General features: G+C 71.8%; 53 protein-coding genes and 1 tRNA gene (2 of these 54 only partly in view). 42 read left to right on the top strand and 12 right to left on the bottom strand.

Annotated elements, in window-relative coordinates:
• On the bottom strand, nucleotides 1-1,134 hold the start of the coding sequence (locus tag F4554_RS07660) for an immune inhibitor A domain-containing protein (protein WP_179786741.1). The gene continues 1,179 nt to the left of window position 1, outside the view; only the first 1,134 of its 2,313 coding nucleotides appear in the window; it begins with the start codon at nucleotides 1,132-1,134; the stop codon falls past the left edge of the window.
• A gap of 207 nt (nucleotides 1,135-1,341) precedes the next feature.
• Between F4554_RS07660 and F4554_RS07665 the strand changes: the two genes are divergently transcribed.
• Nucleotides 1,342-2,283 carry an aldo/keto reductase gene (locus tag F4554_RS07665; protein WP_179786742.1) on the top strand — a complete coding sequence of 314 codons (942 nt, stop codon included), beginning with the start codon at nucleotides 1,342-1,344 and terminating at the stop codon, nucleotides 2,281-2,283.
• Between the two features lie 10 nt (nucleotides 2,284-2,293).
• On the opposite strand, the gene F4554_RS07670 is transcribed toward F4554_RS07665, so the two are convergent.
• Nucleotides 2,294-3,007, bottom strand: a complete 714-nt coding sequence (locus F4554_RS07670) for a YqeB family protein (protein WP_179786743.1) — start codon at nucleotides 3,005-3,007, stop codon at nucleotides 2,294-2,296.
• Nucleotides 3,004-4,074 (bottom strand): hypothetical protein, encoded by a 1,071-nt coding sequence (locus tag F4554_RS07675; RefSeq protein ID WP_202889192.1) that lies wholly within the window; start codon nucleotides 4,072-4,074, stop codon nucleotides 3,004-3,006. Before F4554_RS07675 ends, F4554_RS07670 begins: the two co-directional genes overlap by 4 nt.
• A gap of 200 nt (nucleotides 4,075-4,274) precedes the next feature.
• On the opposite strand from F4554_RS07675, the gene F4554_RS07680 reads away from it, so the two are divergent.
• The 4 genes from F4554_RS07680 to F4554_RS07695 all read left to right on the top strand — a co-directional run bounded on the left by F4554_RS07680 (nucleotide 4,275) and on the right by F4554_RS07695 (nucleotide 7,976).
• Nucleotides 4,275-5,492 carry a sensor histidine kinase gene (locus F4554_RS07680; protein ID WP_179786744.1) on the top strand — a complete coding sequence of 406 codons (1,218 nt, stop codon included), beginning with the start codon at nucleotides 4,275-4,277 and terminating at the stop codon, nucleotides 5,490-5,492.
• Nucleotides 5,489-6,223 carry a response regulator gene (locus F4554_RS07685; RefSeq protein WP_179786745.1) on the top strand — a complete coding sequence of 245 codons (735 nt, stop codon included), beginning with the start codon at nucleotides 5,489-5,491 and terminating at the stop codon, nucleotides 6,221-6,223. The genes F4554_RS07680 and F4554_RS07685 overlap by 4 nt, the downstream gene beginning before the upstream one ends.
• A 220-nt stretch (nucleotides 6,224-6,443) precedes the next feature.
• Nucleotides 6,444-7,616, top strand: coding sequence for an adenylyltransferase/sulfurtransferase MoeZ (gene moeZ, locus F4554_RS07690; protein ID WP_179786746.1), 1,173 nt, complete (start codon nucleotides 6,444-6,446; stop codon nucleotides 7,614-7,616).
• 33 nt (nucleotides 7,617-7,649) lie between these two features.
• Entirely contained in the window at nucleotides 7,650-7,976 is a 327-nt protein-coding gene (locus tag F4554_RS07695; protein ID WP_179786747.1) for an MGMT family protein, read from the top strand.
• Here the strand turns inward: F4554_RS07695 and F4554_RS07700 are convergent.
• Nucleotides 7,973-8,533, bottom strand: coding sequence for a GbsR/MarR family transcriptional regulator (locus F4554_RS07700; RefSeq protein WP_179786748.1), 561 nt, complete (start codon nucleotides 8,531-8,533; stop codon nucleotides 7,973-7,975). The genes F4554_RS07695 and F4554_RS07700 overlap by 4 nt on opposite strands.
• A gap of 159 nt (nucleotides 8,534-8,692) precedes the next feature.
• Here F4554_RS07700 and F4554_RS07705 point away from each other — a divergent pair, with 159 nt between their 5' ends.
• From F4554_RS07705 to F4554_RS07725, 5 genes are all read left to right on the top strand, one after another.
• Complete coding sequence (locus F4554_RS07705) at nucleotides 8,693-8,830, top strand: hypothetical protein (protein ID WP_179786749.1); 138 nt, start codon at nucleotides 8,693-8,695, stop codon at nucleotides 8,828-8,830.
• A 101-nt stretch (nucleotides 8,831-8,931) separates the two neighbouring features.
• Nucleotides 8,932-9,852: an ABC transporter ATP-binding protein gene (locus F4554_RS07710; protein WP_179786750.1), complete on the top strand. Its 921-nt coding sequence runs from the start codon at nucleotides 8,932-8,934 to the stop codon at nucleotides 9,850-9,852.
• On the top strand, nucleotides 9,849-11,453 hold the full coding sequence (locus F4554_RS07715; protein WP_179786751.1) for an ABC transporter permease: 1,605 nt from the start codon (nucleotides 9,849-9,851) through the stop codon (nucleotides 11,451-11,453). Before F4554_RS07710 ends, F4554_RS07715 begins: the two co-directional genes overlap by 4 nt.
• 113 nt (nucleotides 11,454-11,566) lie before the next feature.
• Nucleotides 11,567-14,791 (top strand): UvrD-helicase domain-containing protein, encoded by a 3,225-nt coding sequence (locus F4554_RS07720; RefSeq protein WP_202889194.1) that lies wholly within the window; start codon nucleotides 11,567-11,569, stop codon nucleotides 14,789-14,791.
• Complete coding sequence (locus F4554_RS07725; RefSeq protein ID WP_202889195.1) at nucleotides 14,788-18,327, top strand: UvrD-helicase domain-containing protein; 3,540 nt, start codon at nucleotides 14,788-14,790, stop codon at nucleotides 18,325-18,327. The genes F4554_RS07720 and F4554_RS07725 overlap by 4 nt, the downstream gene beginning before the upstream one ends.
• A gap of 18 nt (nucleotides 18,328-18,345) precedes the next feature.
• On the opposite strand, the gene F4554_RS07730 is transcribed toward F4554_RS07725, so the two are convergent.
• A complete protein-coding gene (locus F4554_RS07730) occupies nucleotides 18,346-19,272 on the bottom strand; it encodes an amidohydrolase family protein (RefSeq protein ID WP_202889196.1) in 927 nt (308 codons plus the stop codon).
• A 291-nt stretch (nucleotides 19,273-19,563) separates the two neighbouring features.
• Here F4554_RS07730 and F4554_RS07735 point away from each other — a divergent pair, with 291 nt between their 5' ends.
• The 19 genes from F4554_RS07735 (at nucleotide 19,564) to F4554_RS07825 (ending at nucleotide 38,995) form a co-directional block, all read left to right on the top strand.
• The gene (locus tag F4554_RS07735; RefSeq protein ID WP_179786754.1) at nucleotides 19,564-20,751 is read left to right on the top strand and encodes a LacI family DNA-binding transcriptional regulator; all 1,188 of its coding nucleotides are present in this window, start codon (nucleotides 19,564-19,566) and stop codon (nucleotides 20,749-20,751) included.
• Nucleotides 20,752-20,758: 7 nt separating this feature from the next.
• A complete protein-coding gene (locus F4554_RS07740; protein WP_179786755.1) occupies nucleotides 20,759-21,541 on the top strand; it encodes a phytanoyl-CoA dioxygenase family protein in 783 nt (260 codons plus the stop codon).
• Between the two features lie 72 nt (nucleotides 21,542-21,613).
• Nucleotides 21,614-22,711: an ATP-binding cassette domain-containing protein gene (locus F4554_RS07745; protein WP_179786756.1), complete on the top strand. Its 1,098-nt coding sequence runs from the start codon at nucleotides 21,614-21,616 to the stop codon at nucleotides 22,709-22,711.
• Nucleotides 22,708-24,360 carry a TCP-1/cpn60 chaperonin family protein gene (locus F4554_RS07750; RefSeq protein WP_179786757.1) on the top strand — a complete coding sequence of 551 codons (1,653 nt, stop codon included), beginning with the start codon at nucleotides 22,708-22,710 and terminating at the stop codon, nucleotides 24,358-24,360. Before F4554_RS07745 ends, F4554_RS07750 begins: the two co-directional genes overlap by 4 nt.
• Nucleotides 24,353-26,218 (top strand): beta propeller repeat protein, encoded by a 1,866-nt coding sequence (locus F4554_RS07755; protein ID WP_179786758.1) that lies wholly within the window; start codon nucleotides 24,353-24,355, stop codon nucleotides 26,216-26,218. Before F4554_RS07750 ends, F4554_RS07755 begins: the two co-directional genes overlap by 8 nt.
• Entirely contained in the window at nucleotides 26,215-27,894 is a 1,680-nt protein-coding gene (locus tag F4554_RS07760; RefSeq protein WP_179786759.1) for an ABC transporter substrate-binding protein, read from the top strand. Before F4554_RS07755 ends, F4554_RS07760 begins: the two co-directional genes overlap by 4 nt.
• A 9-nt stretch (nucleotides 27,895-27,903) precedes the next feature.
• Nucleotides 27,904-28,938 carry a carbohydrate ABC transporter permease gene (locus tag F4554_RS07765; protein WP_179786760.1) on the top strand — a complete coding sequence of 345 codons (1,035 nt, stop codon included), beginning with the start codon at nucleotides 27,904-27,906 and terminating at the stop codon, nucleotides 28,936-28,938.
• A gap of 36 nt (nucleotides 28,939-28,974) precedes the next feature.
• Nucleotides 28,975-30,000: a carbohydrate ABC transporter permease gene (locus F4554_RS07770; RefSeq protein ID WP_179786761.1), complete on the top strand. Its 1,026-nt coding sequence runs from the start codon at nucleotides 28,975-28,977 to the stop codon at nucleotides 29,998-30,000.
• A gap of 9 nt (nucleotides 30,001-30,009) precedes the next feature.
• Nucleotides 30,010-31,128, top strand: coding sequence for an ABC transporter ATP-binding protein (locus F4554_RS07775; RefSeq protein WP_179786762.1), 1,119 nt, complete (start codon nucleotides 30,010-30,012; stop codon nucleotides 31,126-31,128).
• 30 nt (nucleotides 31,129-31,158) lie between these two features.
• Nucleotides 31,159-32,358, top strand: a complete 1,200-nt coding sequence (locus F4554_RS07780; RefSeq protein ID WP_179786763.1) for an ATP-binding cassette domain-containing protein — start codon at nucleotides 31,159-31,161, stop codon at nucleotides 32,356-32,358.
• Nucleotides 32,342-33,043 carry a hypothetical protein gene (locus F4554_RS07785; RefSeq protein ID WP_179786764.1) on the top strand — a complete coding sequence of 234 codons (702 nt, stop codon included), beginning with the start codon at nucleotides 32,342-32,344 and terminating at the stop codon, nucleotides 33,041-33,043. The genes F4554_RS07780 and F4554_RS07785 overlap by 17 nt, the downstream gene beginning before the upstream one ends.
• A gap of 159 nt (nucleotides 33,044-33,202) precedes the next feature.
• Nucleotides 33,203-33,349, top strand: coding sequence for a hypothetical protein (locus F4554_RS07790; protein WP_179786765.1), 147 nt, complete (start codon nucleotides 33,203-33,205; stop codon nucleotides 33,347-33,349).
• Nucleotides 33,350-33,641: 292 nt separating this feature from the next.
• Entirely contained in the window at nucleotides 33,642-34,619 is a 978-nt protein-coding gene (gene nudC, locus F4554_RS07795; protein ID WP_337795924.1) for an NAD(+) diphosphatase, read from the top strand.
• Nucleotides 34,620-34,788: 169 nt separating this feature from the next.
• Entirely contained in the window at nucleotides 34,789-35,034 is a 246-nt protein-coding gene (locus F4554_RS07800) for a mycoredoxin (RefSeq protein WP_179786766.1), read from the top strand.
• A 92-nt stretch (nucleotides 35,035-35,126) separates the two neighbouring features.
• Nucleotides 35,127-37,280: an ATP-dependent DNA helicase UvrD2 gene (locus F4554_RS07805; protein WP_179786767.1), complete on the top strand. Its 2,154-nt coding sequence runs from the start codon at nucleotides 35,127-35,129 to the stop codon at nucleotides 37,278-37,280.
• A 156-nt stretch (nucleotides 37,281-37,436) separates the two neighbouring features.
• Complete coding sequence (locus F4554_RS07810; RefSeq protein WP_179786768.1) at nucleotides 37,437-37,706, top strand: hypothetical protein; 270 nt, start codon at nucleotides 37,437-37,439, stop codon at nucleotides 37,704-37,706.
• Between the two features lie 272 nt (nucleotides 37,707-37,978).
• The gene (locus F4554_RS07815) at nucleotides 37,979-38,260 is read left to right on the top strand and encodes a WhiB family transcriptional regulator (RefSeq protein WP_179786769.1); all 282 of its coding nucleotides are present in this window, start codon (nucleotides 37,979-37,981) and stop codon (nucleotides 38,258-38,260) included.
• A 155-nt stretch (nucleotides 38,261-38,415) separates the two neighbouring features.
• A complete protein-coding gene (locus F4554_RS07820; protein WP_179786770.1) occupies nucleotides 38,416-38,580 on the top strand; it encodes a hypothetical protein in 165 nt (54 codons plus the stop codon).
• Between the two features lie 253 nt (nucleotides 38,581-38,833).
• A complete protein-coding gene (locus F4554_RS07825) occupies nucleotides 38,834-38,995 on the top strand; it encodes a hypothetical protein (protein ID WP_179786771.1) in 162 nt (53 codons plus the stop codon).
• 43 nt (nucleotides 38,996-39,038) lie between these two features.
• Here F4554_RS07825 and F4554_RS07830 read toward each other — a convergent pair whose 3' ends face one another.
• From F4554_RS07830 to F4554_RS07840, 3 genes are all read right to left on the bottom strand, one after another.
• On the bottom strand, nucleotides 39,039-40,400 hold the full coding sequence (locus F4554_RS07830; RefSeq protein WP_179786772.1) for an AarF/UbiB family protein: 1,362 nt from the start codon (nucleotides 40,398-40,400) through the stop codon (nucleotides 39,039-39,041).
• A 161-nt stretch (nucleotides 40,401-40,561) separates the two neighbouring features.
• Nucleotides 40,562-41,431, bottom strand: a complete 870-nt coding sequence (locus F4554_RS07835; protein WP_179786773.1) for an LLM class flavin-dependent oxidoreductase — start codon at nucleotides 41,429-41,431, stop codon at nucleotides 40,562-40,564.
• 70 nt (nucleotides 41,432-41,501) lie between these two features.
• Nucleotides 41,502-42,569, bottom strand: coding sequence for a ThiF family adenylyltransferase (locus F4554_RS07840; protein ID WP_179786774.1), 1,068 nt, complete (start codon nucleotides 42,567-42,569; stop codon nucleotides 41,502-41,504).
• Nucleotides 42,570-42,727: 158 nt separating this feature from the next.
• Between F4554_RS07840 and F4554_RS07845 the strand changes: the two genes are divergently transcribed.
• On the top strand, nucleotides 42,728-43,315 hold the full coding sequence (locus tag F4554_RS07845; RefSeq protein WP_202889198.1) for a hypothetical protein: 588 nt from the start codon (nucleotides 42,728-42,730) through the stop codon (nucleotides 43,313-43,315).
• Between the two features lie 27 nt (nucleotides 43,316-43,342).
• Here F4554_RS07845 and F4554_RS07850 read toward each other — a convergent pair whose 3' ends face one another.
• Nucleotides 43,343-43,501, bottom strand: coding sequence for a DUF5679 domain-containing protein (locus tag F4554_RS07850; RefSeq protein WP_020575848.1), 159 nt, complete (start codon nucleotides 43,499-43,501; stop codon nucleotides 43,343-43,345).
• Between the two features lie 585 nt (nucleotides 43,502-44,086).
• Between F4554_RS07850 and F4554_RS07855 the strand changes: the two genes are divergently transcribed.
• The 3 genes from F4554_RS07855 (at nucleotide 44,087) to F4554_RS07865 (ending at nucleotide 46,112) form a co-directional block, all read left to right on the top strand.
• Nucleotides 44,087-44,674 (top strand): YgjP-like metallopeptidase domain-containing protein, encoded by a 588-nt coding sequence (locus tag F4554_RS07855; protein ID WP_179786775.1) that lies wholly within the window; start codon nucleotides 44,087-44,089, stop codon nucleotides 44,672-44,674.
• A gap of 229 nt (nucleotides 44,675-44,903) precedes the next feature.
• Complete coding sequence (locus F4554_RS07860; protein WP_179786776.1) at nucleotides 44,904-45,329, top strand: hypothetical protein; 426 nt, start codon at nucleotides 44,904-44,906, stop codon at nucleotides 45,327-45,329.
• 183 nt (nucleotides 45,330-45,512) lie between these two features.
• Complete coding sequence (locus F4554_RS07865) at nucleotides 45,513-46,112, top strand: STAS domain-containing protein (protein ID WP_179786777.1); 600 nt, start codon at nucleotides 45,513-45,515, stop codon at nucleotides 46,110-46,112.
• An 84-nt stretch (nucleotides 46,113-46,196) separates the two neighbouring features.
• Here F4554_RS07865 and def read toward each other — a convergent pair whose 3' ends face one another.
• Nucleotides 46,197-46,775 (bottom strand): peptide deformylase, encoded by a 579-nt coding sequence (def, locus tag F4554_RS07870; RefSeq protein WP_337795925.1) that lies wholly within the window; start codon nucleotides 46,773-46,775, stop codon nucleotides 46,197-46,199.
• 243 nt (nucleotides 46,776-47,018) lie between these two features.
• Here def and F4554_RS07875 point away from each other — a divergent pair, with 243 nt between their 5' ends.
• Nucleotides 47,019-47,258: a hypothetical protein gene (locus F4554_RS07875; protein WP_202889199.1), complete on the top strand. Its 240-nt coding sequence runs from the start codon at nucleotides 47,019-47,021 to the stop codon at nucleotides 47,256-47,258.
• A gap of 54 nt (nucleotides 47,259-47,312) precedes the next feature.
• Here the strand turns inward: F4554_RS07875 and F4554_RS07880 are convergent, their stop codons facing one another.
• On the bottom strand, nucleotides 47,313-47,882 hold the full coding sequence (locus tag F4554_RS07880; protein ID WP_179786778.1) for an NUDIX domain-containing protein: 570 nt from the start codon (nucleotides 47,880-47,882) through the stop codon (nucleotides 47,313-47,315).
• Nucleotides 47,879-49,213, bottom strand: a complete 1,335-nt coding sequence (locus tag F4554_RS07885) for a zinc-dependent metalloprotease (protein WP_179786779.1) — start codon at nucleotides 49,211-49,213, stop codon at nucleotides 47,879-47,881. Before F4554_RS07885 ends, F4554_RS07880 begins: the two co-directional genes overlap by 4 nt.
• Nucleotides 49,214-49,439: 226 nt before the next feature.
• On the opposite strand from F4554_RS07885, the gene F4554_RS07890 reads away from it, so the two are divergent.
• The 8 genes from F4554_RS07890 to F4554_RS07925 form a co-directional block, all read left to right on the top strand.
• Entirely contained in the window at nucleotides 49,440-50,480 is a 1,041-nt protein-coding gene (locus F4554_RS07890; protein ID WP_337795926.1) for an NAD-dependent epimerase/dehydratase family protein, read from the top strand.
• Nucleotides 50,477-50,944: a molybdenum cofactor biosynthesis protein MoaE gene (locus tag F4554_RS07895; RefSeq protein WP_179786780.1), complete on the top strand. Its 468-nt coding sequence runs from the start codon at nucleotides 50,477-50,479 to the stop codon at nucleotides 50,942-50,944. Before F4554_RS07890 ends, F4554_RS07895 begins: the two co-directional genes overlap by 4 nt.
• A gap of 72 nt (nucleotides 50,945-51,016) precedes the next feature.
• The gene (locus F4554_RS07900) at nucleotides 51,017-52,072 is read left to right on the top strand and encodes a YlbL family protein (protein ID WP_179786781.1); all 1,056 of its coding nucleotides are present in this window, start codon (nucleotides 51,017-51,019) and stop codon (nucleotides 52,070-52,072) included.
• Nucleotides 52,073-52,272: 200 nt separating this feature from the next.
• Nucleotides 52,273-55,269: a UPF0182 family protein gene (locus F4554_RS07905; RefSeq protein ID WP_179786782.1), complete on the top strand. Its 2,997-nt coding sequence runs from the start codon at nucleotides 52,273-52,275 to the stop codon at nucleotides 55,267-55,269.
• Nucleotides 55,270-55,397: 128 nt separating this feature from the next.
• A tRNA-Met gene (locus F4554_RS07910) sits at nucleotides 55,398-55,474 on the top strand.
• Between the two features lie 180 nt (nucleotides 55,475-55,654).
• Nucleotides 55,655-55,882, top strand: a complete 228-nt coding sequence (locus tag F4554_RS07915) for a hypothetical protein (RefSeq protein ID WP_179786783.1) — start codon at nucleotides 55,655-55,657, stop codon at nucleotides 55,880-55,882.
• A gap of 135 nt (nucleotides 55,883-56,017) precedes the next feature.
• Nucleotides 56,018-57,133: a phosphotransferase enzyme family protein gene (locus F4554_RS07920; protein WP_179786784.1), complete on the top strand. Its 1,116-nt coding sequence runs from the start codon at nucleotides 56,018-56,020 to the stop codon at nucleotides 57,131-57,133.
• Between the two features lie 50 nt (nucleotides 57,134-57,183).
• Nucleotides 57,184-57,521 carry the 5' end (the start) of an ATP-binding cassette domain-containing protein gene (locus F4554_RS07925; RefSeq protein ID WP_179786785.1) on the top strand. It continues 4,459 nt past the right edge of the window, so only the first 338 of its 4,797 coding nucleotides appear in the window; its start codon is at nucleotides 57,184-57,186; the stop codon falls past the right edge of the window.

Consider the following 57,521-nt stretch of genomic DNA (forward strand, 5'->3'; position numbering starts at 1 on the left):
CCACGCGCCCATGTAGCCGGGCGTGGTGCCGATGCTGTCCTTGCCGTGGTTGAGCCACGAACCCGACGACATCAGCGTCCAGTAGCCGGTGCCGTTCTCGCCGCCGGCGGTGTCGTAGAGGTCGGGCAGCCCGAGGTCGTGGCCGAACTCGTGGCTGAAGACGCCGAGTCCGCCGTTCTCCGGCTCGGTGGTGTAGTCACCGGCCCAGATACCGGTGTCGCCGAACGGGACGCCGCCGCGCGGGTTGAGCTCCGGGCCGTCCTGCCCGTCGGGGAAGGCGTACCACCGGTGCGACCAGATCGCGTCCGCGCCCTCGGCGCCGCCACCGGCCTCCTCGCCCTCGCCGGCGTGCACGACCTGGAAGTGGTCGATGTAGCCGTCGGGCTCGTCGAAGTTGCCGTCGCCGTCGAAGTCGTAGCGGTCCCAGTTGTCGAACTGCGCGAGGTAGGCGCGGATCTGCTCCGGCGTCTTGCCCGCGGCGCGCTGCTGGTCGTACCAGGCCTTGGTCGCGTCCTTGACGAAGTTCCAGTAGCCGTCGGACTCCGGGATCTCGTTGCTGCCGTAACGCGACTCGTTGTAGGGCAGGGTCACCCAGTTGCTCACGTCACCGGCGACGGTGTACTGGCCCTGCGACTGCGCGCGGTAGAACGTCGACATCGACTCGCCGGCCTGGCCGAAGAACATGTCGAGGTAGTGCTGGCGGTTGAAGTCGGGAGTCCAGTACGTCGTGTTGTCGCGGCCGCGGGAGGGCTGCGGAATCTGGTTGTGCACCGGTCCGGCGCCGCCGCCGGTGCGGGAGTCGGTCTTGTCCCCGAAGTCGACCAGGATCGTGAAGATCTTGTCGGTCTTCTCCATGCTGAGCTGGGCGAACTTCTTCTTGCCCAGTTGCACGACGTCGGACTTGCCCCGGCGCTGCGGCTTGGCCTCGCCGCGGAGCACCTTCTCCAGCGCGGCCTTGCGGGTGGCCCGCATCTTGTCGCCGAGCGGGTTGGGAAGGTCGTCGGGTGCGTGGGTGCGCGCGGCCCGTGGGTGTGCGGGCGGTGACGCGGACGCCGGTATCCCGGCGGCGGTGGCGGCGAGGGCGGCGGCGGTCACCACCGAGGCCACGGCGGCGGTGGCTCTGCGAACTCTCACTGGACTCCTTCGGAACGCCCGGCGCCGGGTTCGCCGGCCGCGAGCGTGACGGAAACGATCGGTGTCGATGGTCGATGATCGGCAACTTCGCCAACGATGATCCACAAGCAATCACAAAATGGCACAAGATGGCCAGATCTGTCCGGCACATCGCACAAAACTTCCGGGATCGAACGACTGTCGGCGCGAGGTCGTATGGTCGGCGGCATGCGCTATCGATCTCTTGGACGTTCCGGCCTGCTGGTCTCGGTCGTCGGTCTCGGCTGCAACAACTTCGGCGGCCGGCTCGACCTCGCCGCCACCCGTGCGGTCGTCGACGCCGCCCTCGACGCGGGCGTCACGTTGTTCGACACCGCCGATGTCTACGGCGGCCGGGGCGGCTCGGAGGAGCTACTCGGCCAGGCGCTCGCCGGCCACCGCGACGAGGTCGTGCTGGCCACGAAGTTCGCCGGCGACATGGGCTACGGGCCGGTCGCGGGCGCGCCGGGAGGCCGTGCCTACATTCGCCGCGCGGTCGAGGCGTCCCTGCGGCGGCTGCGCACCGACCACATCGACCTCTACCAGATCCACCGTCCGGATCCGGACACCCCGATCGAGGAGACCCTGGCCGCGCTGGACGAGCTGGTGAAGGAGGGCAAGGTTCGCTACACCGGCCACTCCAACTTCTCCGGCTGGCAGCTCGCCGAGGCCCACCACGTCGCCCGCGAGCTCGGCGCGACGTCGTTCGTCTCCGCACAGAACCACTGGTCCCTGCTGGAGCGCGCGGTCGAGACCGACCTCGTGCCTGCCGCCGAGCACTACGGCGTGGGCGTGCTGCCCTACTTCCCGCTGGCAAACGGCCTGCTCACCGGCAAGGTCCGCCGTGGCGGGGCGATCCCCGAAGGCTCCCGGCTGGCCGGCCGGGAAGGCTACGTCACCGAGGAGAAGCTCGACCGGGTGGAGGCGCTGGCCGCCTGGGCCAAGGAGCACGACCGTTCCCTGCTGGAGGTCGCCATCGGCGGTCTGGCGGGGCGGCCGGTCTGCGGCTCGGTCATCGCCGGCGCCACCTCGGCCGAGCAGGTGCGGTCCAACGCCGCCGCGGCCGACTGGGAGCCGACCGAGGCCGAGCTGGCCGAGATCGACCAGCTGGTGCCGCCGCCCGGCCGCTGACCTCCGCGGGTCACGTGTGCGGGCCACCCGTGGGTCGCACACGCCGCCAGTACTGCCGTCTGTGCTCGTCGCGGACGACGACGCCGAGCCGGCCGAGTTCGGTACGAAGCTCATCGGCGTCGGTGTCGTCGTTCTCGGCGAGTGCACGTCTGCGTGCCCGCAGCGTGGCGTGCGCCGCGGCGGGCAGGTCGGGCGCGTCGTCCACCCACGGCCTGAACTCCTCCCGGTGGGGGTCGCCTGCCCGCCACGGATAGCCGTACGCCGAGAAGGCCGCCTCGATCCGGCCGGCGTCCGGGAGGTCCCCGCGCTGGCGGGCCAGCTCGCCGGTCGACCGGTCGAGGAGGACGAGCTGTTTGCCGTCGAGGAAGACCGCGCCCACCTGCTCCCGGCGTAGGCTCCGCCGCTCGCCGGCGTGGGCCAGCCCGACCTCCTGGTGGTCGACGGTGACGGTGACGTAGTCGCGTTCGCCGAGGACCACGAGCACCCCGCCGGCGACCGCCCCGGCACCGAGGCCGGCCAGCGTCAGCCACGGCTCCGGCACCGTGGCGACGAACCTCAGCAGGCCCGGCAGCGGAAGGTGGGGGACCGTCACCACCCAGACCACCAGCCCTCGCAGCAGCCAGCCCACCCCCGCGCCCAGCGCCGGGAAGCCGACCCAGACCAGCGCCCGTTCCGCGACGCTCCGGCCGACGACGACGGCTCCGTCGGTGGTTCGCGGGGTCATCGCGTGCCCTCCCGCCCCGCGGTGGTCCGTGCGGCGGCCGTGAGTAACGTGAGCGCGCCCAGGCCGAGGACGACGTTGCCCACGCGCTGGACGACGCCAGGGGAGCCCATCAGCGGCTCCTGCGTGAAGCCCAGCCAGACGTAGGTCAGCAGCGCTCCGCCGGCCGCGGCCAGCCGGTGGTTGTCAGCCCACCTCGAGCGTCGCGACCAGAACAGCAACAGTCCGGCGGTCACCGCGGCCAGCGCCAGGTCGGCGCCTACTCCCACCCACGCGGGCAGCGCGTCGGGCAGCAGGAAGAACAGCGAGGTGGCCGCGAACGTCACCACACCGACCAGCCGCGGTCCCGGGCTCCACCGCACTGGCCGGGCGGCGGTTCGGGTCGGCACGGTCTCAGGCGAGCGTGGAAGCAGCGGGACCAGGAGTGCGGCAGCAACCAGCACCACGATCACCGCGCTCGTCCCGGCCAGCTGCGGGACCGTGGCCATGAAGCGTTCCTCCACCTGGTGGAGCCAGAAGACCAGCGCCGAGCCGAGCACGAAGACCACGGTGGTCACGGCCAGCCCGGTGCGGCCGAGCCATGGTGCGGTCCGGGCGGTCCGGGCGGTCCGGGCGGTCCGGCTCCGCCCCGCGAGCGCCTCGACCAGCGCGATCGGGACGGCGATGCTCCACACCGCGTGCATGGCGAGGACGGTGACGGTGGTCTGGGCGCCGATGCCGAGCACGGGAACGTACGCGGCGAGCAGGTCCAGGCCGGAGTAGCTGGGATTGAACAGCAGCTGGTCCAGGATGCCCTCCTCCAGCAGGCCGTACGCCACCGCCAGCGTGAGGATGGTGGGCCAGCCCCGGCCGGCGCGCCGGGCGACCTCCCGGACGAGCAGTGCGCCGCCGCCGTACATCGGTGCGAGCAGGGGCAGCAGGCCGAGCTGGTCGATGGTGGCGTTGCCGAGCAGGAACTCACCGACCAGTGGAGCGAGCAGGAACAACCCGAGCGCGGGAGCGACAGCGCGCCTGCGGGAAAGATTCGCGGGGACACTTCCGGCGGGCGCGGAACCGGCTTCGACGGACATGCCCCGACGCTAGGAATCCCGGGCCCCGTGGCGGATCGCCCGACGGTGCCCGACCGCGCTCGACCGCCTCGACCGAGGTCGTCGCGAAGCCGGGCCGCGACCGGACGAAAGTACCGGCCGGGCCCGACGCCGGTACCGCACCGCCGGCAACGCGGCCACGAGCACGCCACGCGTCCTCGCGCGCTAGTACGTTCACGGTCATGAGGGGTTCGCGAGCGGACGGCGCACCGGCCGGTTCGCCACCGCGCAGCCGGCGCGACTGGTTCGTCGACACCTGCATGTTCGCGCTGGCCGTCGCGTTCGCACTGATGATCGTCGCCGGCCGTCTGGACGACCCGTGGCCGCCGCGCTGGGTCCTCGGCCTGGACCAGCTCGCCGGGCTGGCGGGGTGCGCGGCGCTGTGGTTGCGCCGCCGGTGGCCGGTGGGAATCGCGCTGGCGCTCGTGCCCCTCTCGGCGTTCGCGGAGTCCGTCGGCGGGGCACAGTTGGTCGCGCTGTTCGTGGTCTCGGTGCATCGCTCGTTCCGCACCGCCGTCGTGGTGGGTGCGGTGAGCCTGCTCTCCGCACCCGTCTACGCCGTGCTGCGTCCAGAGCCGGACCTGCCCGGTGGCCTCGCGGTGCTGCTCGCGGTGGTGCTGACTCTCTGCGTGGTCGGCTGGGGGCAGTTCGTCCGGCACCGCCGGCAACTCGTCGCCGCCAGGGTGGAGCGTGCGGTACGGGCGGAGACCGAGGCCCGGCTGCGGCTGGAACAGGCCCAGCACCTCGCCCGGGAGGAGATCGCGCGGGAGATGCACGACGTGCTCGGGCACCGGTTGTCGCTGCTGAGCGTGCACGCGGGCGCACTGGAGTACCGGCCGGACGCGCCCGCCGAGGAGATCGCCCGGGCCGCCGCGGTGATCCGGGAGAGCGCGCACCAGGCGCTGCAGGACCTGCGCGAGGTCATCGGCGTACTCCGCGCGCCGGTCGGCGAGCTGCCCCAGCCGACGCTGGCCGACGTGCCGGCGCTGGTGGCCGACTCCGTCCGGGCGGGCATGCGGGTGGACCTGCGCGTCGAGGCGCCGGACGAGGTGCCCGCGGGGCTCGGGCGGACGGCGTACCGGATCGTCCAGGAGGGGCTGACCAACGCCCGCAAGCACGCGCCCGGCGCCGACGTCCGCGTCACCGTGGGCGGCGGGCCGGGGCAGGGGCTGACCACCAAGGTCCGGACCGGCGGAGGAGTTCGGGCGGCCGTAGGTACGGACGCCGTCAGTACGGACGCTGTCAGTACGGCAGCCGCCCGTACGGCAGCCGCGGCCGGCGCCGGACAGGGACTGGTCGGGCTGGCCGAACGCGCCGCCCAGGCAGGCGGGCGCCTCGCCCACGGGCCGGTCGAGGGTGGCGGGTTCGTGGTGTCGGCCTGGCTACCGTGGCCGCCATGACCACACCGACCAGTGGGCCGACCGACTCGCCGGGGACCTCGGAGCTACCCGAGGCGCCCCCGGACCGCGTGACCAGGGTGCTCCTCGTGGACGACGACCCGCTCCTGCGCGCCGGGCTGGCGATGATGCTCGGCGGTGCGCCGGACCTGCTGGTGGTGGGCGAGGCGGCCGACGGTACGCAGGTGCCGGCGCTGGTGGCCCGCCTCCGGCCCGACGTGGTGCTGATGGACATCCGGATGCCCGGGCTGGACGGGCTGTCGGCCACCGAGCGCCTGCGCGCGCGGCCGGACGCGCCCGAGGTGGTCGTTCTCACCACGTTCGACGCCGACGCCCACGTGCTCCGTGCGCTGCGTGCGGGCGCCGCCGGCTTCGTCCTCAAGGACACCCCGCCGGCCGAGATCGTGGCCGCCGTGCGCCGGGTGGCGCGGGGTGAGCCGGTGCTGTCCCCGACGGTGACCCGGCGGCTGATCGACCGGGTGGCCGGGGCCGACGACGACCTGCGGCGGGTGCGTGCCCGCGAGCGGCTGGCGCTGCTCAACGGTCGGGAACGCGAGGTGGCGGTCGCGGTGTCGCGGGGGATGAGCAACGCCGAGGTCGGCGCGACCCTCCATCTCAGCGTCTCGACGGTGAAGACGCACGTGTCGAGCATCCTGACCAAGCTCGACCTGAACAACCGGGTCCAGGTCGCGCTGCTGGCCCACGACGCCGGGCTGCTGGACGAGCGGGGCTGACCGCGGTCGCGGGCTACCTGTCCCGATTCGAGCGGAACGACCAGCGTCGTCGCGCGGCGTGACCGCCCGGCGACGCCCCGGCCCCCCACCGAAGGACCCGGCCGGTCCTCAGGCCGCGCCGGTGCCCCCGTCCGAGGCATGTCGGTGGGGCGCGGGAACATGGGAGGCAAACCGGTGGTTGCCCCCGAAGAGGAACACCCGACAATCTGAGGAGTCAGACGTGTCCGTGCCGCCGCTCGTCGAGCCAGCCCCCGACCTCAGTGTGGACGAAGTACGCCGATACTCCCGGCACATCATCATCCCCGAGGTCGGCATGGACGGGCAGAAGCGCCTGAAGAACGCCAAGGTCCTCGTCATCGGTGCCGGCGGTCTGGGCAGCCCTGCCCTGCTCTATCTCGCCGCGGCCGGTGTGGGCACGCTCGGCATCGTCGACTTCGACGTCGTGGACGAGTCCAACCTCCAGCGCCAGGTGATCCACGGGCAGAGCGACGTCGGCAAGCCCAAGGCGGTGTCCGCCAAGGAGTCGATCGCCGAGATCAACCCCTATGTCAAGGTCAACCTGCACGAGGAGCGGCTCGACTCCGACAACGCGCTGGAGATCTTCGCCGACTACGACCTGATCCTGGACGGCACCGACAACTTCGCCACCCGCTACCTCGTCAACGACGCGGCGGTCATCCTGGGCAAGCCCTACGTCTGGGGCTCGATCTTCCGCTTCGAGGGCCAGGTCAGCGTGTTCTGGGCCGAGCACGGTCCGCACTACCGCGACCTCTACCCCGAGCCCCCGCCTCCCGGCATGGTTCCCTCCTGCGCCGAGGGCGGCGTGCTCGGCGTGCTGTGCGCCTCCATCGGCTCGGTGATGGTCAACGAGGCGATCAAGCTCATCACCGGCATCGGCGACCCGCTGATCGGCCGGCTGCTGATCTTCGACGCGCTGGAGATGAGCTGGCGTGAGCTCAAGGTCAACCGCGACCCCGACACCGCGCCGGTCAAGGAGCTCATCGACTACGAGGCGTTCTGCGGCGTCATCTCCGACGAGGCGGCCGAGGCCGTGGTCGACTCCACCATCGACGTCCGCACGCTGAAGCAGTGGCTTGACGCCCGGCAGCGTGGCGAGCGCGACTTCCTGCTCGTCGACGTCCGCGAGCCCAACGAGTACGACATCGTCAACATCGACGGTGCGGTGCTGATCCCGAAGGGCGAGTTCCTCAGCGGTCAGGCGTTCGAGAAGCTACCGAAGGACAAGCAGGTCGTGCTGCACTGCAAGGTCGGCGGCCGCTCCGCCGAGGCGCTGGCCGCCGCCAAGGGCGCGGGCTTCGCCGACGCCGTGCACGTCGCGGGCGGCATCTCCGCCTGGGTCAGCCAGATCGAGCCGGACAAGCCGTCCTACTGAGCGGCACCGCCGCCTGGAAGAACCAACGAGCAGATGCCGACCGAGGAGTACGTCGAGCGGGTGCTCTCCGTCGTGGAGAGCATCCCGCCCGGTGCTGTGCTCGCCTATGGCGACGTCGCGGAGTACCTCGGCGACGGTGGTCCCCGTCAGGTCGGCTGGGTGATGTCGCACTACGGCGGGAGCGTTCCCTGGTGGCGGGTCGTCAGGGCAGACGGGCGGCCCGCCGACTGTCACGCCGGGGAGGCGGTCCGGCGGCTGCGCGCGGAGGGCACGCCGTTCCGTGAGCCCTCCGGCCGGGTGGACATGCCCGCCGCCCGCTGGGACGGCGCACCTCGAACCCTGGCCCAGGGACTGTCCTAACTCCGCTTCGACTTCGCCCTGCGGTCCGCCTTCGTGGTGCGCTCCGCCTCCCACTTCTCCATCAGGTCGCCGAGCGCCTCGTCGACGAAGACGTAGAAGTCCCGCATCTGTTCCATCCGGCGCCCTGACGGGGTGGCCGAACCACCCAGTGCCCGGGCGCCGTCGCCGGCGAGTTCGGCCACGCTCGCCAGCACCCCACGCTTGCCGACCGTGGTCTCGTACCACAGGTCGTCCGGCAGCCGGTAGCGATGCGTGCGCTCACCGGGCACCGGTTCCCGGCTCAGCATTCCGATGTGCTGCAGGTAGCGCACCGCGCCGGAGATAGCGGCCGCGCTGACGCCGAGGCGTTCGGCGAGATCGCCCGCGGTGAGCGTCTCCTCGTCGGCGGCCATCATCGTCAGCAGCACCCGGGCGGCCATCCGGGGGAATCCCCAGCCCTCGAAGAGCATCGCCATGTGTTCGACGAACCGCCGAACCTTGTCCTCGTCGCGATCCTCGTTACGTTCCTCGTCGCGTTCCGCGGGCCGGCCGGCATCCCTCGTGGTCTCGGTGGTCATGCTTCGCCTCGCCTTCCAGGATGCCGGTCACGAGCTTCTTCAGCATAACGCTGTAAACAAGCTTCACGAGTGTGTGAATCTCATGTAACGTGCGAAGCGTACGCCCCGGAGGTTGCCAGCCGCGATCCGTCGGCTGCGCCGGGGCAGAGGAGAAGCGCGATGAGCTCGCTGCAGGGCGCTCCGGCGCCGTGGCGGACAAACGCTCACCCATCCGTACGGCCGACCGGCCGCGAGGTCGCCACCTCCCGGGCACTGACCGCGGCCGCGCGCAAGGCCGACTCCGACCCGCCGAGCTGAACCCTGCCGCCCGCGGTTACCGGCCCTGACCGGGCCTGACGGGCGGACAGCCGCAGATCGCTCGACCCCACGACTTCGACGTACGACGAGGACACACTTCGATGACCGAACTTGCCATTTCCGTGTCCGGGCTCCGCAAGAGCTTCGGCCGCACCGTGGCCCTGGACGACCTCGACCTGAGCGTCCGGGCCGGTGAAGTACACGGCTTCCTCGGCCCCAACGGCGCCGGGAAGTCCACCACCATCCGCGTCCTGCTCGGCCTGCTGCGCGCCGACGCGGGCAGGGTCAACCTGCTCGGCGGCGACCCCTGGAAGGACGCCACCTCGCTGCACCGCCGGTTGGCGTACGTCCCCGGCGACGTGACGTTGTGGCCCAACCTGTCCGGCGGTGAGGTGATCGACCTGCTCGGCCGGCTGCGGGGCGGGCTGGACCCTCACCGCCGGGCCGACCTGCTGGAGCGGTTCGAGCTCGACCCGCGCAAGAAGGGCCGGGCGTACTCCAAGGGCAACAAGCAGAAGGTGGGGCTGATCGCCGCGCTCGCCTCCGACGTCGAGCTGCTGCTCCTGGACGAGCCCACGTCAGGCCTGGACCCCCTCATGGAGGAGGTCTTCCAGCAGTGCATCCACGAGGAGCGCCAGCGGGGGCGGACGGTCCTGCTGTCCAGCCACATCCTCGCCGAGGTGGAGGCGCTGTGCGACCGGGTGAGCATCATCCGCCGGGGCCGCACGGTCGAGTCGGGCACGCTCGCCGAGCTTCGCCACCTCACGCGTACGTCCATCCAGGCAGACCTGGCCAGCCCGCCGAACGGCCTGGCGTCCCTGCCGGGAGTCCACGACCTGCAGATCGACGGTACGCGGGTGCGGTGCGAGGTCGACACCAGCCGCCTCGACGTGCTGATGGCCGAGCTCACCCGCTCCGGACTGCGCGGGCTGACCAGCCAGCCACCCACGCTGGAGGAGCTGTTCCTGCGGCACTACCAGGACGACGTCTCCGGGACCGAGCCGGCGGAGGTGGCCCGATGAGCGCGCTCGTCGGCACCCGCCGGATGGTGCGGCTGATCCTGCGCCGCGACCGGTTCGTCATGCCCCTGTGGATCGTGCTGCTCGGTCTGCTCCCGGCCAGCCTCGCCTCGGGGACCCGCGACCTCTATCCCACCCTCGCCCAACAGGAGCAGTACGCCCAGACGGCCGGGACCAACCCCACCTTCCTGGCGTTGTATGGCCCCCTGCATGCCTCGGGCATCGGCGGGCTGATCGCGCAGCGCGTCGGGTTCTTCCCGGTGGTGGTCGCGGTGATCAGCATCCTCACCGTCGTCCGGCACACTCGCACCGAGGAGGACGCGGGCCGGCGCGAACTGCTCGGCGCCACCGTCCTCGGCCGGCAGGCCGGCCTGGCCGCCGCGCTGCTGGTCACTGTCTGCGCGAACCTCGTCTTCGGGCTGCTGATGGCAGCGGGCCTGATGGGCGTGGGCCTGCCGGCCACCGGCTCGTACGCACTCGGTTTCGGGTGCGCGCTGGGCGGCTGCGTGTTCGCCGCCCTGGCCGGACTGGCTGCCCAGCTCACCGAGGGCGCGGGCGCCGCCCGCGCGATCGCGCTCGGTGCGCTCGGTGCGGCCTTCGTGCTGCGGGTAGCCGGCGACGTCGGTGGGCCGGACTCGGGCGCGGCATGGCTGTCCTGGCTCTCGCCGATCGGCTGGTCGCACGCGGTCCGGGCGTACGGCGACGAACGCTGGTGGATCTTCGGCCTCGGCGCCGGTGCGACCCTGATCCTCGCGGTGGCCGCCGCCGCCCTGTCCGCGCGGCGTGACCTCGGCGCGGGCATTCTGCCCGCGCGACTGGGCCCGGCGCAGGCCTCGCCGCGACTGTCCGGTGCGTTCGGCCTGGCCTGGCGGCTGCACCGCGGGCTGCTCCTCGGCTGGACCATCACACTGGCGCTGCTCGGCGTGGTGTACGGCGGAGTCGCCGACGGCGTACGCGACATGATGAACGGCAGCCCGCAGCTGAAGGAGATGTTCCAGCGCATGGGCGGACAGTCGGCCATCGTCGACGCCACTCTCGCGGCCATGCTGGGCACGATCGGGCTGATCGCGGCCGCGTACGCCGTGCAGGCGGCGCTGCGGATGCGTTCGGAGGAGACCGGCGGACGGGCCGAACCCGTCCTGGCAACCGCCGTCGGCCGGGTGACCTGGGTGGCGAGCCACCTCGGCTTCGCGCTGCTCGGCCCGACGGTGGCGCTGGCCGCCGCCGGGGTGACCGCCGGTCTCGCGCACGGCGCCAACACCGACGACGTGGGGGGCCAGCTGCCCCGCGTCCTCGCCGGCGCGATGGTGCAACTGCCCGCGGTGTGGGTGCTGGCCGGCGTCGCGATGGCGCTGGTCGGGCTGGCACCCCGGCTGGCCGGGGCCAGCTGGGCGGTGTTCGCGGCGTTCCTGCTGGTGGGGCAGGTCGGTGTGCTGCTCGGCCTGAGCCAGAAGGTGCTCGACCTCTCGCCGTTCACCCACATTCCGCGGTTGCCGGGCGGGCACGCGTCCGCCACGCCGCTGCTGTGGCTGACGTTGGTCGCCGCCGTGCTCGTGGTCGCCGGGCTGGTCGGCGTACGCCGGCGGGACGTGCCGGTCGGCTGACGCGGTGAGCGGGTTCGGCAGCCGTCGGCGTACGACGCGGGCGGCTGCCCAACCGCGCTGTCCGACCGGGCTGTTGAACCGGTCTGTCGGCGCGGTCTGATGGAATGCGGGGCGTGTCGGTTGTTCCCGTCTCTTCCGGTTCCTCCCCTTCCTCGGCCAGGCCCGACGGATCGGGTGCGCCGGCCTATCGGCTCGTCCGGCGGCCCAGGACCAGCGATCCGGCGCGGCTGACCGGCCCTGACCTCGACGAGGCGCAGCGGCGGGTCGTGGAGCATCGCGGCGGTCCGCTCCTGGTGCTCGCCGGTCCGGGCACCGGCAAGACGACCACGCTGGTGGAGGCCGCGGTCGACCGGATCGAGCGGGACGGCATCGAGCCCGAGCACGTGCTGCTGCTGACTTTCGGGCGGCGGGCCGCCGCCGAGTTGCGCGACCGGATCGCCGCCCGGCTCGACCGCACCATCCGCGAGCCGCTCGCCCGCACCTTTCACTCGTACGCCTTCGGTCTGCTGCGCAACGACGCGGTGCTGAACGACCTGCCGGTGCCGAGGTTGCTGGCCGGCCCGGAGCAGGACCTGATGATCCGCGACCTGCTGCGCGGTGACGTCGAGGAGTTCGGGGCGAAGGACTGGCCGGCCCGGCTGCGCCCGGCGCTGCGCACCCGCGGCTTCGCCCAGGAGCTGCGCGACCTGTTGCTCCGTGCGGCCGAGCGGGGGATCGAGCCGCCGGGCCTGGGCGCCCTCGGCCGTCAGCAGCGCCGCGACGACTGGCGGGCGGCGGCGAGGTTCGCCCGGCAGTACGCCGCGATCACCGCACTGCGCCCGGAGACCCCTGCCTACGACCCGGCCGAGCTGGTCCGGGCCGCGGTCGACCTGCTGCGCGCCGACCCGGACCTGCTCGCCCGCGAGCGCGCCAACCGGGCCGTGGTGTTCGTGGACGAGTACCAGGACACCGACCCCGCCCAGGAGGAGCTGCTGAGGCTGCTCGCCGGTGGCGGCCGGGAGCTGGTGGTGGTCGGCGACCCCGACCAGTCCATCTACGCCTTCCGCGGCGCGGAGAGCGAGGGGATCCGCCGGTTCACCGAACGCTTCCCCACCGTCGGCGGGACCGAGGCGCCGACGGTGGCGCTGACCCGAAGCCGCCGCGCCGGTGCCACCCTGCTGAAGGCGTCCAGGCGGATCACCGACCGGCTGGGCGGGCCCCCGGCGCACCGCCGCCTGGTCGCCGTGCCCGACGCGCCTCCGGGGGAGGTGCAGGCGCACCTGCTGCACACGCGCAACCAGGAGGCGTCGTTCGTTGCCCAGCGGTTGCGCGAGGCGCACCTCGTCGACGGCGTGGAGTGGTCGCGGATGGCGGTGCTGGTGCGCGCCGCGTCGTACATCCCGCTGCTGCGCCGCACCCTCGCCGCCGCCGGCGTGCCCGCCACGGTCCGGCTGGAGGAGACGCCGCTGGTCGACCAGCCCGCCGTCCGCCCGCTGCTGACCGTCCTCTCGATCGCCACCGAACGCACCGAGCTCGACTCGGACGACACCCTCGACCTGCTGGTCAGCCCGTACGGCGGCGCCGACGCCCTCGCCCTGCGCCGGCTGCGGCAGGAGCTGCGCCGCAGCGAGCTGGCCGCGGGCGGTGGGCGGTCCTCCTCGGTCCTGCTGGTCGAGGCGCTGGCCGACCCGCGGGTGCTGATCCCGCTCGATCCGGCCGCCACCGCGCCGGCGCGACGGATCGGGCACCTGCTCACCACCGCCGCCGAGGCCGCTGCGGCACCGAACGCCACCGCCGAGACCGTGCTGTGGGCGGTGTGGTCGGCCGCCCGGGTGTCCGACCGCTGGGCACGCCGCGCCGCGTCGGGCGGACCGGGCGCGTCCGCGGCCGACCGCGACCTGGACGCGGTGACCGCGCTCTTCGACATGGTCGCGCGGTTCGTGGACCGGATGCCGGCGGCGGGTCCGGCGGTGTTCCTCGACCACCTGCTCGGCCAGGAGATTCCGGCCGACACGCTCGCGCCCCGGGCGCCGGAGGGCGACACGGTCACCGTGCTGACCGCCCACGCGTCGAAGGGCCTGGAGTGGGACGTCGTGGCGGTGGTCGGCGTACAGGAGGGCGTGTGGCCCGACCTGCGGCTGCGTGGCTCCCTGCTGGGGTCGGAGTCGCTGGTCGACCTGGTCGCCGGACGTGACCCGTCGCCGGTGGTCACGGTGAGCCATCTGCTCGCCGAGGAGCGCCGGCTGTTCTACGTCGCGGTGACCCGGGCGCGGCGGCGGCTGATCATCACAGCCGTGTCCAGCGAGGAGACGCACCCGTCCCGGTTCGTCGACGAGCTGGTCCCCTGGACCGGCCCGGGCGAGGAACGCCCGCTCACCCGCGTGCCCCGAGGCCTGGAGCTGGCGGCGGTGGTGGCAGAGCTGCGGTCGGTGGTGTGTGCGCCCGACGCCGACCCCGACGCCCCGGACGACCCGCGCCGGCTGGCCGCCGCGCACCAGCTCGCCCGGCTGGCCGCCGCCGGAATCCGCGGCGCCGACCCGGCCGAGTGGTACGCCGTGGCACCGCTCACCGACGACGCGCCGCTGCGCGGTCCGGACGAGCAGGTCCGAGTCTCGCCCAGCAAGGTGGAGGCGTTCGCCCGCTGTGCGCTGCGCTGGCTGCTGGAAAGCTGCGGTGGCACCGCCGGTGACCTGCTCAGTCAGGGCGTAGGCACCCTGGTGCACGACCTGGCGTACGACGTCGCGATCGGCGCGGTCGTGCCCGACGAGATCCTGTCGGCGTTCGAGACCCGCTGGGCGCGGCTGGACAGCGGCACCGGCTGGCACTCCCGACGCCAGCACGAACAGGCCCGCACCCTCGTCGAGCGCCTGTCCGGCTGGCTGCGGAGCAACCCGCGGGAGCTGGCCGCGGCGGAGGAGACGTTCGCCGTCGAGGTCGGACGGGCCGTGCTGTCCGGCCGGGTGGACCGGCTCGAACGCGACGCCGACGGGCGGCTGGTGGTGGTCGACCTGAAGACCGGCAAGAGCAAGCCGGTGGCGGCCGACCTGCCCACCCATCCGCAGCTCGGCGCCTACCAGTTCGCGGTCGAGCAGGGCGGGTTCGAAGGCGGCCCGGAGGACGGTCCGCGATCGGGCGGCGCGGTTCTGGTCCAGCTCGGCAGCGGGTCGAAGGTCACCGAGCAGTCGCAGGAGCCGCTGTCCGGTGCCGAGGACCCGAAGTGGGCGCAGCGGCTGGTCGAGGAGACGGCCGAGGGCATGGCCGCGGCCGACTTCGACGCCAGCGAGAACCGCTGGTGCGGGGTGTGCCCGTCCCGGCGTTCCTGCCCGTTGCACGTCGAGGGTGGCCAGGTGACCCCGTGACCGACCAAGTGTCCGCCACCCAGCTCGCGCTTCCGCTGGTCAGGCCCAACGGCGTCCGCTACACCGCGGTCGAGCTCGCCCGGATGTTGCGGCTGCACCCGCCGACGGCCGAACAGGCCGCGGTGATCCAGGCGCCACTGGAGCCGGGCGTGATCGTCGCCGGTGCCGGGTCGGGCAAGACCGAGACGATGGCCGCCCGGGTCGTGTGGCTGGTCGCCAACGGGCTGATCCTGCCCGAGCAGGTGCTCGGCCTGACGTTCACCCGCAAGGCCGCGCGGGAGCTGTCGGCCCGCATCCGGCACCGGCTCGGCCAGCTGCGAGCCCGCGGCCACGTCAGCCTGGAGGCCGACGGCGACGCGCCGCCCGGCGAGGTCAACGTCGCCACGTACGACGCCTACGCCCAGCGCATCGTGTCCGAACACGCGCTGCGGCTCGGACGCGAGCCGGCCTCGCGCCTGGTCACCCCGGCCACCGCCTGGCAGTACGCCACCCGGGTGGTGGAGACCTACGACGGGCCGATGGACGCGGTGGAGGCGGCGTTCTCCACCGTGGTCAACGCTGTGCTCGCCCTGCACGGCGAGATGAGCGGCCATCTGGTGACCACCGAGCAGATCGCCGCGTTCACCGACGAACTCGTGGCCACGGTGACCAGCAAGCCCGCGGTCGCGCGCACCCGCAAGGCGCTGTACAGCAACGTCGCGGAGGCGCTCGCCCGTCAGCAGGCCAGGGTCGCGCTGCTGCCGTTGGTGCGGGCGTTCGAGGAGGAGAAGCGGCGGCGCGAGGCGGTGGACTTCGCCGACCAGGCCGCGCTGGCGGCCCGGCTGGCGGAGGAGTTCGACGAGGTCGGCGAGCGGGAGCGGGAGCGCTACCCGGTCGTGCTGCTGGACGAGTACCAAGACACCAGCCACGCCCAGCTCGCGATGCTGCGCGGGCTCTTCGGCGGCCGCACCGGGCACCCGGTCACCGCCGTCGGCGACCCGTGCCAGTCCATCTACGGCTGGCGCGGCGCCAGCGCGGCGACGCTCACGTCGTTCGGCAGCCACTTCCGCACCACGGACGGCACGCTCGCACCCACCCGTTCCCTCACCACCAGCTTCCGCAACGGCTCCTCGGTCCTCGAGGTGGCCAACGTCCTGGCGACGCCGTTGCGTCAAGGCGGCCTTGACGTACGCGAGCTGGCCGCGCACCCCGGCAACCCGAAAGGCCGGGTCGTGGTGTCGCTGCACCACACCGTGGACGACGAGGCGGCCGACGTCGCGGCCCGCGCCCGGGCGGTGTGGGACGCCGACGCCGACAACCGCGCCAAGGGGAAGCCGGGACGTACGGTCGCGGTGCTGGTTCGGCGCCGCAGCCAGATCGACCGGCTGGCCCACGAGTTGCGAGCCGCCGGGTTGCCGGTGGAGGTGGTCGGTGTCGGCGGCCTGCTGTCGGCGCCCACGGTCTCCGACGTCGTGGCGACCCTGCGGGTGCTCGCCGACCCCGGGCGCGGCGACGCGCTGATGCGGCTGCTCACCGGGGCCAGGTGGCGGATCGGACCACGCGACCTGGACGCGCTCGGCCGGTGGGCTCGCCGGCTGGCCGCCGGCCCCGGACTTTCCGGTGGACCGGGTGGATCGAGCCGGCCGGACGGACCGGGCGGAACCACCGGACCGGACGAAACCGGGTCGGCCGAGATGTCCGAAGGTGGTTCCGGCTCCGAGCAGGCCGAGCAGGCCGAGCAGGCCGAGCAGGCCGAGCAGGCCGAGCAGGCCGAGCACGACGACGTGGACAACGCCAGCATCATCGACGCCCTCGACGCGGTGGACACCGCGCCCGCCGACGGCTGGTTCTCCCCGGAGGGGCGCCGGCGGCTCACGCTGTTCGCCCACGAGCTGCGGTCGCTCCGCCGGCGGGCCGCGCAGCCGCTGGTCGACCTGGTGGCCGACGTCGTACGCACCCTCGGCCTCGACGTGGAGATCGCCGCCCGCACCGGCGACGTCGCGGTGAGCCGGGCGGACCTGGACGCGTTCCTCGACGTCGCCGTCGGGTTCGCCGAGAGCGGCGAGGGGGTGTCGGTGGCGGCCTTCCTCGCCTTCCTCGACGCGGCCGACACCGAGGAACGCGGCCTGGAGCCCGGGCAGGTGGAGGTCGCCGAGGAGCGGGTCCAGGTCCTCACCGTGCACGGCGCGAAGGGCCTGGAGTGGGACGTCGTGTTCGTGCCCGGCCTGGTGGAGGGCGTCTTCCCGACCGCCGGCGCGAAGGACAAGGCCTGGCTGACCGACCTGGGCGAGTTGCCGTTCCCGCTGCGCGGAGACCGGGACGCGCTGCCGGTGCTCGATGTCGAGCACGCGCTGGACCAGAAGGAGGTCAAGGAGGCGTTCGACCAGTTCGTGGAGGACTGCGGCGAGCGTGCCCGCATCGAGGAACGCCGGCTCGCCTACGTCGCGGTCACCCGCGCGCGGCAGTTACTGGTCTGCTCCGGCTACCGCTGGGACGAGACCCAGCGTCCCCGGGAGCCGGGGGAGTACCTCCTGGAGATCGCCGACACCTGTCGCGCCGGCGCCGGCAAGGTGGGGATCTGGCACGGCGAGGTCGACCTGGCGGCCGGCAACCCGCTGACCGCACAGCCGCGCCGGCACGCCTGGCCCTACGACCCGCTCACGCCACGACGACGCTCCGAGCTGGAGGTCGGTGCCGAACTCGTGCGCCGGTCAAAGGCCGAGCTCGCGGCCGAGCGGGAGCTTCCCACCGAGGTGGCGCAGGCCGCCCTGGAGTGGCAGCGAGACGTCGACCTGCTGCTCACCGAACGCGCGCGCCGGGTCGACCGCGAGGACATCGTCGTCACCCTGCCCGACCGGCTCTCGGTGAGTCAGCTGGTGCAGTTGCGCCGGGAGCCGGAGGCGCTGGCGCGGTCGATCCGCCGGCCGGTCCCGCACGCGCCCAATCCGCTGGCCCGGCGGGGCACCGCGTTCCACGCCTGGCTGGAGTCGCGGTACGGCCTGCAGCAGCTGCTCGACATCGACGAGCTGCCCGGTTCGGCCGACGCGGAGGCCGAACCCGACGACGACCTCCTCGCGCTGCAGGACGCGTTCCTGGCCTCGGAGTGGGCCGACCGTCAACCACTCGAGGTCGAGGTGCCGTTCGAGCTCCTGGTCGGTGGCGTGGTCGTGCGCGGTCGCGCCGACGCGGTGTTCCCGGTCGAGGGCGCCGGCCGATCGAACGGTGCCGACGTACCGAACGGCGATGCCGACGTACCGAACGGCGATGCCGGCTCGCCGGTGACCGCGATCGTCGGCGGCCAACCGGTCACCGCGATCGAGGTGGTGGACTGGAAGACCGGGCGACCTCCCCGAGACGCCGAGGACGAGGCCGCCCGCACGGTGCAGTTGGCGGCGTACCGGCTGGCGTGGGCCCGGCTGACCGGACTGCCGCTGGAGGGGGTGCGGGCCGCGTTCCACTACGTACGCCACAACCGGACGGTCCGGCCCGTCGACCTGCTCGACGCCGACGGCCTGGAGGCACTCATCGCCGACGTCCCCGAGGAGGCCGGAGACTAGGGCCGACCGGCTGCCTGATCAGCCGGCCGCCGACCACAGGCGGTCCGGGCCGATCCGGTAGAAGTCGCACGCGGTGTCGAAGAACACCGCGCGTTGTTCGCTCGCGGACAGGTCGGCGGTGAGGTCCTGGAAACCCCCGAAGATCTGCGCGTACGTCGCCCACAGCGCGTCCACCGGGAAGTTGCTCGCGAACATGCACCGCCGCGGGCCGAACAGGTCCAGGGTGGTGAGCACCACCTCGCGCTGCAGGTCCGGCGTCCAGGTGGTGTGCGGCACGTCCAGCCCGGAGATCTTGCAGTACACGTTGGGGTGTTCGGCAACGCGCCGCATCGCGTCCCGCCAGCCGGCCAGCCCGGCCGGTGACCGGTCGGCCGGCAGTCCGGTGTGGTTGATGACGATCCGGGTCCGGTCGTACGCCGCGGCGAGGTCGGCCGCCTCGTGCAGGTGCCACCACGGCACCTGGAGTTCGTAGTGCAGGCCGAGCGGTGCCAATCGCGCGAAGCCCGCCCGCCAGCGCGCGTCGGTCATCAGGGTGGGTTCGGCCGGCGCCCGGTCCGGTGTGGCCGCGCCGCCGGGCTTGTGCCGGATCCCGCGAGCAAGCGGTGCGCCGGCGATCGCGGCCAGGTGCTCGGCGACGCCGGGTGAGTCCAGTACCGCGTGCCCGACGACCACGCTGGGAACGCCCGTCCGCTCCGCCAGCCCGCTCACCCAGGCGACCTCGGACAGGGTGTCGTCGACCCGCCACTCGGTCTCGACGAAGACGCTCCCGGCCACGTCGAGCCCGCGGCCGGCGACCGTGGCGGCGTCGGCCCGAAAGTCGGCCGGGAGGTAGTCGCGGCGGATCCGGCCGTAGTCGCCGTACCGGAACGCGATCATCGGATCGTCGAGCAGCCACGGCTGGCCGCCCACGGCGAGGTCCCACACGTGGTGGTGTGCGTCGACCACTGGACCGGTGTAGGGAGTCATGGCGACTGCGCTCTCGAATGGCGGGCGCTATTCGGCATGGCCACATTGTCGGTGGTGCGAGCGCATTCACGGAAATCGAGTGGACCCTTTCAGTCGACCGAATACGGCTGAAATTTCAGTGTTCTCTTCACTTGTCGAAATGAACGCCTAAACGCCTGACCGGCCCTTGTCCACGATGGGACACAGGCGTTCCCCGGTGCGGACCTGTGCACGTAACCTGCCACGCAGACAGGGTTTCCTGAAATGTTCAGTGAAACGCGAGGGGCTTGAATGGGTGCACGGCGGCGGTCGACACTGCGGGAGGTCGCCGCGCGTGCCGGTGTTTCGATCGGGACCGCCTCCGGTGTCTTCACCAGTAATGCGTCCGTTTCCGAACAGGCCCGGAAAGCCGTTCTGGCGGCCGCGGAGGAAATCGGCTACCAACCGCGCCGGCGGCCGGCGGAGGCGCTCTCGGCAGGCGTTTCGGCGTTCGGTCTGCTGGCCCGTGGCGAGCACTACGTCGGCCCGGCCAACCCCTTCTACGGGCCAGTTCTCTACGGCGCGCAGTCGGCGATCGCCGCGCTCGGGGTGTCCCTGGTGATGGAGACCCTGCACGACGGTGACCTCGACGGCCGCGGGCTGCCGCTGGTGCTTCGCCGCCGGCAGGCGCAGGGACTTCTGCTGGCCGGCTATCTCGAACAGCGGTACGTCGCGAGGTTGCTGGAGACCGGGACGCCATGTGTGCTGATCGACCACCTGGTCGAGGACCTGCCGGTGGACTGTGTGCGGGCCGACGACCATCGCGGCGGCTACCTGGCCACCACCCATCTGCTCGACCTGGGCCACCGCGGTCCGCCGCCGGCCATCATCACCGGGCCCTCGACGGCGTACTCGATCACCGCGAGGCTGGCCGGATATCGCCAGGCGCTGGCGGAGTACGGCGTCCCGGTCGATCCGGCCTACATCCGCGACGGACGGCTGTGCGCGGAGAGCGGACGGGAGGAGATGGCCGCCCTGCTGGACCTGCCGACTCCGCCGACCGCCGTCTTCTGCGGCAACGACAACACCGCCCTCGGTGCGATCGACCTGCTCCGCGAACGCGGGATCGCCGTACCCACGGACGTCTCGGTGATCGGGTACGACGACATCGCGATGGCCGCGCACAGCGTTCCCGGGCTCACCACCATCGCCGTCGACAAGGAACTGCTCGGTATGCAGGCGGTGTGGAACCTCACCGAGCGGCTGCGCTTTCCGCACATGGGCTGGCGGGAGACCCGGGTCGGCGTGCACCTGGTGGTCCGCGGGTCCACCGCACCGCGCAACCCACCGGTGCCGCCGTACGAGCCGGCGCGGCGTTCCCGTTCGGTCCCGGATCCACAGTCGGCCCCGCCGTCCCGGCCCACCAGGTCGGTCCCGGATTCCCAGCCTGCTTCGGCTTCCGAAGCGGCGACGACCACGACCCCAACCACACAAGGATGATCGACAGATGCGGTTGACCACGGCCCACAAGCAGGCGTTGTACGACGACGGTCTCGTCCGCCTGCCTGGGATCGTTCCCAGCGAGCTTGTCAACGCGGCCTTGCGGGCGATCAACGGCTCGCTCGGCTCCGAGGGCATCCATCCCGACGACCTGGTGACCTTCCGGTCCCGGTCCTACACCCCGGAACTGCAGACGTCCCCGGCCATCACCGACCTGCTGCACCGGTCCCCGCTGTGGGAGGTCGCCGAGTCCGCGATCGGGGAGGGTGCGATCGCCCCGGTGAACGCCGGCCAGATCGCGTTGCGCTTCCCCACGCCCGACACGCCGCACGACCCACACGCCCACATCGACGGCATGTACAGCCCGCACAACGGTGTGCCCAAGGGGACGATCGCCAACTTCACCGCGCTGGTGGGGGTGTTCCTCAGCGACGTGCCCACGTCGTACGCCGGCAACTTCACCGTCTGGCCGGGCAGCCACCGCCAGTACGAAAGCTACTTCCGCGAGCACGGGCCGGACTCCCTGCTGAACGGCATGCCGGACGTGGAGGTGGCCGAGCCGGAGCAGGTCACCGCCCGGGCAGGTGACGCCGTGCTGGCCCACTACCAGCTCGGGCACGGCATCGCCGGCAACGCCTCTCCGCACATCCGGTACGCGATCTTCTTCCGGCTCAGCCACGTCGACCACCAGTCGGTGCGCTGGGAGTGCATGACCGACATCTGGCGGGAGTGGGCGGGGATGCGCGACGTCGCCGCCGCCGCGAACACCGCCGGCACACCCGCCAACTGAGCGGCAGCTGACCCCGCCAACTGACCCCCGCCAACGGACCCCCGCCAACTGACCCCGGAAGGAGTGGTTGCCGTGCCCACCCTGGAGGTACGCGGCCTGGTGAAGCAGCTCGGTGACCACCGGGCGGTCGACGGAATGTCGTTCACGGTGGAGGACGGGCAGTTCTTCGTACTCCTCGGCCCGTCCGGCTGCGGGAAGACCACCACTCTGCGGATCGTCTGCGGGCTCGAACAGCCCGACGCGGGTGAGGTGGTCATCGGCGACCGGGTGGTGACCTCGCTGCCCTCGCGCGACCGCAACCTCGGGATGGTCTTCCAGGAGTACGGCCTCTACCCGAGCATGGACGTGTTCGGCAACATGGCGTACGGGCTGCAGGCGCGCGGCGGGGTGGCCAAGGACGAGATCGAACGCCGCATCCGGGCGGCCGCGGACAGGCTCGACCTGGGCCCGCTGCTCCGCTCGCCCATCACCGACCTGTCCGGTGGTGAGCAGCAGCGGGTGGCGCTCGGCCGGGCGATGGTGAAGGACGCCGACGCGTACCTCTTCGACGAGCCGCTGTCCAACCTCGACCCGAAGCTGAGGTACCGGCTGCGGCGCGACATCCTCGCCCTGCATCGCGACAAGGGCCGTCCCAGCGTCTACGTCACCCACGACCAGACCGAGGCGTTCGCCATGGGCGACGTGGTGGCGGTGCTCGCGAACGGCCGGGTGCAGCAGATCGGGCCGCCGGACGAGCTCGTGGAGCGCCCGGCCAACGTGTTCGTCGCCGGTTTCGTCGGGTCCCCGCCGATGAACCTGCTGCCGGCCAGGCTGCGGCCGGTGAACGGCTCGTACGTCGCGCATGGTTCCGACGCGGCCCTCCCGTTGCCGTCGGCGTGGTCCGACAGGCTGTCGCGGTACGGCAAGGAGCAGGTGACGGTGGGGATCCGGCCGGACGCGCTGGTGCCTGCCGCCGACGGGGACGCGGCCATCACCGGCGAGGTCACCGACGTGGAGCCGCTGATCGGGGAGACGGTGGTCCGGCTGCGGACCGCGGGCCAGTCGATGGCCGCGATCTTCCGGGCCGGCGAGGAGGGCTCGCTCGCGCCGGGTGACGCCGTGCGCCTGGACGTCGCCCCCGAGGGACTGCGGCTGTTCGACCACGACAGCGAACAGGCGTTGGTGCCATGACCACCGCGACCACCGCGACCACCAGGGCCACCAGAACCGTCGGGACCACCGCGACCGCCGACCGGTCCGACGCGCTCGCGGCCGGTTTCGAGACCCTCGCCCGGCTGCTCGCACTCACCCTGGGTCCGGCCCGGGGCGTGGTGCTGAACGACGCCGGTGGGGGGACCGCCGAGGGCCTCGCCGACGCGGCGACCATCGCCCGCCGGGTCACCACCCTGCCCGAGCGCGGCGCGACCGCGGGCGCCGCGCTGCTGCGCGAAGCGGTACGCACGGTGGTGGGCCGGCACGGCGACGGCGGAGCCACCACCGCGGTGCTGACCGCGGCGATCGTCCGGCACGCGCGCAGGATGGTGGCCGCCGGCGCCAACCCGGTCCTGGTCCGCGACGGGATCACGGCCGCGGTCCGGTGCGCCGCCGACGCGCTGAAGAGCCAGGCGAGTCCGGTCGCCGGGCCGGACGACCTGGCCGGGCTGGTCGAGGCGGCCGGCGGCGACCGGGCGCTGGCCGCGTCGGTCGGGGAACTGCTGGACGTCCTGGGACCCGACGGTGCGGTCGTGGTGGAGGAGTCCGTACGTACCGGCGTGACCCACGACTACGTCGACGGCAGCCGGTGGCCCGCCCGCCCGACCGGGCCGGAGCTGCTGTCCGGCGGTGGTGCGTTCGGGGGCTCGCACACCGAGCTGACCCTGGTCGACCCGGCGGTGGTCGTGGCGGACGTCGTACTCGACGACCTGGCGCAGGTCGTCCCGATTCTGGAGGCGGTGCGCGCGCTGCCCGGCCGGCCGCCACTGTTGCTGGTGGCCCAGGACGTGACCGGCGGCGCTGCCACGACCTGTCTGCTGAACGACCGCCGCGGGCTGGTGGTGAGCGCGCCGGTCGTCCTCACCACGGCCGGGATTCGGCGCGGCGAGGACTTCGCCGACCTGGCCCTGCTCACCGGCGCCACCGTGCTGTCGCCCGAGTCCGGCCGGCCGCCGGAGCGGTTCGTCCCGGCGTACGTCGGCAGGGCGCGGCGCGCTGTCGTGCGGTCGGGGCACCTGTCGGTCGCCGGCGGTGACGGCGACCGACAAGCACTCACCGACCTGGCCGCCCGGCTGCGAACTCGAGCCTGGGAACTCGACGACGGCGCGGAGGCGACAACGCGTACCGCCGACCGGATGTGGCTGCGCCAGGCGCGCCTGCTCGGCCGGGTCGGCGCCGTCCAGGTGGGCGCGGACACCGAGGCCGAACGCGAGGACCGGCTGCGGACCGCCCGGCGGGCCGTACGGCTCGCCCGGACCGCGCTGCGGGACGGCGTGGTGGCCGGCGGTGGGGTGGCCTACCTGGACTGCGTGGACGCCGTACGCGCGGCACGGACGGAGTGCGCCGACCCCGACCGGGCCGCCGGCATGGACGCGGTGGCGGCCGCCCTGGAGGCACCGTTCCTTCGCCTGGTCGCCAACGCCGGCCGCCGCGAACCCCGGGTCGCCCTGGCCGCGGTCCGTGCGCTCGGGCCCGGGCACGGCGTCGACGTACGCACCGATCGCTGCCTGTCGATGCGAGAAGCCGGCGTGCTCGACGTCGCGGGCGTGGCCGTCGCCGCGTTGGAGGCGGCCGGCGCGACGGCCGGTGTCCTGGTGTCGGCGTCGGTGGTGACCGGCCGTGGGTGAACCGGCGAGTCCGATCCTGTCGGCCGCGACGGGCCTCCGGTCGGAGGACCTGTGGCTGGGCGGGGTCGGCGGCGTGGTGTCCACCGGTTCGACGTCGGTGGTCAATGGTCCGCTGACCTGTGTGGCCGCGCTCGGTGTCGTGGCGGGCCGGCTGCTCGCCGGTGGCGCGGAGGGAATCGCCCGCCGTACCCGTGACGCGTGGGACCTCGCGCAGGTGCAGGGGAGCGGTGCCCCGGTGGTGGCGTTCCTCGACGTACGTCCGCCGGCAGCGCTGGAGGCCACTGAGTCGGGCGAGGACCACCAAGACCACCAGGATGACGACGTCGCCCTCGCGGCCACTCTCGGGGACGGCGTACTCCGCAGCGTGGACGGTGGGCGCACCTGGCAGCCGGTGTTCGGGCTCGCCGACACCGAGGTCACCGCGCTGGTCCGCACGCCCGGCGGCCGGCTGCTCGCGGGTACGCCGGAGGGCGTGTTCGCCAGCGAGAACGCCGGCCGGGCCTGGCGGCGGACCGGGCGCGGCGGCAGGGAAGCCGGCCGGGAGGCTTCGAGTCTCGACGCGCCGGTGGCGGCGTTCGCGCTGGGCGTGGACGGCACGGTCGTGGCCGGGCTGGAGTCCGGACAGCTGTGGGGCTCCGCCGACGACGGCCGGACCTGGTCGCCGCTGGGCGCGCTCCCGGCACCGGTCACCGCGTTGGTCGCGACCGCGGCCGGAACCCTGGTCGCGGGTACGTCCGGCGCAGGGGTGTGGCGATCCGCCGACGGCACCGGATGGTGCGAGACAGCGCGTCCCTCCGGAGTCGCCGAGCCCGGAACGGTGCACTGCCTGCTGGCCGACGGCGCGACGACGTACGCCGGAACGGACACCGGCCTGCAGGTCAGCCGCGACGACGGGCGCAGCTGGTCCGTGGTCGGCGTCCCCTCGACGGCCGACCTCGATCGGCTGCTCTGGTGGGACGGCCGGCCCCTGCTTGCCGGGCCGCGGTCGGGGATGGTCCGGCCGGCCGCTGCGCCAACCGGCTGGGAGACGTTGGCGAACGTGCCGTTTCCCCTGGTGGGGTTGGGAGTCGCGCCCGACGGTGCGCTGCTGGCGTCCGGGCCGGACGGGCTCTCCCGGCGGACGCCGGCCGATGCCGACTGGACTCCGGTGGCGGAGGGGAGCACCGGGGAGGTCGGCCGGTTGGCGTTCGCCGCGGACGGGCGCGGCTGGGCGGCACCGGCGCGGCACGGCGACACGCTGCTGCACAGTTCCGACTCCGGGCACACCTGGCAGGAGCGACCGGCGCCGTTCGGCACGTTTCCGCTCACCGCGCTGGGCTGGATCGGTGGCGACGAACTCGTGGTGGCGACGTTCGACCACCGCCGCAACCTCGTGACCGTCTTCGACTCCGCCGACGGCGGGCGGACGTGGCTGCAGCAGCTCACCGCCGAGACGGCGTGGCCGGAGGTGCACGTCGCCCGGGCCGGCACCGAGGGCCCGGCCGTGCTCAGCATCGGGCGGCTTGTGCTCGGCCGTGGTGGCGACGGTGGCTGGGACCGCCTGGCGACCTTCGGCACCGGAGTACGGGCGATGGCCGGGACGCCGACCGGCCTGGCCGTCCTCACCGGCGACGGACTCTGGTCCTACGACCAGCCCGCACCCACCCACACCAGCACCGGCATCAGCGCCCACATCGACCTCAGCACCGAGAACACCGAGAGCACCGACCGAACAAGCACCGACACCGACTGGCGCCGCGTCGAGGGCGGCCCGGATCCGGCGTCGGCGTACGACCTTGCCAGCCGCGGCGACGAGCTCCTCGTCCTGCTAGCCGGCGGCGGCGTGTGGACCTCGATCCCGACGAGGAGGGGACGATGAACACCGATCCCGCAAGTCCGAGAACACCCCGACCGAAGGGGTACGCCGCCGCGCCCACTCGAAGGCAACTGCTGTCCCTGATGGCGTCGGGGACCTTCCTCGCCGCCGGTGGCGGGCTGCTGAGCTCGTGCGCGCGCCGGGGTGCCAGCACCGACGGGCATGTCGTACTCAAGACGTCGGGCGGCTGGCCGTACGGCCCGATGCCGACGAAGAAGGACCAGCAGGCCAACGCGGGAACGAAGTCCTACGCGGACGTGCTCGGCGCCTGGATGGACAAGAACCCCGGCGTCGCGATCCAGGACGTCAAGCTGGACGTGTGGAACCAGCAGACGCTGTCCACCGCGATCACCGGCGGCACCGCCCCGTCGATGTTCCCCGGCGACGTGCTCGGCGGGTGGAACCGCCAGGCGGTGCGCTCGGCGATGGCGCAGGGGCTGTCGGCCGACGTGACCGAGCACCTGAAGACGCACGACATCGCCGGCAAGCTGGCGAGCTACGTCAAGCCCATCTGGGAGAAGTGGCAGGTCGACGGGAAGTTCTACGCCGCGCCGTGGATCTACAACGTCGGGACCGGCCTGCACTACCGCGTCGACCTGGTGCGCGAACTGGGGCTGAAGGAACCGACGCCGGACTGGACCTGGGACGACGTACGCACCCTCGCCAAGGGACTCACCAAGGGCAAGCGCAAGGGAATCGTCCTGCAGGGCTGGGGCCTGAACATGCGGATGAGCGCGGACGGGATGGACTTCCACGCTCAGTTGCCCGCACCGGCGACGAACTGGAACTGGCGCTGGGACTACATGTCGGGCGCCGACCGCTGGGTGCCGCTCATCCAGGGCATGCGGGACATGGTCTTCAAGGACAAGAGCGTGCTCGCCGACGTGAGCATGGGCGACGGGGACACGCTCGCGGCGTTCGTCCGCGGTGACGCCGCGATGCACAACAACACGGTGATCTTCTTCGCCAACACGCCGGGTAGCGACACCGCCCCGGCCGACCTGGCCGCCCGGCTGAAGAAGCCGATGGAGGACGTCGTGGGGTGGATGACCCAGCCGGTCGGCCTGAACGGGCGTACCGGCACCACCCAGGGTCAGGTGGACCTCGTCGGGTTCTCACCCGACATGGACGACCTCGCGCTGGACAAGGCGATCAGCCTGCACGCGTGGATGAAGGGGCCAGGGTGGGTCGAGCAGAAGAAGGCGACGTACGCGGCCACCAAGGATCCCAAGCGGGTCTTCGACAGTGCCGACTTCATGCCGTTGTTCGCCGGGCTGGTGGAGCAGATGCCGGTCACTCCCGACGACGCGTGGGGTAAGCCGTTCATGGACCAGGTGCGCCGGGCCTCCAAGATCCCGCTGGTGCCGAACGAGGCGTTCTACTTCCCGGCCGAGCTGAGCTCCGGGCCGACCGGCACCGCCCGCGACGACATGACCTCGCGGTGGGCGAACGAACGCGGCACCCTCGACCTGCGCGGGGACCTGGCGAAGATGCAGGACACGATGAACGCCCAGGCGAGGAGCTTCTCCTCCAGCACCTCCGACCCGGACTTCGTCAAGGCTGCCCGCGAGTACTTCGGTGCGCACGACACCTACTGGCGGGAGAACGCACCGGACTACCACCGCGACGTCTTCGCGCCGTGGTACCAGAACTCCGTCCTGCCGGCCCTGAAGGGATGAGCGGCACCGATGACTGGTGAACGAGTGATTCCCGGGGCCGCGGGCTCCGGCCAGAACCCCCAGAATCCCGAGAACCCCCAGAACCCCGCCGGCGGCCAGGGCACGGCACCGACCGCGGTGGCCGACGCGCCCGGCGCCGGGACGCCCCAGGGCGCGCGGGGCACGAGCACCTCGGCGGCGCCCAGGCTGAGCCGCCGGCGCCGGCTGGAAGGAGCGCTGTTCGTCGCACCGGCGTTCCTCTTCCAGCTGTCGTGGGGCTGGTATCCGCTGCTGATGGCGTTCGTCATCAGCTTCACCAACGCCCGCTTCCGCGGCCCGGTGGAGTTCACCGGGCTGACGAGCTACCTGCGGATGTGGCGCGACCCGCTGGTCGGTGAGGCGTTCAAGGTCACCGCGATCTACACGGTGCTGAGCATCGGGTTGACGTTCATGATCCCCGTGGTCGTGGCGATCCTGTTGATGGAGATGCCGCGGCGGCACATCCGCTGGATGATGCTGCTGTGGTTCCTGCCGCTGTCGGGAATCGCCAGCACGTTGTTGTTCCGCTACATGTTCAACGCGCAGTACGGCCTGTTCCAGTGGGTGGCCACGGAGGTGCTGCACCTGTCGCCGCAGCCGTTCCTCAACAGCGGCAACCAGGTGCTGTTCTGGCTGGTCTTCCCCGGCATCCTCTTCTTCGGGCCCGGCCTGATCTACATGGCCACCCTGCAAGGGATCCCGGCCTCCTACTACGAGGCGGCCGAGATCGAGGGCGCGGGATTCTGGCGCAAGATCTGGACCATCTCGTTGCCCCGGCTGCGCCCGGTCATCTCGATGCTGTTGATCTTCGCGGTGATCGGATCATCGCAGGCGTTCGAGTTCCCGCTCATCATGACCGGTGGGGGGCCGGGCGGTGCCAGCCGCACCGTCGTCATGTACCTCTACGAGCTCATGCGCAGCCTGCGGTACGCGGACGCGACCGCCCTCGGCGTCTTCCTGTTCGTGGTGACGATGGTGCTGGTCGTCATCCAGCGCAGGTTCTTCCGCGAGGACCCCGACCAGTAGGCCACAGACCAGTAGACCGGTAGGAGGACCGAAGACATGCTCTTCCCGCGCGTGGGGCGCAAGCAGCCGATGCTGCGGATCGCCTGGTGGCTGGTCGTGGCGTTCCTGTGCCTCGGCATCACCCTGCACCTGTTCCCCTTCTATTTCATGGCGATCACGTCGTTCAAGTCCGGGCAGGAGGTGTTGCAGTTCCCGCCGACCTGGTGGCCGCACGACGGAACCCTGGCCGGCTGGCGGCTGGTGGTGAGCCTGGTCCAGGGCGGCAACACCGCCGCCACCACCCTGATGGACGGGCCGTTCTGGAAGTTCTTCCTGAACTCCGTCAACATCACGTTCTGGGTGCTGGTGCTCGGCATCCCGATCACCTCGCTCGCGGCGTACGCCAACAGCAAACTGCAGACGGGACCGCTGGCCCGCTGGTCGTTCCTGTTCTTCATCGGCACGCTGATGATGCCGGCGGCGCTCACGCTGATCCCCAACTACCTGCTGACCCGCAACTTCCCGTTCGCTCTCCCGGACGCGCCGTCCTTCTTCGGAAGCGACACCCTCGTCTGGCCCAACGTACGGATCTGGGACACCCACTGGGCGGTGATCCTGCCGATCGTCTTCCAGGCGTTCAACTTCCTTCTTTTCAAGGGGTTCTTCGACACGATCCCGAACTCCGTGATCCAGGCGGCCCGGGTGGACGGCGGGTCGGAGTTCAACATCTTCCGCAGGATCGTGCTGCCGATGAGCGTTCCGGTGTACGCCGTGGCGATCTGGGGTGCGTTCAGCGGCGCCTGGGACCAGTTCCTGTGGCCGCTGGTGGTCTTGCAGAGTCCGGACAAGATGCCGGCCTCGGTGGAGATCTACAACCTGTTGCAGAAGTTCACGCAGGCAGGTGCGACGGACGCCAATCAGGCCAGCGCCGCGGCCCAGCAGATGCAGCAGATCCTGTCCGCCGGCATGTCGTGGAACGGCCTGATGGTGCTCGGCATCCTGCAGTCGCTGCCGGTGTTCATCGCGTTCGTCGTCTGCCGTGAGTACCTCCTGCGCGGCATCCGCCTGCGCGGTCTGAAGTGAGGATTGCCGATGGCGTCGATCGAGATCGAGCAGGTACGCAAGCGTTACCAGGCCGAGCGGGTGGTCGACCTGGACGGCGGGGAGCGGCCGGCCCTGGACGGGGTGAGCCTGTCCCTCGCCGAGGGCGAGACGGTCAGCGTGGTGGGCTCGTCCGGGTGCGGCAAGTCGACCTTGCTCAAGGTGGTCGCGGGGCTGGAGTACCCGGAGTCCGGCCGGGTCCTCTACAACGGCCAGGACGTCACCTACGTACGCCCGCAGGAACGCGGTGTGGGCATGGTGTTCCAGGACTACGCGCTCTACCCGTCGATGAAGGGAAAGGGCAACCTGGCCTACTACTTCGAGGTGCACGACCGCACCGAGGAGGAGGCCGAGCAGCGGACCCGGGAGACTGCCGAACGGATGGGCATCGGCTTCGAGCAGTTGCTCGGCCGCGTGCCCGACACGCTGTCCGGCGGTGAGCAGCAGCGGGTGGCGATCGGGCGGTGCATCGTCCGGGAGCCGCAGCTGTTCCTGATGGACGAGCCGATCTCCAACCTGGACGCCAAGCTGCGCGAGCGCACCCGGGTGGAGATCCGCAAGCTGCTGCGGAAGTTCGCCATCACCACGTTGTACGTCACCCACGACCAGCAGGAAGCCATCTTCATGGGTGACCGCATCGCGGTGATGCGAGGCGGGCGGATCGAGCAGGTCGGCACGTTCGACGAGCTGTACTCCACTCCGGCCAACCTGTTCGTGGCCACGTTCGTCGGTGCCCCGCCGATGGCGGTGATCCCGGCCACGATCGAGGCGGGCCGGGTGGCGGTGCCCGAAGGCACCTGGCAACTCCCCGACGACCTGGCCGGGTCGTTGCCGACCGGACCGGTGCGGGTCGGAGTGCGGCCGGAGGGCTGGCTGCTGGACACCGCCGACGGTGCGCCGCTACGGGTGCGGCACCGCGAGCGGATCCCCACCGAGCGGGCGAGTTTCCTGTACGGCCACCTGGGCGAGGCCAGTGTCGCGGTGACCGCGCCCGTCGACTACCCCGACCGGTCCGAGGTGGCGATCACCCCGGACTGGGAGCGGGCGTACGTGTTCGCCGCCGACGGAGAGGAACCGCACCATGTGCCCGGCGTACTCGAACTGTTCTGAGAAGGCACCGGAACGAGGAGGAGCGGCACGGTGAACGCGATCGCGGTGGACAACCTGGTCAAGCAGTTCGCGGAGAAGCGCGCCGTCGACGGGGTGAGCTTCGAGATCGCCGCAGGTGAGCTGCTCGTCCTCGTCGGCCCGTCCGGATGCGGCAAGACGACGACGCTGCGGCTGCTGGCCGGCCTGGAACCCGTCACCTCGGGGGAGATCCGGTTCGGCGAGCGGCTGGTCAACGAGATCAGGCCGCGGGACCGCAACATCGCGATGGTCTTCCAGGACTACGCGATCCTGCCGCACATGACGGTGTTCGAGAACATCGCCTACGGCCTGCGGTCCCGGCGTACGCCCCGCACGGAGGTCCGCACCGCCGTGCCGGCGGCCGCGGCGACCTTCCGCATCGACCACCTGCTCGCCCGCAAGCCCCGGCAGCTGTCCGGCGGCGAACGCCAGCGGGTGGCGCTGTCACGGGCGATGGTGCGGGACGCCGCGTTGTACCTCTACGACGAACCGCTGTCCAACCTGGACGCCCAGCTGCGGTACCAGGCACGCGAGGACATCCTCACCCTGCACCGGGAGAAGCGGCGGCCCACGGTCTACGTCACCCACGACCAGTCCGAGGCGATGGCGCTGGGCGACCGGATCGCGGTGATGAACGCCGGCCGGATCCAGCAGATCGGCACCGGGGCGGAGCTCTACGACCACCCCGCCAACCTGTTCGTGGCGTACTTCATCGGCACGCCCAGCATCAACCTGTTCGACATGGTGGTGCGCGCCGACGGCGACCGGCTGGTGGTCGAGGGCGCGGGCCTGCGGCTGCCGCTGGATCCGAGCGTGACCGAACGCCTGCGCCGGCACGTCGACCGTCCGGTCAAGGTCGGCGTGCGGCCCGAGCACCTGCACGTGCCGCGGATGGCGCCGTTCGAGGTGACCGAGGAGAACACCGTGCACGGCGTGGTCAACCTGGTCGAGCCCACGTCGAGCGGCAGCACGGTCTACCTCAGTCTCCCGGAGGGGCCGGGCGGCGCGGAGGGCCAGGACTTCGTGGCGACGTTCAAGGTGCGCGTGCCGTCCAGCTACCTCGACCAGGAGATCCCGCTCGGCGTGGACATGGCGAAGGTGCATCTGTTCGACGCCGAGACCGGGGCGTCGCTGTCGGCCGCGGACGCGCCGGTCGCCGCCGGCGCGAACTCGTCCAGTGGGCAGGAGGCCGCCGGTGCCGTTCCTGGATGACATCGGGCCCGGGGACGAACGCCGGAGCCCCAGCTGGGCGACCTTCGCCACCGTCGCCGACCAGGTGGAGCGGATGGTGATGACCAACCTCGCCTGGGCGGCGGTGCTCGCGCCCGGCGTGCTGGCGCTGGCGTTCACCGGGCTGCCGGGCTGGCTGCGGGTGATCCTCGGGCTGGTCAGTGCGACGGCGCTGCCGCCGGCCACCGCGGTGGTGTACGGCGTCGCCGCCTCGGCCTGCCGGGGCCAGCACGTCGACCTCGGGCTGGCGGGCGAACTCCTCCGCGAGCTCGGGGTGCCCGCCCTGCGCACCCTGGCCCCGCTCTACGGAACGTTCGGCGTACTCGTCTGGTCGGCGTGGGCCGCCTCGGCGGCCGGTCTCACCCCGCTGGTGACGGTGCTGACGCTGGCCGTGCTGGTCTGGTCGGTGTGCGGGACGTACTGGGGGCCGTTGTTCGCCGACGACCCCACCCTGTCGCCCGCGCGGCTCGCGGCGCGGTCGGTACGGCTGGTCTGGCAGGCGCCGGAACGCGCCCTGGTCACCTGGCTGCTGGTGGGGTTGTGCGTCCTGGTGGGAGTGGTGACGATCGCCGGGGTGGCGCTGATCGTGCCGGTGCTCGTCGCCGTTGCCCAAACCCACCGACTTCGTGACCTCCACTCCGTCGTGTCGACACCACTTGCCCGCTAACACCACCTAGCATTCGACCATACGTTCGACCGCAGCCTCTCCCAGGAGATTCGTCCCCCCGGCCGGTCCGGCGGCCGGGGATCCAGGGTGTGGAAGCGGACGGACGTGGTCCCGGGGTGGGGGTGTCCTTGCGTTCTGTGACGGGGAGGAGCCTTCACCGTGCGTCGTCTCGACCGAGCCCGCGAATACCTGCTGTGGTACGAAACGCACCGCCAACGATGGGTCGCCGTGCCGACCACGCGGGAGGGAATGATCTTCGACGTGGAGTACGCCCTGCTTGTCGTGCTCGACCTCGACGGCTACTGACCCATCCGCCGGGTCCATCCGTCCACACGCACGGACCGGGCGCCGACCACGTGGTCGGCGCTCGGAGCCGCCTCCTCCGGAAGGAGGCGGCTCCGAGCGCTGGGAGTCGCAGCGGGAACAGCAGTCCCGCCTTCCGACAGTTCGTTCCTCTCTTCCCAAAGTTGACGTACGCCCCCCTGTGGGTGGGGTCGTCCGGGAACGGTCGCCGGCCGGTGGCCTACCGCGGACCGGCGTGGACCGGCGTGGACGCGCGGACGACGTGGCCACCGTCGCGCCGTTACAGTGGTCGACCGTGCCTCGCCTCTCCTCGCTCGCCCTTGCCCGCGCCACCCTCGACCGAGCGACGGAGCGTCGCCGCGACCCCGACTGGGTGGCCGCGCGATGGGCCGACGAGAGGGCTCGGGCCGTCCCCGTCCTCGCGGGGGATGTGCCGGTGGCCGACGACCTCACGTCGCTGGTCTACGTGAGCCCGGCCGCACTCGACGCGCTCGGCGGCGCCGACCCGGCCGGCGACGCAGGTGAGGGAGGTACCGAGGAGCGGTACTTCCTGGGCCTGGACGAGGCCGACGTTCCGTACTTCGCCGTCGCGTTCACCGGCGCGTCCGAGGACCTGGGTCCCGACGTCCTCCTCGACGGCCGGCCCGCGGAGAAGGTCCGCTGGGCGGGCCTGCGTGAGGTCGGCGGCACCCTGCCCGACCGGGACGCGGGCGTGGTCGTCCATGCTGTCGCGCTGGTCAACTGGCACGCGGCACACCAGCACTGCGCGCGGTGTGGCGCACGGACCCGGCCGACCGACGGCGGGCACGTGCGCCGCTGCCCCGCCTGCGAGACCCAGCACTTCCCACGTACGGACCCGGCGATCATCGTCCTGGTCACCGACGCCGAGGACCGCTGCCTGCTCGGCCGGCAGGGAAGCTGGCCGGTGGGGAGGTTCTCCACCCTGGCCGGCTTCGTGGAGCCGGGTGAGCCGCTGGAGCACGCCGTCGCCCGCGAGGTGCACGAGGAGACCGGCATCCACGTTGTCGACGCGGAGTACGCCGGCAGCCAGCCGTGGCCGTTCCCGTCCAGCCTGATGCTCGGCTTCTTCGCCCGGGCGATCTCGACCCGGATCCAGGTGGACGAGGAGGAGATCGTCGAGGCCCGCTGGCTGAGCCGGGCCGACCTGAAGGCCGCTGTGGAGTCGGGCGAGCTCCTCCTGCCCGGCGAGGTGTCGATCGCCCGCCGGCTGATCGAGACGTGGTACGGCTCACCGCTGTCCGGATCGTGGTGACCAGCCCGTCCTCGGCGGAGCGGCCCGTCGAGGACGGATCCCGGGTGACCTCCTCCCGGGAAGAAGCCCGGCGGCCGGACTGTTGAGCAGTACGGCAGAAACGACAGAACCCAGCAGACCCGGTAGACCCGATGTGTCCGGCTCGTACGGAAGGACCCCGATGTCATCGATGTCAGACTCCATCACGATGTACTCCACCCCGTGGTGCGGATACTGCCGCCGGCTCAAGGGGCAGCTGGAACGCGCGGGCATCACCTACACCGAGGTCGACATCGAGCAGCAGCCCGAGGCGGCCGAACTCGTGATGAAGGTCAACGGCGGTAACCAGACCGTGCCGACCGTGGTGTTCCCGGACGGCTCGGCGCTGACCAATCCGTCGCTGGCCCAGGTGCAGGAGCGGCTCACCGCCGCCTGAGCGGCCTCGCGCACCTTTCGTACTCCCTCCTCCCACCCCGCCCCGACACCTGAACCGGGTGTCGGGGCGAGCTGTCGGAGCGAACTGGAATCATGGGCGAAGTGACTGACCTTCTCGCCGGACTGGCCGGCGCCCCGGGATCTCGGCCCGCACCGACCGCCGACGAGGTGCTGGCCGCGCTCGATCCCGAGCAGCGCGAGGCGGCCACGTCGCTTTCCGGACCGCTGTGCATCCTGGCCGGCGCCGGTACCGGCAAGACCCGGGCGATCACCCACCGGATCGCCTACGCGGTGCTCTCCGGCCACTGGCAGCCGCAGACCGTGCTGGCGGTGACGTTCACCACCCGCGCGGCCGGTGAGATGCGGGGGCGGCTGCGCGAGCTCGGGGTTGCCGGGGTGCAGGCCCGCACCTTCCACTCCGCGGCGCTGCGGCAGGCACGCTACTTCTGGCCGCAGGTTTACGGCGGCGAGCTCCCGCCCATCGTCGACAGCAAGTTGCGGTTCGTGGCCGAGGCCGCCTCGCGGTGCCGCGTCCAGGCCGACCTTGCCGGCCGCCGCGACCTGGCCAGCGAGATCGAGTGGGCCAAGGTCAGCAACGTCCGCCCCGACGACTACCCCCGGGTGGCGGCCAAGGCGGGCCGGCAGGTCGCGGGTTACGACGCCGCCACGGTGTCGCACGTGTTCGCCGCCTACGAGGAGGTACGCCGCGACCGCGGCCACCTCGACCTCGAGGACGTCCTGCTGTGCACCGCCGCGCTGCTGGCCGACTCGCCCAAGGTCGCCGCCGCCGTCCGCTCGCAGTACCGCCACTTCGTCGTGGACGAGTACCAGGACGTCAGCCCGGTCCAGCAGACCCTGCTCGACCTGTGGGTCGGCGACCGCTCCGACGTGTGTGTGGTCGGTGACGCGAGCCAGACCATCTACTCCTTCGCCGGTGCCAGCCCGGCCTACCTTCTCGACTTCACCAAGCGGCACCGCGGCGCCACCGTCGTCCGGCTGGAGCGCGACTACCGCTCCACCCCGCAGGTGGTCCGGGTGGCCAACGGCCTGCTCGCCGGGGCTCGCGGGCCGGCCAGCCGACATCGGCTCACTCTGCGCGCCCAGCGTCCCGACGGCCCCGAGCCCACCTTCACCGAGTACGCCGACGAGGTGGAGGAGGCCGAGGACGTCGCCCGGGCGATCCAGCGGCTGGCCCGGCAGGGCACGCCGCTGCGGGAGATCGCCGTCCTGTTCCGGGTCAACGCGCAGTCGGAGGCGTTCGAGCAGGCGCTCGCCGAACGCGGCGTTCGCTACCTCGTCCGCGGCGGGGAGCGGTTCTTCGACCGGCCCGAGGTGCGGGAGGCGATCGTGCTGCTGCGCGGAGCCGTCCGGGCAGCGGAGATGTCCGGTGCCGGGCTGGTCACCGACGTGCACGCGGTCCTCGCCGCCACCGGCTGGACGCAGGAGGCGCCGACCGGATCGGGCGCGGTTCGTGAGCGCTGGGAGTCGCTGACGGCGCTGGCCTCGCTGGCCGGTGACCTCGCCGAGGAGCACCCCGACGCCGACCTCGCGGCGTTCCTCGCCGTGGTCGACGAACGCGTCGCCGCCCAGCACGCCCCCGCGGCCGACGGAGTCACCCTCGCCACCCTGCACGCGGCCAAGGGCCTGGAGTGGGACGCGGTGTTCCTGGCCGGCGTGCACGAGGGCACCGTCCCGATCACCTACGCCGAGACCGAGGAGCAGGTGGAAGAGGAACGCCGGCTCCTGTACGTCGGCGTGACCCGGGCGCGGGAGCACCTGGCCGTGTCCTGGTCGCGGTCCCGCACTCCCGGCGGGCGGGGCCGGCGGGGGCCGTCCCGGTTCCTCGCCTCGGTCCGGCCGAAGGGCTCCGCCGCCGCCGACGCCACCGAGGGGCGCGGCGGGGGTGAGCGGTCCGGCAGGCGTACGACCACCCGATCGGTGGCGCGGTGCCGCACCTGCGGTCAGCCGCTGCACGATGCGGCCGAGCGCAAGGTGGGCCGCTGCGCGGACTGCCCGGCCACCTACGACGAGTCGATGTTCGAGCGGCTGCGCACCTGGCGCACCGAACAGGCCCAGGAGCAGCGCGTCCCGGCATACTGCGTCTTCACCGACGCCACCCTGATCGCGATCGCGGAGGCCTGCCCGTCGGGGGAGTCCGAGCTGGCCGGCATTCCGGGAGTCGGTGCGACCAAACTCAAGCGCTACGCCGACGACGTACTGGCGATCTGTGCAGGCGAGCCCGGCTGATCGTGCCCGTGCGGCCACCCGGCAGCCCCGCGCGACAGCACCGAAAACTCCCTCGTTAATTCCGTTGCCTGGCTCCGACGCCAGGCACTAGTGTCATCATCACTCCCGCCGCCGCCCTGCGGCGCCGCATGTCTAAACCGAGAGGAGGGGGTCCCAGTGATCGTTACGACCGACGTGTCGCGCGAGCTGATGGTCGACACCTCCGTCTCGGTTCACCTGATCGCGAGCCGTTGCGTCTCGCCCATCAAGTTGCCGCGCCAAGGGACCAGTGTGTCCGGCGGCGGTCTCGACGTTCGCGTGCGCGCGCTCAACGTCCGTGACGACGTCGTGACCAAGTCCCTCCCGGCCTTCCTGACGGGCGTTTCCGCCCCGATCGCCAAGGCCCCCGTGTCGGGTGTTCCAGCCTGGAGCCCACCAGATCGATGAGAAATCACGACTGGCGCCTCCAAGGCCGCGGAATCCCGAGCACAGGGATCCGCGGCCTTCTTGTTTCTCCGGACCCAAAGGCGGCAGTCGATGAGCCAGCACCACCGCAGAACCGCACCACCGCACCATCCGCGTCACCGCTACAACCCGCTGCACCCGCAGCACCCGCTCCACCCGCAACACGGCACCACCGGTTGGTCACCGAGCACGCAGTGGCCGGCCACTGGATGTACGGGCCCAGCACGACACCAGACACAAGGAGGTGACTGGAAGTGAGTCTTAGCGTCCTCGACGCCGTAACGGACGTCGTGACAGAGGCAGAGCTTCCCTGCCGCTCATCCGACCCGGAGCTCTTCTTCGCGGAGTCCCCGGCGGACGTCGAGTTCGCGAGAACCATCTGCCATGACTGCCCGATCCGGCGGGAGTGCCTCGAAGGCGCGCTCGCCCGGCGAGAGCCGTGGGGAGTCTGGGGTGGCGAACTCTTCATCGCCGGGGTGGTCGTTCCGCGCAAGAGGCCGCGCGGACGTCCCCGCAAGAACGAAGTCGCCGCATGACCATCACCCGACCGAGTACGTCGGCCCGGCCGCGCCGGACCGTCGCCTCCCTTCGTACAGGGAATCCGATGTCTGACCACCTCCACACCGAGCACGCCCTCACCCCGGCACTTCGGGGAAGGTCCACCAGCACAGCCAGCACAAGGAGCACCACCATGAATCTTCTCCACGAAGATCTCGCCCGAGCGCAGATACAGGAGCGCCTCGACGCCGGCCGGGCGCACCGGCGGGCCGCCGAGGCGCGCCGGGCCCGGCGCCGTAACCGGGAGGAGCGCAAGCTCACCCTGCGGACCTTCCTGGTACGGACGCGTTACGTCTGACCGGGACGATCCGGCGCCATCCGCAACTGACACGGCCGGGATACCCCACCAGGGGTATCCCGGCCGTTCCGGGTTCGCGGCCTGTCGCGACGGGGATGTGTCGGACGGTGACCGGTCGCGGACCGAACCCGCGATAACGAAAAGACTCCGGGCCTGCGTCCGTAGCGTGGCTGTCACATTCGGCGTGGACCATGGGTGCATCGACCGGACGCGGCCGCGGGGGAGCGGCCGCTGGCGAGAGGCGACGGCGATCATGATCGACTGCGACCTGTGTGGAACGACTGCTCCGGGGGAAGTGCCTCCACTCACCTGGGTGGTGTCGCGGGAGCGGGGAAGCGTCCAGCACTACTGCGAGAGCTGCGCGCGCGACAACGTACGCAACATCGAGTGCAGGCTGGAGCGCAGCTACTGGTGACGACCGGCAAACCGGTCGCGGTGCGCCGCCCGGTGGGTCCGGCTCAGGCGGTCGGCGCCGGCGACGCCTGACCGTCGGAGGCGCCGATCACGGGTTCGTCGGTGAACCCGGGCAGCCAGCGTTCGAGCTCGGCCCGAAACGGCGCCTCGGTGCCGAGTTGGGCGAGTACGCCGATGCCGCCGCTCCACACCCGGTGGATGAGGGCGTACGACGGCGGCAGGTTGAGCTTGAACGCCGTCTTCGCACTCGTGCTGCGGACGTCGGTGATCCGCTGGAACTGCGACCGCATCCACTCCCGGTTGAACCGGAACGTCTCGTGCCGGGCCGGCTCGGTGAACGGCTGGAGGTAGGAGTACAGCTCGTCGGCGTCGAGGTCGATGTGCGGCTTCACGAACCCCTCGGCGCGCAGGCCCTCCAGGATGTTGTCGGCGTCGCCGTTCAGGCCGATCCGCAGCAGCCGGCCGATCTGCGGCGGGAAACCGCCGGGAAGCCGGGCGACCAGGCCGAAGTCGAGGACGCCGAGCCGCCCGTCGGGCGTGATGCGGTAGTTGCCGGGATGTGGGTCGGCGTGCAGCAGGCCGGCGCGGGCGGGTCCGGAGAACAGGAACCGTACGAACAGCAGGCCGGCGTGGTCGCGTTCTTCCTGCGTGCCGTGCGCGATCACCTGGCTGAGCGGCGTGCCGTCCAGCCAGTCGGTGACCAGCACGTGCGGGGTGTGCAGCCGGACGTGGGGGATGGCGAAGTCGGGGTCGCCGTCGTAGGCGGTGGCGAACTGCTCCTGTGCCGCCGCCTCGAGGCTGTAGTCGAGCTCCTCGTTGATGCGTGCCTTGAGTTCGGCGACCAGCGGCTTGACCTCGAGCCCGGGCATCCAGGTGGTGAACAGCCGGCTGAGCCGGGCGATCTGATTGAGGTCGGCGCGCAGTGCCTCCGCCGCCCCGGGGTACTGAATCTTGACGGCGACGTCTCGTCCGCCCGGCCACTGGGCACGGTGGACCTGCCCGATCGACGCCGACGCGGCCGGCTCGTCGTCGAAGTTGCGCAACCGCCGTCGCCAGTGCGGCCCGAGCTCGCGCTCGAGAACCTTGTGCACGCGGTCCGCCGACATCGGCGGCGCGGAGTCCTGCAGCTTGGTCAGCGTGGCGCGGTAGGGCCCGGCGAGGTGCTCGGGAAGGGCCGCCTCGAAGATCGACAGCGCCTGGCCGAACTTCATCGCGCCGCCCTTGAGCTCGCCCAGCACCTTGAACAGTTGGTCCGCGGTGCGCCGCTGAGCCTCGGAGAGGACGACCTCGGCGGGCTTGCCGCCCAGCCGCTTGCCCAACCCCAGTGCCGTCCGGCCGGCGATGCCGATGGGAAGACTCGCGAGCCGGGCGGTCCGGGCGACGGAGTGTCGAGGAAGATCGCTCACGGATCCATTGTCCAGGTAGCAGTCAACCTGGGCGTCGGCCGAGGGACGTACGCCGTCCTCCTCCCGCGGGCCATCCCGGGTGTTCCTGCGCAGCGTGACCTCCTCCCCATGCTTCCGTCACGGTGCCGGTCCGGGCTTTCGTACTCCGCGTGATGTGGATGTCACTCGTCGACCTTGGGGGGACCCGCGCGAAGCCGGCGCTCGGACTCGGTGCGCACCTGGTCGATGTCGAAGCCCAGGCTCCAGTCGGCGTCCAGCCACCAGGTCGCGCCCGCGGCCGCCCACGGGCGGACCTGCTCCGCCGCCGCACGGGGATCGTGTGCCGGTGTGCTGCCCTCGACCACCACGTCGTACCCGTCCATGCCGAGTCCGGCCTCGGCCCGATGTGACCGAATCCACTCGACACCGGACCGGAGCAGCTCCGGGGAGAAGCCACCGTCCTGCCGGCCTGGATCGATGGGAGCGTGATGGGGGAGCCAGCCGTCCCAGCGCGCCGCCCGGGCCATCGACTTCGGGCGGGGCCAGGCGCCCACGACCCAGACGGGGATGCGGGGCCGCTGCACCGGCGCCGGTGGTGGCGGCGGGGCCAGGGCGCCGATCACGCGGGAGCGGTAGTGCCGGCCGCGGAAGTCGAACGCCTGCTCGCCCCACAGCTGCGCCAGCATCGCCAGGCCCTCGTCGAGTTGCTCGGCGCGCACCCGCCGGCCGGGGTCTTCCTCGAACAGCCAGAACCGGTCCTCGCCGGCGACGCCGAGGCCGACCGACAGCGTGACCCGCCCGCCGGAGAGGTTGTCCAGGGTGGAGGTCTGCCCGGCCAGCTCCCACGGCCGACGCCGGGGAAGCGGGGTGAGCATCGTGCCCAGGCGAATCCGGCTGGTGCGGGTGGCCGCCGCGGCGAGGACGACCCAGGGATCGATCGCCCAGATGCCCTCCCAGGCGAAGAAGCCGTCCCAGCCGTGGGCCTCGGCGATCTCCGCCAGCTCCGCGGCGGCACGCGCGTCTCCGTAAGGCAGCACGAATCCGTATCTCATGAACAGAACCTAGAGCCGACCACCGACAGGCTGTCCGACGACGGAACCGGGCGGTGGGGGGTGGGTCTGGTCAGGCGGCGACCGGCGCGGGCTCGGGGTCCCAGTTGCAGCCGCATGCCGGGTGGGTCGACCACGAACGCCGGCGGATGGTGCCGTGCGGAACGGTCATCTCCAGGGTCGCGTCCACCGACGGTGGCCGGCCACCGTCGATGAACGCCAGCACGTGCAGGACGGCATGCCCGGCGACCGCGGTCGCGAGCACGACGTCGCACGCGGGCACCCCACTCGGCGCTCCGACGGTCTGGGCCAGGATGTCCGGCCACCGCGGGTCGCGGGCGGTGCGGTGCAGGTCGTGGCAGCGGACGCAGGACGACGTGCCGGGCAGGACGAACGGGCCGAGGATCGCCCGGCCCTCCCGCATCCGGACCACGAGGTGCGGCACCCCGGCGCGGACGAGCGCGTCGGCGAGGTTGCGGTCGGGCTCCTCGTCGGGGGCGAGCACCGCGAGGTCGGGGCGTTCGGTGGTGCCACCGACACCTCCGGCGCCGACCTCGGTCGAGGGCCCGGCAACCTTCGCGGCGCGGGCGGCGCCGACGGCGCGCGGCCGGCCGACGTCACCCGTGCAGAGTCCGGCCGGCGCCAGGTCGGCAGGGCGGGTGACGGTCCGGTCGCTCACGTCGACCCGGCCCAGTCCGCCGGCGGCGAGCAGGGCGGCCACCGACGCACCGATCCGGCCGGCGCCGAACACGCAGACGGCGGCGTCCCGGCGGCGGCGCAGCCACTCGCCGTCGGCGTCGGACGTGCCCAGCCGACGGGCCGCGAGGTCGGGTGTCAGGCGTTCGCGCTCGGCCGGCCCGACCCCTTCCCACACCGCCTCGGCGGACGCGGCGTCCTGCAGGGCGCCCGCCTCGTCGAGCAGCCGGAGCAGCCGGTGCGCACGCGGCAGGCTGACTCCCTCGGCGAGCGCGGCGGTGATCAGATCCTCCTCCGAGCAGGCACCCGACAGGCTCTCAACCAGGTGCCGCAGACCGGCGTCGAGTCCGGTGACCACCAGCGAGTGGGCGGGGTCCAGCCCGATCTGGACGGTCTGTCCGTCCCGCCATACCCGGCGCAGGGCGGGCTTGATCTGTGGGCGCACGGGTGACCTCCCCGGACGAGTCGGCGGCGAGGGAACGAAGCCTGCCACGACCGAGGGCCCGCCGGTGGGCGTCGTCCACAGCCCGAGTTGTCCACAGGCGGTGTTATCGTCGGCGCAGGATGTGGCCGACCGCGATGCGCGCGGGGAGTGGAAGCGAAGTGGACGACAAGCCCGGCGCCGGCACGCCCGACGACTCCGAGGAGTCCCGGCCCGCGCCCACGAGCCTGCTTCGCCGGCTGTTCAGCTGGCACTGGGTCGCCTTCACGCTGGTGGTCGTCCTGGCCGTCGCGGCGTTCCTGTTCCTCGCCTGGTGGCAACTGGGACGGTTCGAGTCGCGGACGGGCGACTGGCAGAACTTCGGCTACGCGCTGCAGTGGCCGTTCTTCGCGGTGTTCGCGATCTACGTGTGGTGGCGGCTGCTGCGGGATAGCCGGCGGGAGTCGGCGGAACACGAAGCCGCCGACGGGCGAGCGGGCCCGGGGCCGGACGATCGCCGGGAAGCCGACCGGCGTACGGGCGACGAACTCGCCGAGTTGCCGCCGCTGCCGCCGAAGCGGCTGGTGCGGCCGGACGGTGCCGTGGCTCGCTCCGCCGCGGGAGGCGACGTGGCCGACCCGGCTGAGGTCGAGGACGGGACGGACGAGGCGGCGCTCACGGCGTACAACCGCTACCTGGCGGCACTGCAGGAACGCTCCACGGCCGCCGGACTGCCTGCCGGACACTCGGACGGGCGGCCACCGGGGTGACCGCCCGCACGAAGCGTCTGGTGATCGTCAGGCCTTGCCCAAGATCCGGTTGAGGTTGGTGCCACACTCGGGACAGGTGGCCTTGGCCATCCTTGTGCCCTTGTCGTTGACCTTGATCTCGCCGGTCGCGTTGCGCTTGGCCTTGCATTTCACACAGTAGAACTCGCCTGTGTAGGTCTCCGCCATGACGGCCCTCCTCGCTGTGCTGGGTCGGGGCAGGGCGGACCAGCCCGGGCCGCCCGATCTCGGGTCACTTTATTGCAGCGCCGCTGACCGATGAGTGCTCGGCACGCGGATGGCTCACGTCCTGCCCATGGTGCGCACTTTTATGCCTGTGCGTGACCGATGGCCCGGGAAGTGGTCGATCGGTGCGACGCCGTGTCGACGTTACCCCCCACCGGGGGCGGCGTCGCGACCGAGTCCGGTGAGCCGGGATCCGGACGTACGAAACCCCCGGAGTTGTCCTGGTCCGTTCGCCTTCCCCTTGCGAACGGGCTCGGCCCTTCCGGGGGCTCGTGTCTGCCGAACCTACGACCCTGGCCGACGGGCGTCAATGTCAGCTTTCATCCCGATGTGGACGGATCTGTGGAGAGGTTGTGTAGGGTGGCCGCACGACGGTGGACAGCCTGGGGACGCGGTTGTGGACAATGTGCGCGATCTCGGCCAAATAACGCTGTGACCTGCGTATTTGGTCATCCACCGATTGTGGAGAAGAAACTCACCCGGCGAACCTGAGCCGCTCCTGTCGGTGCGGCGGGGTACGTTGCAGTCGTGGCCAAGCCGGCACCGAGGCAGCGCACCGAGCCGCGACCGGGCGGGAAGACCGACCCCTCGCGCTGTGAGCCTTGCCACGTGGAGGTACGCCGCAGCCCCCGCCGGCGCCGCACCGTGAGTGCCTACCGCGAGGGCGATCGGGTGGTGGTGCTTCTTCCCGCGCGGATGAGCGTGGACGAGGAACGCCGCTGGGTCGGGGTGATGCTCGACCGGCTGACGGCGATGGAGCAGCGCCGGCGGCCCAGCGACGAGGAGTTGCTCACCCGCGCCCGCACGCTCACTCGCCGTTATCTCGGAGACGCTCCGCTGCCGGTCAGCGTCCGGTGGGTCGGAAACCAGGGCATGCGGTGGGGTTCGTGCACTCCCAGCGACGGCACGGTCCGGCTGTCCACCCGGCTGCGGGGGATGCCCGCCTGGGTGATCGACTACGTGCTCGTCCACGAGCTGGTGCACCTGGTCGAACCCGGCCACACCGCCAGGTTCTGGTCGCTGGTCCGCAACTACCCGCAGGCCGATCGGGCACGCGGCTACCTCGAGGGGGTCGCGGCGGCCGCCCAGCTGCCGCTGGAGGAGTGCGCGGACTGACCCGCGCCGTTCTCCGCCTGCCGGCCACCGTGCTCGCCACCGACCCGCCAGGCGTGATCACCGAGCTTCCGGCCTGATCGTCTGAGCGAGCGCCCGGCGCCGTCCTCCCCGCGCCGGCAGTGACGTACCCCGCGTTTCATCCGCCGTGGGTGTGGTGGGGCGTCCGGGTGCCGACTCAGGGTGGAGCGGGGGACTGGCGAGTCTGACGACCTCGCGCGGGGAGGTGCTCATGCTGTGGCTGCTGACCGGCGCCGTGCTGGTGTGGATCTACCTCAGCATCCGGATCCTCGCGCGCAGACGCCGCATCATCAACGCGTCCGGGGTGTTCCGGTGCAAAGTGCGCAGTACCTCGTGGGGCGTGGAGGCCCTGGGCTACCGCTGGCCGCGGCGAACGTCGTACGCCGTGTGGGCTCACGACGTGCTGGTGGTCTACCGCCGGTTCTCCTTGAACGAGGTGCTTGTGCTCGAATGCCGGTTCGCCGAGGACCTCGAGGTGGCCCCGTCGACGCTGCGCCGGCTGGGGCCGTGCCCGCTGCTGCTGCGGATCCGGCTGGACGACGGCGCGATGGTGGAGGTCGCGGCTCCGCGCCGGGCCTGCTCCGAACTCGTCGGGCCCTACATCGCCGCCCAGCTGCACCCGTCCGAGCGCGGTTGATCCTGCGCGGGTTGATCCTGCGCGGCTGATCTTGCGCGGTTGATCTCCCGACCGACCCCCGGGTCCGCGTCCTCGGACGGTGGTCGTCCGGGGTTCATCCCGGGCGGGTGAGGTGAACTCCCTCCGGGTTGCCGAGACTCCCCTCAGGAGCTGGTGGACAGACGTCGGTGCGGGGGCGGGCTGATGATCCTGGATGACGTGTTCGGGCTGGCCCGTAAGGTCGCACCGCGGGGGACCAAAGGTGAACGCCCGACCGGCCGTTCGAGGACCGAGCGGTTTCCAGGCCAGGTCACCCCACCACTCATCCACCCCGGGGTTGCCCAGCCCGTCGAGCCGGCTCGCACGCGGCCGCTGACCGGCCGGGCGGCGATCCCGCAGGACGTGCTCTGCCTGCAGCCGACGGAAGCGCTGCTGTGCCCGTCGGCGTCGGTCCTGGTCACCGCGGTGCTGCGACGGATCGGGGCCTGCCGGCCGCTTCCGTACGTGGTCGTGCTCACTCTCGACCAGGCACCGGACATCGACGACGACGGGTGTGAGGCACTGGTCGAGCTGTGCTATTCGCTGCGGGCGAGCGGGATGCGGTTGTACCTCGCGACCGGCTCGACCACGGTGCTGGACCGGCTGCGGGCGACCGGAGCGGTGCCCCGGATGCTCGCCGGCACGGTCCACCTGCGACTGCGAACCGCGCTGCTGGCGGCGTTCGAGGATCTGCCCGGACCGGCCGTGACCACCCGCGACGTGCTCGCGGAGCTGGAGGACCGGCTCACGCCGCTGCCGATCTGACCGGGCAGGACCAGGCAGCCGGACCGAGATCGAGGCCGGCACGGATCCAGCGCAGCGGATCAGAGGATCAGGAGAGCAGCCGGATCAGCCGTCGGCCAGGCGGGACGAGACCGGCCAGTCGTCGGGGAAGTCCTCGGCGACGATCTCCGCCTCCCCGAACAGCCGCCGGCGTACCCGCCGGGACAGCCGGTCGGCGAAGACCGTTCCGTCCAGGTGGTCGGTCTCGTGCTGCAGGCAGCGGGCCAGCATGCCGGTTCCGCTGAACTCGACCGGGTTGCCGTACTCGTCCGCACCCCGGACGGTCGCCTCGTCGGGCCGGGCACACGGTGCGTATGCGCCGGGGAGGGACAGGCAGCCTTCCTCCTCCTCCACCAGGCGGCGGGCGGCGCCGGTCGGCACGGCGAGGACTGGATTGCACACCACGCCCTGGTGGATGACACCCTCGTCGTCGGCGCAGCGGAAGACGAACACCCGAAGATCCACGCCGATCTGGTTGGCGGCGAGGCCCACGCCGTCCGCGGCGTCCATCGTCGCGGTCATGTCGGCCACGAGCCCCTGCAGATCGGGGTCGAACGCCTTGACCGGCCGGCAGGGGCGGTGCATGACGGGGTCGCCCCACCGCGTCATCGGGCGGACGGTTCCTCCCTCGGGCAACGTGCCCACGGTGTCTCCTCAAGCAGGGTCGAGCCGCACTTGGGCGGCACCGGTCGTTCGTCCGGCTCCTCGGTCGCCGGTCCGGGGGCCGGCGGGGTGCCGGTTCGGGCCTCCGGCGATCACCGTATGCCACGGCGCGGGCTGGATCCCCGGCGGCTCACTCAGGGGAGGGCCGACGACACGTACCGGCGCCGGGCGGCGCCGGGCGGCACCGACCCGCAGCGAACGGGGACACGTCGGTATGGTCCTCGCATGGCGGACCCGAACAAGCCACCGGCAGACGTGAACCAGCCACCGGCGAACGCGCCCCGATCCCAGGCCCAGCCGGGCAGCTCCGAGGAGGACCCGGCTGCCAGCACGGTGATGTTCCAGAAGTACGTCGACGAGCGCGGCGCTACGCCGTCCGGCAGTCGTACGCGGATGATCACGATGGTCGCCGGCGCGGCCGTTCTCGTGGTCCTTGTGGTGGTCGCCGTCCTCGCACTGTCCTGAGCCGAGCCCGGACCGGGCCTGACGAGCCTGTGCGCGCGGGAAGTGGGCAACGCCTCAGGCGAGCGCCGACACCGCCCGACGCGCGGCCGCCACGCTGTCCGCCACCCCCGACGCGATGTCGCGGGGGAGTTCGTGCACCCCGAACCACCGCACGTCCGCCGACTCCGCGCTGACCACCGGCGTCGCGTCGTGCGGAGCGACGCCGAGGTACTGCACGTCGAGGTGCGTCTCCGCCAGGCAGGGAGCGCCGTGCCTGGACAACCGGAGTGGCAGCTCGCTCACCCGCAGATCGGCGACCCCGGTCTCCTCCACCGCCTCCCGGGTGGCTGTCGCGGCCAGTGAGACGTCACCCTCCTCACAGTGCCCGCCCGGCTGCACCCACCGATGGATCCGCCCGTGCAGGACGAGCAGGACGTGCTCGGCCGTCGGGTCGACGACGACCATGCCGGCGGTGAGGTGCGCGGGCCGGCACGCGCGCCACATCCCGTCGGGCCTGGCGGCGAGATGGTCTAGATAGGTCTGCCGAAGCGTCGCCTGCTCCGGTGTCGGCGGCTGCCACGTCGACAGGACGCGCACCGCGTCTGCGTGCAGGGAGTTCGCCTGGTCGGTGTGCGGCGCGCTCACCGGGCGGTGCCGTCGTCGCCGCGACCCTCGTCGCCGTGACCTTCCTCGCCACCGGGCCGGTCGTCGTCCGGGCCCTGGCCGGGCTCGTCGAAGCCCAGGTCACCGATGTCCATCCGGTCCGGTGAGGCGGCCCGCTCGGCGAAGCCCTTCGCGTCGTCCAGGTCGTCGCCCGTGGGGAGCATGTCGGGGTGGGCCCACAGGGCCTCCCGGCCGCTGATCCCGCGGGCCTCCCGCAACGACGCCCAGACCGTGGCCGCGTCGCGCATCCGCCGCGGCCGGATCTCCAGCCCCACCAGGGTCACGAACGTCTGCTCGGCGGGTCCGCCCTCGGCGCGGCGGCGGCGGATCGCCTCGTGCAACAGCGGAGCGGACGGCATCCGCGGCGTGGCCGCGGAGGTGACCACGTCGTCGACCCAGCCCTCGACCAGGGCGAGCGCGGTCTCCAGCCGGGCCAGCGCGGCCTTCTGCCGGGGCGTCTCCTCCGGCTCGAGCAGCCCGCCGGCGAGCGCGTCGTTGAGCGCCTCGGGGTTGGACATGTCGATGGTGCCGACGGCCTCCTCGAGCTTGGAGGTGTCGACGTGCATCCCGCGGGCGTAATCCTCGACCGCGGAGAACAGGTGCGCGGACAGCCACGGCGCGTGGTGGAAGAGCCGCTGGTGTGAGCACTCGCGCAACGCGAGATAGAGGCGTACGTCGTCCGCGGGCAGGTCCAGCCCGCTGCCGAACGCCGCGATGTTGGCGGGCACGAGCACCGGCTGACCGGCCGGCCCGAGCGGCAGCCCGATGTCGGTCGCGCCGACCACCTCGGTGGCGAGCTGGCCGAGGCCCTGACCGACCTGGGCGCCGAACATCATCCCGCCGACCTGGGTCAGAACGCCGGTGAGCTGGGCGCCCATGCCGGCCGCCTGCTCCGGCAGCGCCTGACCCATGGCGCCGACCACGTGCGCGGCCAGCGGCTCGACCAGCTTCTTCCACGCGGGCAGCGTGCCGTCCAGCCACTCGGCGCGGTTCCATGCCAGCGCCTGCCCGGCCGAGGCGGCCGGCAGGCTGGTGGCCTCGTCGAGCCAGTGCTCGGCGAGGCGTACGGTCTGGTCGACCTGGGCACGCTCCTGTGCGGTGAGGGACGCGTCACCGGTCTGGCGGATCGTCTGCTTGGCCGTCTCGACGGCGAGTTGCCAGTTGATAGGGCCGCCCTGCCACGAGAACATGTTCTGCAGCTGACCGAAGATCGCGCCGAGGTCGAACCCCGGGAACGGGTTGTCCGGACCGCCGGGTGGACGCTTCTCGGGCTCCTCGCCCTCGCGACCCGGGCCGGGCTCGTCGTTGCTCACGGTTGGACCTCCGGCAGGATGATGGACAGCTGCGTGTGGTGAGGATCGGATCCGGGCTGTGCCGCCCGACGCGTCCCAACCGCACGAAGCGAGCAGTTCATGTCGTCCAACCTAGCCCGGGAGTCTCCCACTGAACGACGAACCCACCCCCGTTGGTGCCCGGCGACCCCGGCGCACCACGCGTCGAACCCCGCGGGCCCGTCGAGGCGGTGGTCTGGTCGTCGCGGTGACCGGTGCTGCCTCCGGGCTGGGCCGGGCCCTGGTCGAGCGGCTGGCCGGCCTGGGCGAGATCAACCGCGTCGTCGGCCTGGACGAGCGACGCGGCGACGTCGAGGGCGTGGAGTGGCGGGTGCTGGACGTCCGGGACCCCGCCGTTGCGCAGCGGATCGCCGGGTGTGACGTGGTGGTGCACCTCGACGTCGACCTTTCGCCCGATTCAGAGCCGCGGCAGCGGAGTGCCCGCAATGTCCGCGGTGCGCAGACCGTGCTGACCGCGGCAGCGGCGTCCGGCGTACCCCGGATCGTGCTGTGTACGAGCGCGATGGTGTACGGCGCGCTCGCCGACAACCCCGTGCCGCTGGCCGACGACGCACCGCTGCGCGCCCGGCCCGAGGGCGTGGTGGCCGACCTGCTGGAGATCGAGTGGCTGGCCCGGCGGGCGCCGCGGGCACACCCGGGGCTGTCGGTGACCGTGGTGCGGCCGGCGATGGTGGTGGGCGGAGCCGTCGACACCTTCCTCACCCGGCACTTCGAGGCGGCGCGGCTGCTGGTGATCCGGGGCAGCCGGCCGAGCTGGCAGTTCTGCCACGTCGACGACCTGCTGAGCGCGCTGGAGTGGGCGACGCTCGGCCGGGTCGAGGGTTCGGTGACGGTCGGCAGCGAGGGCTACCTCGAGCAGGACGAGGTGGAGAAGCTCGTCGGCCTGCCCCGGCTCGAACTCCCCGAGAGTCTCGCGCTGGGCGCGGCCGAACGCCTGCACCGGCTCGGGCTCACCCCCGCACCGGCCAGCGACCTCGCCTACGTCAGCCACCCCTGGGTAGTCTCCTCGGACAAGTTGCTGGCCGCCGGCTGGCGTCCCGTCCACGACAACACCACCGCGTGCGAGGCGCTCGCGACCGACGTGGCCGGACGGCACACCGCGCTCGGCCGGCGGATCGGCCGGCGGGAGACCGCCACGCTGGGCGCGGCCGGTGCGACGGTGGCGCTGCTGGGTACGGCAGCGGTCGTCCGCCGGGCCAGGCGCCGCAAGACCAGAGGGGGATCGTGACCGACTCGACCGAGCACACCGCGGCCACCGCGACGGCACCGGACCAGATCCGGTTGCTCGACCTGCGCGAGACCCCGCTGTCCGCCGACGAGGTGCTCACGGCGATCGCCGATCCGCGCGCGGGTGGCTTCTGCCTGTTCGTGGGGGCGGTCCGCGACCACGACGAGGGCCGCTCGGTGACCGAACTCGGGTACGAAGCGCACCCGCTCGCGCTGCGTGAGCTGCGCGCCGTCGCCGAGGAGGTCGTCGCGGCGCATCCGGTGTGCGGCCTCGCGGCGGTGCACCGCACCGGTGACCTGGCCGTCGGCGAGGCCGCGGTCGTCGTGGGAGTGTCCGCACCCCACCGGGACGCGGCGTTCGCCGCAGCCCGGATGTTGATCGACGACCTGAAGGCGCGGGTGCCGTTGTGGAAGCACCAGCGGTTCACCGACGGCGACGCGGAGTGGGTAGGCGCACAGGACTGACCCAAGGGTCCGGAGCGCGTCTCGAGCACGCCTGTCGAGGTGGCGGGGGCGTCGTCACCTAACCTTGCCCCCATGTCCCGCCGTACCGCGACGATGGCGCTGACCGCCGTCCTGCTCGTCGCCCTGGTCGCTCTCGCGTGGTTGGTACCGGTTCCGTACGTCGCGATGAGCCCCGGGCCGACTGAAAACACCCTGGGCAAGGTACGAGGCAAACCGGTCATCACCATCGAGGGACACCGGACCTACCCCACGAAGGGGCAGCTGGACCTCACCACGGTGGCGGTCACCAGCCCGGACCAGAAGCTCGACCTCGCCGGCATGGTGGCCGGGTGGCTCGACCCGCGGGTGGCCGTCATTCCCCGCGACTACGTCTACCCGCCCAACCAGACGGCGGAGCAGGTGCAGCAGCAGAACGCCGAGCAGATGGAGACCTCCCAGCAGGCGGCGGTCGCCGCCGCGCTGCGCCAGACCGGCGACAAGGTGACCTCGGTGGTGCAGGTCAAGGCCGTGGTGGAGAAGTCGCCGGCGGTGGGCCGGCTGAAGGCCGCCGACGTGATCCTCGCCGTCGACGGCACCAAGGTCACCAGCGCCCAGCAGGTCGTGGCGCTCGTCGGCCGGCACCAGCCGGGGGACAAGCTGCTGTTCTCCGTACGCCGGGGCGGCAAGCCGCGTGAGGTCACCATCACCACCACGAAGTCGCCGACCGACGCCAAGCGCGCGTTCGTGGGGATCCAGCCGTTCGACGGCTTCCAGTTCCCGTTCGCCGTGCGGATCAACCTCGGCCAGGACATCGGCGGGCCGAGCGCGGGCACGATGTTCGCGCTCGCGATCGTCGACAAGCTCACCACCGGCCAGCTGACCGGAGGCCGGCACGTCGCCGGCACCGGCACCATCGACGCCGACGGCAAGGTCGGCCCGATCGGCGGGATCCAGCAGAAGATCGCCGGTGCGAAGGAGGGTGGCGCCACGACGTTCCTCGTCCCGGCGGCGAACTGCCCGGCCGCGGCCGGGGCGTCCACCAAGGACATCCGGCTCGTCCGGATCGCATCACTGCGTGATGCCGTCTCGGCGTTGAAGACCCTGAACAAGAACCCCAAGGCCACCGTGCCGAGCTGCGGCAGAGGCTGACCCGGTCTCGCACGACGATCGACCTGGCGCGACGATTGACCGGGCAGGTGGGAACTCCGCGGCCTTGCCCGAAGTTGCCTCACTGACGGCGGGACGTCCCGTGCGTCCGCTTCGGTGTACCCACTCACCCGACCTCGCCGAAGATCCCCGACCGACGACCCAGGCCGAAGAGACACCCCGCACCGAGGAACGAGGACCACGTGAGCAGCTTCTCCGCCCCGCGCGATCCGTCCAGGCGAGGCTTCCCCAGGGGCAACGTCCGCACCCGGGCACTGGTTCCCACGATCGTGGTGCTGGTCGTACTCATGGCGGTCTTCGGGATCTTCACCAACTTCTGGACCGAGCGGCTGTGGTTCCGCGCGGTCGACTACTCCGGGGTCTTCACCACGACGCTGGTCACCAAGATCGGGATGTTCGCCGTCTTCGGTGTCCTCCTGGGCGCTGTGGTCTTCGCCAACCTCGCCCTGGCGTACCGCCTGCGGCCCCGCTACCGCGCGATGTCGACCGAGCAGCAGACCCTGGACCGCTACCGCGCCGTGGTCGACCCGCACCGCAAGCTGATCGCGGGAGTCGCGGTGCTGCTGCTGGCGCTGATCGCGGGGTCGAGTGCGGCCGGCCGCTGGGAGACGTTCCTGCAGTGGCGTAACGCCACGAGCTTCGGCACCAAGGACCCGCAGTTCGGGCTGGACGTGTCGTTCTTCGTGTTCGGCTATCCGTGGTACCGCTTCCTGATCGGGTTCGGCTTCTCCGTCATCGTGCTGTCGCTGATCGCCGCCCTGGTCGCGCACTATCTCTACGGCGGCATCCGGCTGCAGACGCAGGGGCAGAAGGCGTCCGCCGCCGCCCAGGCGCACGTGTCGGTGCTGCTCGGGCTGTTCGTTCTCCTCAAGGCGGTCGCCTACTGGTTCGACCGCTACGGCCTGGTCACCGCAGGGCACCGGATGTCCAACCAGGCGTTCACCGGCCTCACCTACACCGACGCGCACGCCGTCCTTCCTGCCAAGACGGTGTTGACGGTGATCGCGGTGATCTGCGCGCTGTTGTTCTTCGCCAACGTCGTCCGACGCACCTGGCTGCTGCCCGGGCTCGGGGTCGGCCTGCTGGTGCTGTCCACGGTGCTGCTCGGCTGGGCGTGGCCGGCGATCATCCAGCAGGTGACCGTACGCCCGAACGAGCCGGTCAAGGAGAGCAAGTTCATCCAGCGCAACATCGACGCCACCAGGCAGGCGTACGGCGTGAACGGCGCGGAGGTGACCGAGTACACCGCGAAGACGTCCACCACCGCAGGTCAGCTGGCCGACGACGCCGAGACCCTGCCGGGCGTACGCCTGATCGACCCCGCGATCGTGGGGGAGACGTTCGAGCAACTGCAGCAGGTGCGCGGCTTCTACACCTTCAACAAGCCGCTGGACGTCGACCGCTACAAGATCAATGGCGAGTCGCGCGACGCGGTGGTGGCGGTGCGCGAGCTGAGCCTCGCCGGCGTCCCGGCCGACCAGCGCAACTGGAACAACGACCACACCGTCTACACCCACGGCTACGGACTGGTGGGCGCGTACGGCAACCAGCGCACCGCTGAGGGCAGTCCACAGTGGCTGCAGGGCGGTATCCCCACCCAGGGTGAGCTCGGGAAGTTCGAGCCGCGGATCTACTTCGGCGAGGAGTCGCCGCCGTACTCCATCGTGGGTGCGCCCAAGGGCGCCAAGCCGGTGGAGCTGGACATCCCCGGCGGCAGCGGTGACGCCAAGACCACCAACACCTACCAGGGCAAGGGCGGGGTGCCGATCGGGTCGTTCGGCAGCCGGCTGCTCTACGCCGCGAAGTTCCAGGACTTCAACATCCTGCTCAACCAGTCCCGGATCAACTCCGACTCGAAGGTGCTGTACGACCGTGACCCGCGCGACCGGGTGCAGAAGGTCGCACCGTGGCTGAGCCTCGACTCCGACCCCTACCCCGCGGTCGTCGACGGCCGGATCAAGTGGATCGTCGACGGCTACACGATGTCGGCCGACTACCCGCTGTCCCAGCGGGTGCTGCTGGACGACGCGACCTCGACGTCGCTGTCGCGGCAGCCGGCGATCGCGGGTCAGCCGAGCGAACGCCTCAACTACGTACGCAACTCGGTGAAGGCGACGGTCGACGCCTACGACGGCACCGTCTCGCTGTACCAGTGGGACGACAAGGACCCGGTGCTGCGCACCTGGATGAAGGCGTTCCCCAACACCGTGCAGCCGAAGTCGAAGATGCCCGACGCGCTGCTGGACCACGTGCGCTATCCCGAGGACCTGATGAAGATCCAGCGGGAGATCCTCGCGCAGTACCACGTCACCGACGCCGGGTCCTTCTACCAGGGCACCGAGCGGTGGCGGGTGCCGTCCGACCCGACTCGGCAGAGCGCGAAGCAGCCGGCGTACTACCTGTCGGTGCGGATGCCGGGGGAGAAGAGCCCGGCGTTCTCCCTCACCTCGACCTACATCTACTTCAACCGCGAGAACCTCGCGGCGTTCGTGGCCGTCGACGCCGACGCGAGGTCGAAGAACTACGGCAAGATCCGGGTACTGCAACTCGCCGACAAGACCCAGATCGACGGGCCGAGCCAGATCGCCAACAAGCTCGACTCCGACACGCGGGTTGCGGCCGCTCTGCTGCCGCTTCGACAGGGCGAGAGCCAGGCGATCAAGGGCAACCTGCTCACGTTGCCGGTCGGTGGCGGACTGCTCTACGTGCAGCCGGTGTACGTCCAGCGTGGCCCGAGCGACGCGTCGTACCCGCTGCTCCGGCTCGTGCTGGCGTCCTTCGGCGGGCAGACCGGGGTGGGCACGACGCTGCAGGAAGCGCTGAACATGGTGTTCCAGGGCGACGCGGGTGCCGACACCGGGGAGAACGCCGGCGGCCAGCCGAACCAGCCCGAACAACCCGGCAAGCAGCCGAACCAGCCCAACCAGCCGAGCCAGCCCTCGGAGACGGTGGCCGCGGCGCTGGCCGAGGCGAGCAAGGCCTTCGACCAGGCTCAGGCCTCGTTGCAGAAGGGCGACCTCAAGGGGTACGCGGACGCGGTAGCGCGGGCGCAGGAGGCGGTCGGCCGGGCGGCGAAGGCCCAGGCCGCGGAACGCGACCAGGCGGGCAAGGCGACCCCGAAACCGACCCCCAAGGCGACGCCGACCCGCACGCCCACGCCGGCGCCCCGGCCCGGATAGGCGGCGCACAGACCTCCGCCGTAGGCCGGGACGACGACCCGGGCAAACCCGGGCGAATGCTCCCGTCCTGCGGCGGAGGGGGCCGATTTGCACTCGGCCACCGTGACCCGTACTCTTTAACACGTCGCCGCGGGGTGGAGCAGCTCGGTAGCTCGCTGGGCTCATAACCCAGAGGTCGCAGGTTCGAATCCTGCCCCCGCTACCAACGACAGAGGCCCGGAGGATTTCCTCCGGGCCTCTGTTCGTATGCCAGGGCTTCGTGGGTGCAGAGTAAGCCCGTGATCGTTGAGGCCAGGGCCGGATCGCTTGCGCGCGACGACACGATCAATGACCCGACGATCCTGCAGCAGCTCGTCGGCTGACACCCGCGGCTCGGGAAGGCCTCGTGGCGGCGCTGTTGGGCCCCGTGATCACGCCCGAGGGTCCCCTGACCGGGCAGCTCGCGGGCGATCCTTTTCACCCGGACACCAAACACGCTGCGAAGGCACTCGCTCAAGTCGTCGAGGCCCTTTTACGGGCCGTGATTGGTTGGTTGTACAGGCTGGCGCTCTTGTGGGTGATGGTTGACATCGTGTCGTTTCCGCATGATGATCGGCCCGCTGCGTTGACCTGACGCCGAGCCTGCGAGGACTCGCCCCAGCCGGGCCTCGGGATGGCGAAGGGGAATCTGCCCTCACGGTCGCAACCGGTTCAGGCCTGTTCGAGTGTCACGTTGCTGGGGAGCGAGGACACGTCGAGGAGGCTTGTCATGACCAAGCAGAGCAGCTTCAAGCGCGCGGCGCGTGAGCGAGCCCGCGCAACCGGGCAGCGATACACCCAGGCGCGGGCCGATCTGGAATTGGCGAATCGGCAGGAGTTCATCCACTCCCGCCCGTTCGAGCAGGTGCCGCTGAAGGCCCATCTTGAACAGCAGTACGGGATCGAGATCAACTCGATCCTGCCGATCGATGACGATCCCGCCACGCGTCCGGACGGCTCCTGGCCCGGTCACTATCCCTCGACCCTGGTCGTCAAGCACGTCGACGGTCAGCGGTGGATAGCGCGGATCTTCTCCTCATCGGCCGACCGGGTCAGCCGCGTACAGGGTGACGCCGAAATCCTGCAGTTCCTCGCGGCTCACGACTTTCCGGCCGAACGGATCGCCCGCGATGATCCCGTGACAGCCCTTGGCGGCAAGGGAATCATCGTCACCAAGTTCATCGAAGGCGGACGCCCGAGCTCGCCCGCCGTCTGGCATGAACTTGGTGACCTCCTGGGTCGGCTGCACACGCTTCCCGCGGCTGGCGGCGCTGTCGCCCGGGATGGCGGTGCCGAAGAGACCGACGGCGGCTTCCATGTGGGGCGGCCGAAAGAGGATCTGGCGGCCGCGATGAGCTTCCTGATCAGCGTCGAGGACGAGGTGAACGCCGCGGCTCGCGAGAAGTTCGAGTGGCTGCGCGACCAGGTCGAGAAGGCTGACGACGCCGAAGGCCTGCCCGAGGCGCTGACCCACGGCAACTATCATCCCTGGGCCGCCGTCGGCATACCCGGCAACCTCTCGATCGTTGGCTGGGCAGGATCCGGGCGCGGTCCCCGCCTGCCCGCACTGGCCTGGCTTCTGCGCACCGCAGCCGAACACAACGCCACCGAGAACATTGCCGCGGTCATGCATGGCTACTCCAAGCACGTCCGACTCGGCGATGACGAACGCCACCGGCTCCCCGCGATCCTCAACATGCGGGCGCTCTGGCTGGAATGTCTCGGCTTCCGGATGACCGTCAACGACGGTCGCATCCCGGCCATGGACGAGGGATGGATGCAGCCGAACAGCCACGAGCATGCCGAACGTGTGGCGGCACAGGCGATCGCCGCAGTGCGGAACTGAACCCCGTGGCCCGACAACGCAGTCGACCAGCGGCCGGCGAGGCTGGCGGGGTGGACCACAACGTCCTCGCAGACAGAGCAGTCCAGCGCTCCCGTGGAACCAAGCCGCGCCAGCCGGGTCGGATTCTTCGGGTGCAGGGCGCCGCTGAGCACAATCTGCGCGAGGTCGACGTCAGCTTCGGGCCCGGGCTGACTGCCGTGGTGGGTGTGTCGGGGTCGGGTAAGTCATCGCTGGCGTTCGATGTGGTCTATTCGGAGGCGCACCGACGGTTTGTCGAGGCGTTGGCCCTGGGTGGGACCCGGACTCGGGTACCGGCTGCTCAGGTCCGCAGGATCGATGGGCTCGGGCCGGCGGTCGCAGTTGCCCAGAATGTGCTCAACCGGAACCC

It is taken from the genome of Actinopolymorpha rutila (assembly GCF_013407855.1).
GTDB lineage: Bacteria > Actinomycetota > Actinomycetes > Propionibacteriales > Actinopolymorphaceae > Actinopolymorpha > Actinopolymorpha rutila.

Coding starts and splice junctions, on each gene's coding strand:
- F4554_RS07835 (WP_179786773.1), bottom strand. CDS start 41,431: ATGAGATACGGATTCGTGCTGCCTTACGGAGACGCGCGTGCCGCCGCG.
- F4554_RS07665 (WP_179786742.1), top strand. CDS start 1,342: ATGCGCTATCGATCTCTTGGACGTTCCGGCCTGCTGGTCTCGGTCGTC.
- F4554_RS07695 (WP_179786747.1), top strand. CDS start 7,650: ATGCCGACCGAGGAGTACGTCGAGCGGGTGCTCTCCGTCGTGGAGAGC.
- F4554_RS07920 (WP_179786784.1), top strand. CDS start 56,018: ATGACCAAGCAGAGCAGCTTCAAGCGCGCGGCGCGTGAGCGAGCCCGC.
- F4554_RS07825 (WP_179786771.1), top strand. CDS start 38,834: ATGATCGACTGCGACCTGTGTGGAACGACTGCTCCGGGGGAAGTGCCT.
- F4554_RS07670 (WP_179786743.1), bottom strand. CDS start 3,007: ATGACCCCGCGAACCACCGACGGAGCCGTCGTCGTCGGCCGGAGCGTC.
- F4554_RS07805 (WP_179786767.1), top strand. CDS start 35,127: ATGGGCGAAGTGACTGACCTTCTCGCCGGACTGGCCGGCGCCCCGGGA.
- F4554_RS07700 (WP_179786748.1), bottom strand. CDS start 8,533: ATGACCACCGAGACCACGAGGGATGCCGGCCGGCCCGCGGAACGCGAC.
- F4554_RS07775 (WP_179786762.1), top strand. CDS start 30,010: ATGGCGTCGATCGAGATCGAGCAGGTACGCAAGCGTTACCAGGCCGAG.
- F4554_RS07900 (WP_179786781.1), top strand. CDS start 51,017: ATGTCCCGCCGTACCGCGACGATGGCGCTGACCGCCGTCCTGCTCGTC.
- F4554_RS07850 (WP_020575848.1), bottom strand. CDS start 43,501: ATGGCGGAGACCTACACAGGCGAGTTCTACTGTGTGAAATGCAAGGCC.
- F4554_RS07760 (WP_179786759.1), top strand. CDS start 26,215: ATGAACACCGATCCCGCAAGTCCGAGAACACCCCGACCGAAGGGGTAC.
- F4554_RS07765 (WP_179786760.1), top strand. CDS start 27,904: ATGACTGGTGAACGAGTGATTCCCGGGGCCGCGGGCTCCGGCCAGAAC.
- F4554_RS07820 (WP_179786770.1), top strand. CDS start 38,416: ATGAATCTTCTCCACGAAGATCTCGCCCGAGCGCAGATACAGGAGCGC.
- F4554_RS07740 (WP_179786755.1), top strand. CDS start 20,759: ATGCGGTTGACCACGGCCCACAAGCAGGCGTTGTACGACGACGGTCTC.
- F4554_RS07710 (WP_179786750.1), top strand. CDS start 8,932: ATGACCGAACTTGCCATTTCCGTGTCCGGGCTCCGCAAGAGCTTCGGC.
- F4554_RS07675 (WP_202889192.1), bottom strand. CDS start 4,074: ATGTCCGTCGAAGCCGGTTCCGCGCCCGCCGGAAGTGTCCCCGCGAAT.
- F4554_RS07680 (WP_179786744.1), top strand. CDS start 4,275: ATGAGGGGTTCGCGAGCGGACGGCGCACCGGCCGGTTCGCCACCGCGC.
- F4554_RS07770 (WP_179786761.1), top strand. CDS start 28,975: ATGCTCTTCCCGCGCGTGGGGCGCAAGCAGCCGATGCTGCGGATCGCC.
- F4554_RS07860 (WP_179786776.1), top strand. CDS start 44,904: ATGCTGTGGCTGCTGACCGGCGCCGTGCTGGTGTGGATCTACCTCAGC.
- F4554_RS07685 (WP_179786745.1), top strand. CDS start 5,489: ATGACCACACCGACCAGTGGGCCGACCGACTCGCCGGGGACCTCGGAG.
- F4554_RS07750 (WP_179786757.1), top strand. CDS start 22,708: ATGACCACCGCGACCACCGCGACCACCAGGGCCACCAGAACCGTCGGG.
- F4554_RS07865 (WP_179786777.1), top strand. CDS start 45,513: ATGATCCTGGATGACGTGTTCGGGCTGGCCCGTAAGGTCGCACCGCGG.
- F4554_RS07715 (WP_179786751.1), top strand. CDS start 9,849: ATGAGCGCGCTCGTCGGCACCCGCCGGATGGTGCGGCTGATCCTGCGC.
- F4554_RS07875 (WP_202889199.1), top strand. CDS start 47,019: ATGGCGGACCCGAACAAGCCACCGGCAGACGTGAACCAGCCACCGGCG.
- F4554_RS07705 (WP_179786749.1), top strand. CDS start 8,693: ATGAGCTCGCTGCAGGGCGCTCCGGCGCCGTGGCGGACAAACGCTCAC.
- F4554_RS07800 (WP_179786766.1), top strand. CDS start 34,789: ATGTCAGACTCCATCACGATGTACTCCACCCCGTGGTGCGGATACTGC.
- F4554_RS07735 (WP_179786754.1), top strand. CDS start 19,564: ATGGGTGCACGGCGGCGGTCGACACTGCGGGAGGTCGCCGCGCGTGCC.